This window comes from Streptomyces vulcanius (genome assembly GCF_042653945.1).
GTDB lineage: Bacteria > Actinomycetota > Actinomycetes > Streptomycetales > Streptomycetaceae > Streptomyces > Streptomyces mangrovi.
The window spans coordinates 115,344-172,260 of record NZ_JBHSFK010000017.1 but is presented as its reverse complement, the minus strand read 5'-3'; the positions used below and the strand labels follow the sequence as shown (position 1 = coordinate 172,260).

Below are 56,917 nucleotides of genomic sequence, written 5' to 3'. Positions count from 1 at the left end.
GTCTTGGGCCAGGCGTCGGAGCGGTGCCCGAGCCCCACCTCCTCCAGGGCCCGGTCGGCGACGGGACGATCGGGCCGCCCCGGCAGACCGAGCAGGACATTGCGCCACACCTTCTTCCACGGCATCAGCCGCGGTGCCTGGAAGGCGACGGCCTTGCGGCGCGGCACCAGCACGGTGCCCTCGATGTCGCGGTCCAGTCCGGCGAGGATGCGCAGCAGGGTGGACTTTCCGCAGCCGCTGCGGCCGAGCAGGGCCACGAACTCGCCGGGCCGGACGTCGAGTCGCAGGTCGTCGATGACGGCGCGTCCGTCGAAGGAGCGGGTCAGCCCCTCGACATGGACCGCGCGCGTGCTCACCGGCCGGTGAACGTCGGTCGCCATTGCAGCAGCAGCCTTTCGAGGGAGCGGACGATGAAGTCGGCGAGCAGGCCGAGGAAGGCGTACACGATGAGGCAGACCACGATCACGTCGGTGCGCAGGAAGTCCCGCGCCTGCACCATGAGGAAGCCGATCCCCGAGTCGGCGTTGATCTGCTCGGCGAAGACCAGGGCCAGCCAGGCGATGCCGAGGGAGTAGCGCAGCCCCGTCAGCGCGCCGGGGAGCGCCCCCGGCAGCACGACATGCCGTACGAGCCCCCAGCGGGACAGTCCGAGCGACTCGCCGGCCTCGATCAGCTGCGCGTCCACGCCCCTGATCCCGGCGTAGACGTTGAGGTACAGCGGGAAGGTCACACCGAGCGTGATGATGGCGACCTTCGGCGCCTCACCGATGCCGAACCAGATGATGAACAGCGGGATGAGGCCGACGAAGGGCACGGTCCGCAGCATCTGCACCGGCGCGTCGACCAGGTCCTCGCCGATCCGGAACAGCCCGGACACCAGGGCGAGTCCGGTGCCGATGACCGTCCCCAGCAGCAGCCCCACGGCGACGCGCTGGAGCGAGGTACCCATGGCCGAGGACAGTGATCCGTCGGCGACCAGGTCTCCGGCGACCCGGGCGATCCGGCCCGGGGAGGCGAGAACATCCGCACTCAACACGCCGGTGGCGCTGAGGAGTTGCCACAGCAGAAGGAGCAGGACCGGGCCGGTGGTGCGGCGCAGCCAGCGGGGGACGCGGGTACGGCGGGAGGAACGGGGGACGAGGGCTTCGAGATCGGGGTCCGCCTCCACCTCCGCCTTGGAAGCCGATATAGGGGAAATGTCGGGCTCAAGGGGCCCGGGCGGGGCATGGCTGATGGTCATGGAGGCTCCATGGAGGGGGAACGGCGAGCACACCTCGGCGGCACGGCGGGCTCAGATCAGGCCGGCGACGCGCGTGAGGAGGGGGAGAAGCGGGAGGTGCGGGAGAAAGGCGTCAGCAGCCGCGGCGACACGCGGCGGAGGCCACCCGCAGCAGGTCGATGTGACCGCGCGTGGTGAGCAGGGCTGAACGCAACATGGGGTGAACGTAGCCAGAGGGCATGCCCATGGTCAACGGGTGTCTCGCGGTTCGGGATGGGTCAGGATGGAGGCATGCCAGACGCGTTCACCACCCGAGTACTGAACATCGCCTCCGGCTCCCGGGAGAGGGTCGTCGACCTGACCCGGGACTGCGAGGCGTTTCTGCGGGAGGCCGCCGCCGGCCGGGACGGCCTCCTGAACGTCTTCGTCCCGCACGCCACGGCAGGCATCGCCGTCATCGAGACGGGCGCCGGCAGCGATGACGACCTCCTCGCCGCGCTGCACACGCTCCTCCCCGCCGACGACCGCTGGCAGCACCGCCACGGCAGCCCCGGCCACGGCCGCGACCACGTCCTCCCGGCCTTCGTCCCGCCCCACGCGACCCTGCCGGTGCTGGGCGGAAGCCTGGAACTCGGGACGTGGCAGTCGGTATGCCTGGTGGACACCAACCGCGACAACCCCCACCGTCAGGTCCGTCTGTCGTTTCTCGGGTAAGCCTGGTGCGGCCACGACTGCTTCGTGACGGTCATGTGGCGACTGCCGCTTCTGTGGCAAAAAGCCATCCAGAGCGGGGCAGTCGGCGGCGGGCGGTGGTCTACTTTTCTCCATGCCCTTCATGGACGGTGAGCGGGAAGTGCTGACAGAAGGTGCGGTCATCGCAGCGTTCTCGTCGGCGGCCCTGCTCGTCCTCGGGGTCATCTGGGGCTTTCCGTGGCAGGCGTTGCTGCTCTTCTTCGCTGTCTCCGTCGTGATCATCGGCTTGATCACCGCCTCGTCGCTGGCCGATGCACGGCGCGACGCGCAGCGGCGGGCGGAGAGCAGCCAGGCTCTGATCACCTGGGCGGGCCGCAACGGGGGGCGCTACGGGACCGCCTTGGCGGCGTTCACGAACGAGGAGGGGTGGGAGCTGCCGGCAAGCCCGCTTTTCCGCGGCCAACTGCTGGCCGTGGGCCGCCAGGACTGCGTCGAGGTGGGTATCGCCTGCTCCACCGAGGACGTCGGCGAGGTAACAGCGTGGCACACGGTGGTTCTGGTCCGCCTCCCTGCGGAGCGGCTGCCGATACGGCTGCGCGGCCGGGAGGTACACCAACTGGGCCTGCCGCGGGGCGTGGAGTCGGTGGAGATGGACGGTCGGCAACTGTGCGTGCGCTACGTGGGCTGGCCGGAGGGGTCGCTGGCGCTGAACGAGCGGGTCGACGCGGCCGTTCGTCTGGGGGCGAGTCTGCCCGACGCGTGACGTGACCAGGCGTCGGCGGTGGTGAAGCCCACCATGGGTCCGCCGCCACGGGGAAGGTGTACCGGTACAAAGCCATACCGGGACGCCGCTGCGACGTGGGGCCGCTCGACAGCCGGCGGGCAGGTGGCTGTGGACCTGGACGGAGTGCTGGTGATGTGCGCACTCGGAGAAGCAGGACGCCGCCGGCATCCTCCGCCTGGCGGCATGCTGGCCCTGGAGCACTTCCCCTCCTGACGAGCAGCATCACCTCACCGGAGCAGTAGCCGGTCGGCGGCGGCCACGGCGACGGTCGGAGATGCTGTTCGCGGACCGCGGCTACGACCACGACAACTACCGGAGGCTGCTGCGGCAACCCGGCATCCGGCCCGTGATCGCCGAACGAGGACAACCGCACGGCACCGGCCTGGGCACCTTCCGCCGGGAACGACGAGAACCTTTCACGTGTATTCGAGTTCGCGCAGGCTTGCGGGGCTGATGGGGTGCCCCCGCGAGCGTGGGGTGTGGTGTAGCGGGTGAAAGGTGGTGGAAATTGCGTGCACCGTGCTAAACTTTACGGTAGTTGCAGTTGTGGTTCCCGTAAACTTCAAATGCCTCGACGGTTGCATACCGTCGGGCATTTTCTGTATCTCCGGTGCTTATCCGGACGGGGTTCATTGTGGCAACGCAAGGGTTCACACGGTGTGGGCCCCTGGGCACTGCCCCGAAGGAGATCTGACATGGCTACTGGCACCGTCAAGTGGTTCAACGCGGAAAAGGGCTTCGGCTTCATCGAGCAGGACGGTGGCGGCCCCGACGTCTTCGCCCACTACTCGAACATCGCCACCCAGGGATTCCGTGAGCTTCAGGAAGGCCAGAAGGTGAACTTCGACGTCACGCAGGGACAGAAGGGTCCGCAGGCGGAGAACATCACTCCCGCCTGACGCCGAGGCGTATGAGGTAGCTGGGGCCCCGCCTTCAGGGTGGGGCCCCAGCTTGCTGTTTTCTTGCAGCGTTGCCGAACTCCCTCGCAGGGCGCGACATTCTGGGTCGTGGGCGTTCCGGAGTGACGCCACGACTACCGGGCCGCAGTCGTGACGTCACCGGATGGACCCGAGTCGTCCGGCGAGGGGTTCTACGGAAACCGGGCCCTACTCCAGTTCCGCCGCGCGCCTCTTGAGGTCCTGGGCGAACGTGTCCCAGTCGGGCCCGAAGGACAGCAGATCCGCGGCTGCCTCCCGGAGCAGTTGCGGGCAGCCGGCGCGGTGCCGGGGCGGGAACCGGTCGCCTACTGGTTGAGCCAGTAGGTGGACAGTTGGTAGGCGCCGTCGGGCCGGTGAACTCGGGGGTCCTGGCGCGGGGAACGGCCCCGCCGTCCCTCATGTACGCGTACACATCGGAGAGGATCGCCTGTTCGATCTGGTCGGGCTTCACGGTGGTGGTGCGCAGATCGTTCGTGGTTCCGCCCGGTCCGGTGTGGGCTCGGTCGTAGCCGTGGCCGGTGTTGAAGTGCCACTGGTCGTCGCCCACCATGGCGGAGTGTTTGAGGTCCTGCCCCTCGCCCTTGGAGGTGTACTCGCCGATGGTCGGGCCGTCGCCGTTCTTGTACGGGCGTGGGTGACTGAGGGCACCGTAGATCAGGACGTGCGGCATGGCAGGGTCGGTTCTTGTGAAGGGCTGCTCGGGGCCGGACCGGCCTCGGGGCACGGCAGTCGTCGGCACGGAGATCGTGGTCTCCACCGCCCACAATCCCAAGGGCCGCGAATGGTCCTTCGTCCACGCAGGCCGACCCGGCAACACCTGCGGTACGCCTACGCGAGGTCAACGTTGCCGCACCAGCACCCGACCTCTACGACTGCGACGCGTTTGCGAACCGCGCAGGCCGGCCCGCGCCCGGCCGCGGCGAGCGGGCGCATGGTGGGGGTCAGGCCCCTTCGTCGTCCACGAGCGCGAGCAGCGGCCCCCGCTCGTCCTCGGGGACGTAACTGGCGTAGTAGTCGTAGAGCGTGCGCCGCGAGATGCGTGCTGCCGCCAGGCCGTCCCGCGCCCGGATCGCCTCGAGCACCTCCTGGTGGTGGTGGAGCGACTCCCGCATGAGTGCCGTCCTGTTGCGCGCATGGGCGACCTTGTCCGAGATCAGCGAGAGGACAGCGCCCCGGACCACCTGGTTGCAGACCTCTATGAGGGAGTTGCGGCTGGCCACGGCCACCACCTCATGGAATGCGACGTCTGCCTTGCTGAACTCCTCGTACCCGGACTCGATCGCGTCCGACATGACGGCAAGCGTCCGTTCCATGGAGGACAGCTCCTCCTCGGACCGCAGCCGAGCCGCCAGCAAGCTCGCCGACCCGTCGAGGATCATGCGGAACGAGATCAACTCGGCCATCGACATGTTGTCGAACTGGACGAGCCGGGTCATCTCCTTGGTCAGGCGGGCCGACGAGAACGGCAGGATCTCCGGGCCGTTCGGGTCACCCGGGCGCGAGCGGACGAGGCCGTTGCTCTCCAGCACGCGCAAGGCCTCCCGCACTGTGGGCCTGCTCGCCCCGAACTGCACCACCAGCTCTCGCTCGCTCGGCAGCCGACCACCGGGCTTCAGGTCACCTCGCATGATCGCTTGCTCGATCTGCTCGACGATGCGCTGGTAGAGACGTACGGGCGAAACCTGCTGGAACTGTGGGCCGTCACTCACGGATTCTTCCCTTCGAGCGTGGTCCATGTCGTCCTCTTCCCGGTGGGCGCCCCGGGGGCGTCGTCCGGCCAGCGCGGTACCGCCTCGGAGGGCCGGTGACGTTCGTACCACGCCGCGGCCCTCAGGACGCCGAGATCGTCGAAGCGGCGGCCTGCGATCTGCACTCCGATGGGCCGCCGGTCAGCCGTGAAGCCGCAGTTGACGGTCGCCGCGGGCTGCCCCGACATGTTGTACGGCGCGGTGAAGCCGATGTGGGACATGGTCTTTCCGTCTTCCATGAACGGCATCGGCTGCTCAGCGGGAAACGCCGCCACCGGAGCCACCGGCGAGAGGATCAGATCGTATGGGAGCGTCGCCGCCACGGTCTCCGCCTGGATGCGCATGATCTGCTGGTAGCACTGGAGTACTTTCGTGCCCGGGACGTCCGCGCCCCCCTGACACCATTGGACGATGTAGGGGTGGACGCGCAGCCGGGCCTCGGGCGCCAGTTCGCGGAAGTCGTTCCAGGACCGCACCCGCCAGAACAGATCCAGGTCGTCCAGAAGATCCTGGCTCATGAACGGCTCGACGGGCTCCACGATGGCTCCCGCCGCCTCGAAGACCGCTGCGGCACGGTTCACCGCGGCGAGGATCTCGGCATCGCACGGCTCCCCGCAGCCGGCGTCCAGGTGCACCCCCACCCGCAGTCCGCGTACCTCGCCGGCCGGCGCCGACCAGTCGATGTCCTGCGGCGGCAGGCTTGACCAGTCCCGGGGATCCGGTCGGCTCAGGACACGCATGAACAGGGCCGCGTCCGCCACGGTGCGTGTCATGGGGCCGGCGGCGCGCCCCAGGTACGGGGTGTCCAGCGGGATCCTCCCGTAGCTGGGCTTGAGCGTGGCGAGGCCCAGCCAGGTGCCCGGCAGCCGGATCGATCCCCCGATGTCGGTGCCGACGTGGAGCGGACCGTATCCTCCGGCGGCCGCGGCGCCCGCACCGGAGCTGGAACCGCCCGTGGTCCAGGCGGCGTTCCAGGGGCTGCGCGAGATGCCGTGCCGACTGGAGACCCCCGAGGAGAGCATGCCCCAGTCCGGCATCACGGTCGACCCGAGTATCACCCCACCGGATTCGAGGACCCGCTTGGTGATGGGCGCGTCCGCCCCGGGGACGACCGGCTCGATCCCGGCGTTGCCCGAGGGCATGGGGACGCCCTTGCGGGCGACGTTCTCCTTCAGGGTCACGGGTACGCCGTCGATGGGCCCGAGCGGTTCCCCCGCCGCCCATCGGGCCTCGCTGGCCAGGGCTGCCTTGCGGGACTCGTCCGGATCCCGCACCCAGAACGCATTGAGCACACTCTCGCGCGCCTCGATCACGGACTGGACGGCGTCGTGGACCTGCACCGGTGACAACGTGCCGTCGGTGAATCCGGCCACCATCTCGACGGCCGGCATGGCGGCCAGACCCTGTTCCGTGTGCACCCGCACCCTCCTCCGCTCGTTGTACCTGGGGCATTCGAACTGACCCTTGACAAGGACAAGTTGAGTCGTCACGGTACCTGGCAAGCGAGTTTACTGGTCAGGCCAGTCATAACGGAAGGTGGCTCCATGACGCGGGACACCGAGGCAGTGCGGTTAGCCGTCATACCGGGCGACGGAATCGGCCCTGAGGTCGTCGCGGCGACCGTGCCCGTGCTGCAGACCGCCCTGGAGGCCGACGGCCACCGGCTCGACGTGACCTCGTTCGACTGGGGAGGCGAGCGGTTCCTCCGGCAGGGCGCGGCGATGCCGGCCGATGCGGCCGATCTCGTCAGGAAGACCGACGCCGTGTTGTTCGGCGCCGTCGGACGTCCCGATGTGCCGGAGCACGAACTGGTCTGGGGCCTGATCATCGGCCTGCGGCAGCAACTCGACCTTGCCGTGAACCTCCGCCCGGTGCGCGCGTTCCCCGGCGTTCCCACCAAGGTGCGCGACACCGATGGCGTGGACCTGGTGATCGTTCGCGAGAACACCGAGGGCGAGTACGTGGGCGCCGGCGGGGTGGCGCACGCGGGCAGCGGACACGATCTCGGCATCGAGATCGCCGTGCACTCCCGCCGCGTCATCGAGCGGGCGGCGCACCAGGCCTTCGCCCTGGCCGGCCGGCGGTCGGGGCACCTGTGCCTGGTGACCAAGTCCAACGCGATGCGATACGGCTATCCGCTGTGGGACCGGGTGGTGCGCGAGGTCGGCGAGCACTACCCGGCGGTCCGGCTGGAGACCGTGCTCGTCGACGCCATGGCCGCCCGCATGATCCAGGCTCCGCGATCCCTCGACGTCCTGCTCGCCGGCAACCTGTTCGGCGACATCCTGTCCGATCTCGCCGCGGTGCTCGCCGGGGGTTTGGGTATGGCGCCGAGCGCCAACGTCCATCCCGGCGCGGACGTCCCGGGTATCTACGAACCCGTCCACGGCTCCGCACCCGACATCGCCGGGAAGGGCGTGGCCAATCCGGTGGCATGCATGCTCTCCGGCGCGCTGCTGCTCGACGATCTGGGACACACCAGCGCGGCTCGCCGTGTCCGCGACGCGGTGGCGGGCACCTTGCGAGATGCCAGGCACCACACGGCCGACCTCGGTGGCAAGGCCACCACAGCGGACGTGACATCGGCCGTCCTGTACATGATGGAAAGTCAGGGTGAGAACCTATGAGAGACCACAAACAGCTGACACGGCACACCGGGACGGTCGCGGTCACGCTCGCGTGCCTGCTGCTGGCGGCCTGCTCGGCAGGGTCCACGGCGGACGGAAACAGCAACGGCAGCTCCGACAAGACCAACGACACCCTGACGATCGGTCTCAACGCCGAGCCGGCCAACCTGGACTTCACCAAGAACGCCGGTGCGGCCATTCCGCAGGCGCTGCTCTACAACGTCTACGAGAATCTGGTGAAGCTGGACTCCGCCGGGAAGGTGAAGCCCGCTCTGGCCACGTCGTGGACCCTGTCCAAGGACCGCAGGACGTACACGTTCCAGCTGGTGAAGGACGCCAGGTTCAGCAACGGCGCGGCGTTCACGGCCGAGGACGCCAAGTTCTCCATCGAACGTGTCACGTCGGACTGGACGGTGGCGCAGAAGTCCCAGATGAACGTCGTCGACACGGTACAGGCGGTGTCACCCGCCGAACTCAAGGTCACCCTGAAACAGCCGAGCAACGACTGGCTGTACCGGATGACGACCCGTGTCGGCGTGATGTTCAGCCGGACCGGAGTGGGCAAGCTCGCCACCGAGCCGGTGGGTACCGGTCCGTATGTGCTGAAGAAGTGGAACCGCGGCGACTCGATCACCCTGGCCCGTCGTGACGGCTACTGGGGGAGCGAACCGCACTTCGCGTCGGTCACCCTCAAGTACTTCAAGGACCCGACGGCCATGAACAACGCGCTGCTCACGGGCACCATCAACGTGATCGGCGTGATGCAGACCCCGGATTCCCTGGACCAGTTCCAGAAGAACGCGAAGTACAAGGTCATCGAGGGTACGACCAACGGCGAGGTGGTCCTCTCGTTCAACAACGCCTCTGGCCCGCTGCGGAATCCGAAGGCCCGCCAGGCGGTCCGCTACGCCATCGACCACAAAGCCCTGCTGGACACCTGCTGGGCAGGCCGGGGCAAGCTCATCGGCAGCATGGTCCCGCCGACCGACCCGTGGTACCAGGACCTCACGAACCTGTACCCGCACGACCTCGGCAAGGCCAAGAAGCTCCTCGCGGAGTCCGGAGCAGCCGGCCAGACGCTGCGGCTGCGCATTCCGACGCTGCCCTATGCCACCGCCTGCGGCACCGTGGTCAAGAGCCAGCTCGAACAGGCCGGGTTCAAGGTCAAGCTCGACCAGCTGGAGTTCCCCGCCGCCTGGCTGACCACCGTGTTCAAGAACGCCGACTACGACATGTCCATCATCGCCCATGTGGAACCGCGCGACATGCAGACGGTGTTCGGGGAGAAGAGCTACTACACCCGCTACGACAACGCCGAATTCCGAGCGCTGCTGGAGAAGGCGGACCGGGGCACCCAGGAGGAGCAGACCAACTCCATGCGGGCGGCCGCCCGGCTGCTGTCCGAGGACGCCGCGGCCGACTGGCTGTTCCTGCTGCCGAACCTGATGGTGGCGGACAAGGACATCACCGGCCTGCCCGTGAACTCCGTCTCCGAGTCGCTGGATCTCACCGCCCTGGGCCGGTCATGAAAGGCGGCCGCGACCGATGATCCTCCGTCTCCTGCAGCGGATCGCGATCCTCCTGGCCAGCCTTGCCGTGAGCTCCGTGATGGTGTTCGCGTTCATGGCGGTGCTCCCGGGGGATCCGGCCCGCGTCGCCCTCGGCGTCAGCGCGTCGGACACGGCGGTGGCGCAACTGCGCGAGCAGTTCGGCCTCGACCGGCCGCTCGTGGCCCAGTACTTCAGCTGGATACACGGACTGGTGACCTTCTCCCCGGGGAACTCCTACATCTCGTTGTCGCCGATCGGCCCGCAGATCGCCGACCGCCTCCTTGTCACCCTGTGGCTCGTCGGCACCGGGATGGTGCTCGCCTGCATCCTGGCGATTCCCATGGGCACGCTCATGGCGGTGCGGCACCGCAGGCCGTCAGGGCTCGTTCTCTCCGCCCTGTCCCAGATCGGCGTGGCCGTCCCGGCCTTCCTCGCGGGCATCCTCCTGATCACCGTGTTCGCGGTGCGGCTCGGGTGGCTGCCGGCGAACGGCTGGACACCTCCGGCACAGGATCCGGTCCTGTTCCTCAAGCAGCTGGTGCTGCCCGCGCTGTCTCTCGGAATCGTGCAGGCGGCCATGCTCACCCGCTATGTCCGCAGCGCCGTGCTCGACGTCCTCCGGGAGGACTATCTGCGCACCGCTCGCGCCAAAGGACTTCGCCCGACGCAGGCGCTGCTGCGGCACGGCCTGCGGAACGCGGCGGTGCCCGTGGTCACCGTCCTGGGATTGCATCTCGCCACGCTGCTGGTGGGCGCCGTCGTCATCGAACGGGTCTTCGTCATCCCCGGGCTCGGAAGCCTGCTGCTGGACAGCGTCGCCAACCGGGACCTCATCATGGTGCAGGACGTGGTCATGATCATCGCATTGGCGGTGCTGCTCGTGAACTTCCTGGTGGACATCGTCTATCTGGTGATCGACCCGCGACTCAGGGTGGGTGCGTCATGAGTGTTCTGGACGCGGACGCCGCCGTCGCGTCAGCGGTGCCCGACGGCGGTCGGCGGCGCCGCCCGATGGCGGGCAGCCTCCTGGTGGGCGGTCTCATCGTCTCGGTCGTGCTCGGCATGGCGCTGCTGTCCTTCGTGTGGACCCCGCACGACCCGACCCTGGTGAACGCCTCGGCGCGGCTGGAGAAGCCGTCGCTGGAGTACTGGTTCGGCACGGACAAGTTCGGCCGCGACGTGTTCAGCCAGATCCTGGTCGGCTCGCGCACCACGCTGTTCGTCGGCTTCGTGGCGGTGGGAGTCGCCGCCCTGGTCGGCGTGCCCCTCGGCATCGTCGCCGGAATGGCGCCCCGCTGGCTGGGCGAGCTGCTGATGCGCGGCAACGACCTGCTGCTCGCCTTCCCGGCGCTCCTGCTGGCCATCATGTTCGCCGCCGTGTACGGCGCCGGCACGCTGGTCGCGATGGTCGCCATCGGTATCGCCTCCATCCCCAACTTCGCCCGGCTGATCCGCGGCGGCACGTTGCAGGTCATGAAGACCGAATACGTCATCGCCGCACGCGCGGCGGGCCGCGGGCCGTTCGCGATCGGCCTGCGGCACGTCCTGCCGAACGTCAGCAGTCTCGTCATCGTGCAGGCGTCGGTCGGTTTCGCCATTGCCGTACTCGCCGAGGCCGCGCTGTCCTTCCTGGGCTTCGGAACTCCGCCCCCCACGCCGTCCTGGGGCCGGATGCTGCAGGAGAGCCAGGAGTTGCTGACGTCCGCTCCCCGGCTCGCCGTGTTTCCGGGCATCGCGATCGCGGTGGCGGTGCTCGGATTCAACCTGCTCGGTGACGGCCTGCGCGACCGTTTCGACCCCAAGCTGGAGGACCGACGATGACCGCGGCACCCGACACCGCACCGGCCTCCGGACAGGACGGGCCGGACGGACAGGACGGGCCGGACGACGTTCTGGCGGTGCGGCAACTGGACGTCGAGGTGGGCGGCCGCAAGCTCGTCGAAGATGTCGGCTTCACCATCCGGGCCGGCGAACGGGTCGGCCTGATCGGTGAGTCGGGATCGGGCAAGTCGCTGACCGCGCTGAGCATCATGGGCCTGCTCCCCGAGGGACTCCGGGCCACGGGTTCGGTGCGGCTCGCCGGAGTCGACCACGACCTGGTGGGGGCCGACGAGGCGCGGATGTCCCGGGTGAGGGGCAAGGAGATGGCCATGGTCTTCCAGGAGCCCATGACCGCTCTGAACCCCACGATGAGGGTCGGGCGGCAGATCGCCGAAGTGCTGCTGGTCCACCGGACCAGGCCCGACCGCGCGTCCGCCCACGCCGCCGCCGTGGAACTGCTTGCCCAGGTGGGGCTGCCCGACCCCGCGGCCGCCGCGCGCGCCTACCCGCACCAGTTCTCCGGAGGCCAGCGGCAGCGGGTGGTGCTGGCCATCGCCCTCGCGAACGACCCCGCGCTCCTGGTCTGCGACGAACCCACCACCGCGCTCGACGTCACGGTGCAGGCGCGGGTGCTCGACCTGATCGTGCGAGGCGTGCAGGACCGCAGGTCGGCCATGCTGTTCATCACCCACGACCTGGCCGTGGTGGCCACCGCCTGCGAGCGGGTCATGGTCATGTACGGCGGGCGGCTGGTCGAGTCCGGCCCGGTCCGGGAGGTGTTCACGCGCCCCCGGCACCGCTACACCCAGGGCCTGATCGGCGCGTCGGACCTGACCGTGGTCGACGACCGCGGTCGGCTGGCCACGATCGGCGGGTCGGTTCCGCCGGCGGGCCGGTTCCCCACTGGATGCGTCTTCAGAAACAGGTGCGCTTCCGCGACCGAGGTGTGCGCCACCAGGCCGAAATGGGTCCCGACCGGGCCGGACTCCGGCTACGCCTGCTTCCACCCGGTACCGGAGAGCGGTACCCACGAGACCGGCACACCCATGAACCAGGAGGCCGGCCGTGGCTGAGCAGCCGACCAGCGCCACCCTCGCACCCGGGTCGGGGACCGGCGCCGTGGACGCCATCGACGTCCGCGACATCACACGCGACTACCGACGGCCCCGTACCTCGCTGCGCCACCCCAGCCCGCCGGTGCACGCCCTGCGAGGCGTCAGCTTCGCCGTCCCCCAGGGACAACGGTTCGGCATCGTGGGCGAGTCGGGGTGCGGCAAGTCGACCCTGCTGCGGATTCTGGCCGGGCTCGACCGCCCCACCAGCGGCAGCGTCGCGATCGACGGCCGGGACATCACCGGGCTGCGGGAGAGACAGCTCCGGTTCGTCCGCGAGCGACTCCAACTCGTGTTCCAGGACCCGATGAGCTCCCTGGACCCGCGCATGCGCGTCGGTGACATCGTGGCCGAGCCGCTCGTCGCGCAGGGGCACCCGAACCGCCGGGAGCGGGTGGCCGAGTTGCTCGAGGCCGTCGGCCTGCAGGCCGACGCGGCGCAGAGGTATCCGCACCAGTTCTCGGGCGGCCAGCGGCAGCGCATCTCGATCGCACGGGCTCTCGCCCCCCGTCCGAAGATCATCGTGGCCGATGAGCCGGTGAGCGCTCTGGACGTGTCCGTACGGGCCCAGGTGCTCAACCTCATCGCCGACCTCGTCGACGAGTTGTCCCTGACGCTGGTCTTCGTCTCCCACGACCTGTCCGTGGTCCGTCATGTATGCGACCGCGTCGCGGTCATGCACGACGGGCAGATCGTGGAGACCGGGTCCACGGAGCAGGTGTACGAGGACCCGCAGCATCCCTACACACGCAGGCTCATCGCCGCCGCTCCGACTCTGGCCAAGGCACTGTCCGGAGCGTCGGCGGCCGACCTCAACCGGGAGTACCGACCTTGACCACCCATGTCGAACCTGTCAGCGGCGACAGCCCCGTGGGGAGGGAGTTTCCCGAGGGTCTGCCCATCGGCGACAACTGGGTGGCGGCGCCCGCCGCCGAGGACGTCCGCTTTCCCTACGACGGGACGCTCGTCGCGCGGGCGCCGGTCGGGGACACCGGCCTCGCACGCCGGGCGGTGGACGAGGCCGTAGCGGTCCGCGAGCGGGTCGGCCGGCTCCCCTCGCACACTCGCAGGGCGGCGCTGCTCGCGACGCACGAGGCGATCGCGTCCCGACGCGCGGACTTCGAGCGGCTCCTGGTCCTGGAGACCGGCAAGCCACTGGTCGACTGCCGTGTCGAGGTGGAGCGCACCCTGCTGACCCTGCTGACCGCGGCCGAGGAAGTGGCCCGGCTGCACGGGGAGACGGTGCCGCTGGACCTGCTGCCGTCGGGTGAAGGGCTGTTCGGCTTCTGGACCCGCAGGCCGATCGGCGTGGTGGTGGGCATCGCGGGCTTCAACTACCCGCTGCTGCTCGCCGCGCACAAGATCGCACCGTCGCTCGCCGCGGGCTGCCCGGTCATCGCCAAACCCGCCCCGCAGACGCCGCTGGCCACCCTGTGGCTGGTGCACCTCCTCCGTGAGGCCCTTCGCGCCGTTGGTGCGCCGGTGGCCGCGGTGCAACTGGTGACCGGAGGCCCCGAAGTGGGCGCCGCGCTGACCACCGACCGCCGGATCGGGGCGGTGTCCTTCACCGGTTCCGCCGCCGTGGGCCACCAGATCGCCCGGGACGCGGCACCCACCAAGGTGCTGCTCGAACTCGGCTCCAACGCCGCCTTGGTGGTGGCCGCCGACGCCGACCTCGACGCCGCCGCCGATGCGGTGGTACGCGGCGGGTACTACGCGTCGGGCCAGGCGTGCATCAGCGTGCAGCGGGTCATCGTGGTGGACGCCGTGCGCAAGGAGTTCGTGGCCCGCCTGACGGAGCGAGTGGCCCAGGTGGTCGTGGGCGATCCCCGTGATCCGGCGACGAGGGTCTCGGCACTCATCGACGAGCGGTCGACCAAGCGGGTGTGCGCGTGGCTGGAAGAGGCGGTGGAGGCGGGGGCGTCGCTGGCGGCCGGAGGCAGGGTCACCGACGGGGTGATCGAGCCCGCCGTGCTGGTCGACGTGGACCGCCCCCTCGCCGTCTGGGACGAGGAGGTCTTCGGCCCCGTGGTCGCGGTACGGTCCGTGCCCGATCTTCGGACGGCCTTCGACGTGGTCAACGACTCGCGTTACGGACTGCACGCGAGTGTCTACACCAGCGCCCTTGACACGGCGTTCGCCGCTCTCGACCGCCTGGAGGTGGGCGGAGTGGTCATCAACGAGGTTCCCGGCTTCCGTTCCGACGTCATGCCGTACGGCGGCGTGAAGGACTCCGGGGCCGGCCGGGAGGGCCCGAGGTTCGCCATCGAAGAGCTCACCGTAACCCGTATGGCAGTGATCCGTCCGACGACAACGAAGCCGTGAGGACCATGCAGACAAAGGACCCCACCGATGCGGTGGACGCGTACTCCCGCCTGTTCAGGCTCGACGGCCGCAGGGCCGTGGTGGTGGGCGCGGGCAGCGGAATCGGCCGCGAGAGCGCCCTGGCCCTCGCCGGGCACGGCGCCACGGTGGTGTGCGCCGACCGTGACCCGAAGGCGGCCGAGGAGTCGGCGTCGATGGGGCCGGGCCTTTCGCCGTACACCCTCGACGTACTCGACAGCGAGGCGGTCGCGCGTGCCGCCGAGGAACTCGACCCCGTCGACGTGCTCGTCTTCACCGCCGCGACGAACGTGCGCAAGAGCCTGCTCGACTACACGGCGGAGGAATTCGAGCGGGTCGTGGCGCTCAATCTGCGCGCGTCCTTCGACCTGGTGCGAGCGTTCGGCCGTGGCATGGCCGAACGCGGCAGGGGGAGCATCATCGGCTTCAGCTCGATTCGCGCGGTGACCGTCGAGCCGGGACAGGGGGTGTACGCGGCCACGAAGGCCGGCCTCGTCCAGCTGCTGCGGACCGCGGCGGCCGAGCTGGGCCCGTCGGGCGTGCGGGTGAACGCCGTCGCGCCGGGTGTCGTGGACACACCGCTGACCGCGCAGATCAGGGCCGTGCCGGAATGGTCGCAGGCCTACGCGGCCAAGAGCGCCCTGGGCCGCTGGTCCCGAGCCGACGAACTGGCCGGCGCCGTCGTCTACCTCGCGTCGGACGCGTCGTCCTTCGTCACGGGGAGCCAGCTCTTCGTGGACGGAGGCTGGACGGCGATCGACGGACGCTATACGCCACCCAACTGACGGGACGTCGGGCCGGTCCGTCCGCGGTTGAGGGCCGTCTGCGCCGATCGCGCAGACGGCCTTCGACTTGTCCAGCTGGCTCAGTCGATTCGCTCGAAGGGTTCGTTGCCCTCTTCGTCCGGCGCGACCGTGAAGACGACCTTCTCGAACCCTCCGGTGAACGCGAATTCGCCGTCGTAGCCGGGTGAGGAGGGCGACAGGGTGTCCCGGCCGATGTCGAGGCCCTGCCATCCCAGAAAGTGCGGCAGGACCCGGGGAATGGCCTCGCTGCCGACCGGTTTCCCTGACACATACAGGTGTCCCACGCCCTGCACGTCACCGGTCTTGACGAATTCGAAGGTCAGCTCCGCCGGGCCGATCGGGAGTTCTTCCGCCGAGGTGACCGTGTACCGGGTGCCGAGGAAGTTGTACTCGTAGACCAGCCGGTTGTCCTTCACGTACAGGACGTATCCGCTGCTGATGTTGCCCAGGGACACCAGGACACCCTCGTCCGACGCGGCGGCCCGGTCGACGAACGCGCTGATGCGGTGCGCGCGGTTCATCACCGGTGGCACCGCGGCGCCGGGCAGATGGGCCATGCCGGGGTAGTAGGTGAAGGTGGTGCGCCTGCGCGGAGAGCCGGGACGCGGAATCTTCGCCCGGTAGGCGAACCCCTGGTCGTCCAGCGGCAGCACATCGTATCTGCCTGCTTCCACCCAGAAGCGGGAGATCATCTTCTGCAGTTGCTCGGGTCGCTCCTTCGCGAGGTCGTTGCATTCCGAGTAGTCGGTGTCGTGGTGGTAGAGCTCCCACTGGTCCGCGTCGAACGACGTTCCGCGTTGGTGGAAGGCGACGGCCTTCCAGCCGTCGTGCCAGATCGCGCGGTGCCCGAACATCTCGAAGTACTGGGCCTCCTTGCGCGTCGGCGCGGTCGGCGAGCCGAACGTGTAGGCCATGCTGACACCGTGGATCGGCAGTTGCGGGATGCCGTTGTAGACCGGGGGAGCCTGCAGGCCGAGTAGGTCGAACAGGGTCGGGACGATGTCGGTGACATGGTGGAACTGCTGCCTGATCTCGCCGGTGTGCGGCAGCCCCCGGGGCCACTGCACGATGAGCGGGCAGCGGACGCCGCCTTCGTGGGTGTTCTGCTTGTAGCGCTTGAACGGCGTGTTGCCCGCCTGTGCCCAGCCCCAGGGGTAGTTGGCATGAGCGCGTGTGGTGCCGATTTCATCGATCCGCGCGACCATCTCCTCGAGGTCCTCGGGGACGCCGTTCTGGAATGCGGTGGGGTTGAGTGAACCCTTCTGTCCTCCTTCCTGGCTGGCCCCGTTGTCGGAGAGCAGGATGGTGATGGTGTTCTCCATCCGGCCTGTCCGCTCCAGGAACTCCATGAGCCGGCCGATCTCGTGGTCGGTGTGGTCGAGCATCGCCGCATAGGCCTCCTGGAGGCGTACGGACAGCTTCCTCTCGTCGTCCGACAACTCGTCGAAGGGAACGACCCCGGGGTTGCGCGGTGCCAGTTCGGTGCCGGGCGGCAGGATGCCCCGTTCGATCTGCCGGGCGTGCCGGGTGGCGCGCTCGGCGTCCCAGCCGTGGTCGAACCGGCCCCGGTACTTCTCCAGGTATTCCTGGGGAGCCTGGTGCGGGGCGTGCGCCGCGCCGAACGCCAGGTACAGGAAGAAGGGCTTGTCCGGAGTGACCGACGTCTGGTCCCGGACGAATTCGATCGACCGGTCGACCAGGTCCTCACTGAGGTGATAGCCCTCTTCCGGGCTCTTCGGCGGAGCCACGGCGTGGTTGTCGTAGAACAGTTCCGGATAGAAGCTGTCCGTCTCGGCTTCCAGGAATCCGTAGTAGCGCTCGAACCCGCGGGACAGCGGCCACTGGGTGTACGGCCCCGACGCGGTGGTCTGCTCCATCGGCGCCAGGTGCCACTTGCCCACGGCCATGGTGTTGAAGCCGCTGTCGCGCAGCACCTCGGGCAGAGTCGCGGCGGCCGTCGTGATCCGTCCGCGACCGCTGGGGAAGCCGGTGTCGAAGTTGGACAGCATCCGCATACCGACGGAGTGGTGGTTCCGGCCGGTCAGCAGGCAGGCGCGGGTCGGCGAACACAGCGTGGTGGTGTGGAAGTTCGCGTAGCGAAGGCCGTCGGTGGCGAGGGCGTCCATGGCCGGGGTGTCGATGTCCGAGCCGAAGCAGCCGAGGTCGGAGAAGCCGACGTCATCGAGCACGATCACCACGACATTGGGCGTGTCCTCGGGAAGCGCCTGCTCATCGGGCCACCACGGAGTCGATTCCTCAAAGGTCGTGCCGATCCTGCCTTGGAAAATACCGCTCGCGGACGGCGGATGCGGAGAGGCGGTGGTCATCCAGGACGCTCCTTTGCATGGACATTCCATCGTGCGCTGTGGCGGCAGCGGGGTCCGCACTCATCACCTCTGCTGGGCGGCGACGGCGGTCGGGCAGGCGGAACCCGAGGGCTTGGCGCGGCCGGCAGACCCCTGGGAGGTTCCGAGCCGGCAGACCTCCGGAGGTTCCGAGGAAGGCTCCCCGCTCTAGTTAACTGGTCAAACCAGTAGTCTGGGTGTAGTTTCCCCAGCTTCCTGTTGCCGTGTCAACCACACCCCACCCACGCCCGGTTGAGGGCGGAGCGGTCGCCCGGGCGGTCCGTCAGCGTGACGGGGACGGGTCCGCCGCGCAGCGGAACCCCATGTGCCCGGTGCTGCTGTCGGGTGTGTTGGACGTGCGCGCGGCGACGCGGTAGCGGTTGCAGTACGACGCATGGCACAGGTAGGAGCCGCCGCGGATCACCTTCGCCTCCCCCGTGCGAGGTCCGGCCGGGTCCTGGCGGGTCTCCGGGCGGTCGGCCGCGTGCCATGCGGTGCTCCACCAGTCGGAGCACCATTCCCAGACATTGCCCGATGTGTTGTACAGGCCGAAGTTGTTGGGCCGGTAGCTCTTGACCGGCGCGGCTCCCAGATACCCGTCCTCGCCCGTGTTGACCTGCGGGAACCGCCCTTGCCAGATGTTGCAGCGGTGCTGGCCCCGGGGCAGCAGCTCATCGCCCCAGGGGAAGCGGGAGCCCACCAGCCCGCCACGCGCCGCCCTCTCCCACTCCGCCTCCGTGGGCAGGCGCTTGCCCGCCCATGTCGCGTAGGCGGACGCGTCGCGCCAGGAGACGTGGACGACAGGGTGATTCGACAGATCGGTCCATGACGACCCCGGCCCGTAGGGGGCCCGCCAGCATGCCCCGTCAACCGCGAGCCACCAGGGCGCCTGCGCCACCGTGCCGTCGCGCACCAGATGCCGGGCCTCGGGGTGGACGAGTGCGTAGAACACGAAGGACCAGCCGTAGCGCTCGGCATCGGTCCGGTAGCCGCTGCTGCGCACGAACGTCGCGAACTGCCTGTTGGTGACGGTGGTCGCGTCGATGAGGAACGGCGACAACCGCACCTCGCGGACCGGGCCTTCACCGTCCTCGGGAAACGCGTCGGCGTCGTCACCTCCCATCAGGAACGTCCCTCCGGGGATGCGCAGCATGGCGCGCAGTCCTTGCGCCCGGTCCCGCTCCGAGGCCTGGAGCCGCACGGCGGTCGGCTCGGGGACCTCCCGGTCGCCCGCCGACGTGGGAGCGCAACATGGGTCTGACATCGCTTCCTCCGACTGCGACTGCTGTTCCTCGCCCGACTGACCACACCGTACGCGGACAGGTCCTTGTCCTGGCCGGAGTGCTTCTTCCCGTCGGTGGGCACCGAAGCCGATGCGGCGCTGGTCCGTTGCACCCTGGCATGGTCGCGAGTGGCGTGCCGCCGCCGGGTGGGCGATGAGAGCACGGCCTGTGTGGCGGTCGCCGAGGACGAGGTTGACCATGCCCGGGTGGCAGAAGGCGGGCGCTCCCTCCGCGAGCCGCACGGTGCCGGTCGGTGTCGTCTCGGCGGGCTTGAGGACGGCCGTGTTTCCGGCGGCGACGGCTGGAGCGATCTTCCGGACCGCCATCGCTCGACCGGGCCGCCGTGCGCAGCGTGAAGACTGTGACGAAAGCGATGAGCGGCAGCGACTACGCCGGGAGAACGCCCAGCCCAAGCGGGACAACAGGGAACTGGTCGTGGAGCGTGAGGTGCTCAGACGCTGCACGGTCCTGTGGGTCAGGCAGCCGTGGCGGGACCCACCCGTCGTGAGGTACGCCGCCTGAGACTGGCCGAGGTGGTGACCGAGGGGTTCACCGGCTCCGGCGGCACTCACGGCTCGCCGAAAGAGTGGATCACGCTGGTCCGCAAGGGCCGGCGCGCTCGGTGAACACCACCGCGAAGATCATGGCCGAGCTCGGCCTGGCCGGCCGGCGCCCAGAGCCCACCGCAGTAGGCCGGCCGTCGGCTGTCGGCCTCCCGAAGCCCTTCGTTCCCAGCGGGCCGTACCTGGGGCCCCGAATCACACGGCCCGACTCACCGGTGGTCCGTGCACGTCACCCGCATGGACAGTCCCGGTGGCACGTCGACGGACAACGGTGCTTGCTGGTCTTAGTCGCCACCTGGGCGTCCGCGCGAGGTCGCATCGCCTCGTCCCGGCCCGTGACGCGCCGGGCGGAACCCGTTTCCTCAGGGCTTGTCCACCGACACCGCCACCGACGAGGGAAAGAGGCTGTCACCGGAGGGGAGCACACCGGCTGGGAGAGGAAGCGAAAGACCGCCCATGGAGACGAAACTTCAGGCGCTGCGCACTCCACGAGCCGCGGGACTGGTGGGGATCATCTTTGCCCTGCTGCTCGCCGCGGCCATCGTCATGGTCCGCGTAGCGATACCGGACGAGCCCGACTACGTGGGCAACAGCTGGGTCACCGACCCCTGGCGTCGGCGTACGGTACATACGGCGCTCAACCTCATTCCCTTCGCGGGCATCTTCTTCCTGTGGTTCATGGGCGCTGTGCGCGCACGCATCGGAGCGGCAGAGGACCAGTTCTTCGCCATGGTCTTCCTGGGCAGCGGTCTGCTGTTCGTGGCGACTCTCTTCGGGGCCGCGGCGGCGGCCGGCGGCCTACTGGTCACGGCCGATGCCGCCGGGGCCGGCTCCAAGCTGCAAGGGTGGTCATTCGGCCGTCACGTCACCTACAGCCTCCTGACGACCTACGCGATGCGTATGGCCGCGGTATTCACGTTCACGACCTCCACCATCGGGCGTCGGCTCGGAGTCCTTCCGCGCTGGCTTTCCCTCCTCGGCTATCTCGTCGCTCTGACGCTGCTCCTCGTCTCGCGCACCATCGGCTGGTCCGAGCTCGTCTTCCCCGTGTGGGCCCTTGTCGTCAGCCTGCACATTCTTGTGGCGAGTTTCCGCCCAGGGCCCGCACCTGTCGTTGCGTCCTGATCGGCCCTCTCCTCGACGGTGCGAGCGAATCACCGTCCACAGAGCCGGGAGGATGCGCCGCGTCGATCTTCATCCGCTGACCAACAACAGCGTCCGCAGCAGTGGAGGGGGTGGGACATCGAGGAGTGGTCATGGGACCCGTACCCGCGGTCCCTCAACCTGCCCTGGTACAGGTAACAACCACCTTCCGACGTCCCGGTCGGCAGGCAGGCAGGGAACCGCGTGTGGGCCGCCATGGGCGACTGGAACCGCGAACCGGGCAACCTCCAAACCCGACGCGGAATGCACAAGTACAGGTCCTTCGGCGCCACCCATATCGGCGGGAACGGAAACTACCGGAACCTGGCTCCATGGTGTCCAACGAGCGGATCACCGGCTCAGGGTGTGGAGCCGGCGGCCGTCGGGGTGTTACCGGGCGGACCGCGCCGACGTCCCACATCGCCACCCACAGGCATCCCTCGTCGCCGACGGTGCACGGCCGAGTCGACTGGCCGTCTCCCGGATGACAGAGACAGAACCGGCCCGACCGGGACGCCTCCGGAAGACCGTCCGGAGTAGACGACCACTACTGCAGTGCGTGGACCGCGGCCGAGAACACCGGAGGCATGCGGGACGCCGCGGGGACGATGAGGCGGGCGGTGCCGGGACGGCGGCTCGCGGTCAGCAGGGCTCCGGTCAGCAGGCGGTGGCGTCGGGTCAGCCGGGCCCAGGCGCGCTCGTACTCGTCCGGTCGCCCGGCGGCCAGGCAGCGGACGGCGGCCCCGGCCGTCGCCAGCGCGAGGGCGATTCCCTCGCCGGTGAGGGCATCCAGGTAGCCCGCGGCGTCGCCGACGAGCAGGACACGGCCGGCGGTTCTGCGCCGCACCCGCTGCCGCAGTGGTCCGGCGCCGCGCACCTCCGTCGCGGCCGGGCCGCGCAGCGACGCGGTGAGGGCCGGGAAGCCGGCCAGGTGCTCGGCGAACCCGCGACGGCTGCGACTGAGGATCGCGACGCCCACCAGGTCGTCGCCGACCGGCGTCACATAGGCCTCGCCATGCCCGGACCAATGGACCTCCACGAAGTCCGTCCACGGCTCGACGCGGTAGTGCCGGCGCAGTCCGTAGCGGCCGTGGGGACGGCCCGGCAGCTCCAGCCCCAGCCCGCGGCGCACGGGGGAGTGCAGGCCGTCAGCGGCGATCAGCCAACGGGCCGTCGTTCCGGCGGCGGTGACCGTGTCCGCGCTCTGGCGCACCTCGCCGACCTTGCCCGTCAGCATCCGCACGCCGAGGCCGAGAGCGCGCTGGTGCAGTGCGGAGTGCAGCGTCGTACGGCGGATTCCCAGCCCGCCACGACCGCGGAAGGACGCTTCGGCACGGGCGGTGCCGTCCACGTAGCGGATGCCGCGCAGTTCGCGGCCGGTGACCTCGACGCCCAGTGTTCGCAGCGCGGCGACACCGCCGGGCATGACGCCCTCTCCGCAGGCCTTGTCCACGGGCCCGGTCCGGGGTTCGACGACGACGGCCTCCAGGCCGGCGAGCGCGGCGTGGATGGCAGTGGCCAGACCGGCCGGCCCACCGCCGGCCACCAGTACGTCGATCACGCCGGAGCGGGTGCGGTCGGCGTGGTCGCGGCGGTCAGCGCCCGGTTCTCGCAGCGGATGCGCACGGTGAGCAGGACGGCGTTGAGTACGGTGAACACGGCCGCGGTGACCCAGGCGGTGTGGACGAGTGGCAGGGCCACGCCCTCGGCGACGACGGCCACATAGTTCGGATGCCGCAGCCACCGCCACCGGTAGGGGCCGCTCGTCACCAGCGGCAGGCCGGGTACGACGATCACCCGGGTGTTCCACCGGGGCCCCAGGGTGTTGATGCACCACCACCGCAGTGCCTGGGCGGCCGCCAGCACGATGAGCATCGGCCAGGCCAGGGCGGGTACGAAGGGCCGGTCGGCCAGCCACACCTCGGCCGGACAGGCGACCAGCAGGCCTGTGTGAAGAGCGACCATCGCCGGGTAGTGGCCCTGCCCGGTAACAGTCGCGCCGTGGGCGGTGCTCCACCGTTCGTTGCGGCGGGCGACGACGAGTTCGGCGACGCGCTCGGCGGCGACGGCGGCCACCAGCAGTCCGTACCAGATCATGTGTCCTTTGTCCTGTGTCCCTCGACGGTCCGGACTACCAGCGCAGCAAGACGAGTTCGCAGGCGAAGCCGGGCCCCATCGCCAGCAGGACACCCGGCGTGCCCGGCGGCGGGCGGCGTTCGGCCAGGGTGTCGCGCAGTACGTGGAGCACCGACGACGAGGACAGGTTGCCCACGTCGGCCAGATGACGCCAGGTCACATCGAGCGCCGCCTCGGGCAGGTCGAGGGCCTCGGTGACGGCCTGAAGGACCTTGGGGCCTCCCGGGTGGCACACCCAGGCGGTCACGTCCTTCGGCTTGATCCCGTGGTCGCCGAGGAACCCCTCGACGTCATCGGCGAGGTAGCGGCGCACCACATCGGGGACCTGGGGGTCGAGGACGACCTGGAAGCCGGAGTTCCTGATGTCCCAGCCCATGACGCGCCCGGTGTCCGGATACAGGTGGCTGCGGGTGTCCACGATCGTCGGGCCGACGCTCTCGTGCCGGCGGTCCGGGCGGTCCGCGCCGCACACGACGACCGCGGCGGCGCCGTCGCCGAACAGTGCGGTGGCGACCAGGTTGGCCATGGAGGCGTCGTCGCGCTGGAAGGTGAGCGAGCACAGTTCGACCGACAGCAGCACCCCCACGTGGCCGGGTCGGCCCAGCAGGTAGTCGTGCATACGGGCCAGGCCGGCGGCGCCGCCGGCACAGCCCAGGCCGAACAGGGGCAGTCGTTTGACGTCCGGCCGCAGTCCGAGGCGGCCGGCCAGCCGTGCGTCGATCGAGGGGGTGGCGATGCCGGTGACGGTGGTGAAGATCAGCAGGTCCACGTCGGCTGCGGACAGCCCGGCCATGCGCAGTGCGCCTTGGACGGCCTTGGCGCCCAGGTCGGTGGCGGCGGCGATGAAGACGTCGTTGGCGGCGCCGAATCCGTCCAGTTCCCCGTACCGTTCGAGCGGCAGCGTCATGTGGCGCGAGCGGACCCTCGCGCTGCGGTGCAGCCGGTCCAGGACCCGGCGGTCGGTCCCCTCGGGCAGGCAGGTGCGGGCCACCATGTCGGTGATCTCGGACTGGGTCCTACGGTGCGGTGCGAGGGCACCGTGAACGGCGACGATCCGCGTCATATGGTTCCCGTCCGGTTCCCGACTCGGGTGAGTTGCTTCCCACGTGTTCCCCGGACCGGGACTTCGACACCATGAATCGCCCGTCCGGCCGTCCTCCCCGGGGGCGCGTGCTCCAGCCGGGTGGAGCCCGGGCGCCTAACATCGGCCGGGTGGGCACTCCCGAGCAGTCGACGACCGGCGGCCCGGCCGTGGGTTGGGCCGTCCGGGTGGGCGGCCTGGCCGGGGCCTGCCACCCCGGGCCTGTCGTGGCGGTCACCGCCCTGATGGCCGCTCTGGCCGTGACCGCCGGCCAGAGCGCCGCGCGTGGTGTCCTGACCGCCGCCGCCGTTCTGACCGGGCAACTGTCCGTCGGCTGGTGCAACGACGCGTTCGACGCGCGCCGGGATGTCGCCGCCGGCCGCCGTGGCAAACCGGTCGCCGACGGTGCGATCGGTGTGACGGAGGTGTGGGTGGCCGCGTATGCCGCGCTGGCGCTGTGCGTGCCGCTCTCGCTCGCCTGTGGCCTGTGGGCGGGCGCCGTTCACCTGGCCGGAGTGGCTGCGGCGTGGGCGTACGACCTGCGGCTCAAGGCGACAGCATGGTCCTGGGCACCGTACGCGGTGGGTTTCGCCGCGCTCCCGGCGTTCGTGGCGCTGGGCCTGCCGGGGCAGCCGTGGCCGGCCTGGTGGGTCGTCACCGCCGGGGCGCTACTGGGGATCGGCGCCCATCTGGGAGACGTACTGCCGGACATCCGCGGGGATCTGGCGACGGGCGTACGGGGATGGCCGCACCGGCTGGGCCCGGACGGCGCCCGGCTGCTGCTGCCGGTGCCGCTGGTGATCGCGTCCGCGGTGCTGGTGCTGGGGCCCGCCGGACCACCCGGCGGACGGGGAACGGCGGCGCTCGCGGTGGCCGTCGTGGTCGCGGTGGCCGGGGCGGTGCTGGGACGCCGCTGGGAGCGGGCCGCGTTCGTGGCAGCCGTCGCCGTGGCGGTGGTGGACGTGGCGTTGCTGCTGCTGCGCGGCACCGGGATCGCCTGAACGTTCGGCCTCGTCGGCTGTCAGCCCCTTGGACCCGGGGCGACCGGCCACCAGCCGTCACAAGGTACGTACGCTGCCTCACCCCGGACCCTCCCGCGGCCACCGAGTCCGTGGATGGTGCGCGAGGCCGCCCGGCTCTGCCGCCGTCCGCCCGGGCGGGGCTGTCACCTGGTGTACGGGAGAGGGCCGCGGGGGCGGTCGGCTCCCGGCGAAGGCATCCGGGAGGGCGAGAAAGAGGGAGCCGGAGCCGGTGAGAACGACGAGGCGTTCCAGCGCCGGGCTGGGGTGGTGCAGTTGCAGGGATCCTCCGGCCGCGGCGGTGCGCGACAAGACGTAGAGGGCATGTGCGCCAAGCAGCAGTGGCCCGCCGGGGTCTGGGACGTCCGTACACAGCGTAGTCCGGAGGCCGGTCCCACGGTGGGTCGGGGAGAGGGGCACCACGATGTTTACACGGCGATGACCTGGCGGGTTCAATGCCGGGCTGCCCTGCCGCGTTGCCCACCGACAGGGCCGGCGATTCGGCTTGGTCGTCATGCCGGTGACGTGAGTGCCGTGTGCGGCTGACAGGTGACCGGTCGGGGTCGTCGTCGCTGATCGCAGGTGAAACACCGTCAGCCGGGCAGTCGTCCCGTTGTACCGCCCGCACCGTCGAAGGAGCCTCGCGGTCCGCCATCACGCGGATGGCCACGGCGTCGACGGCCGTCGGGCTCCGGAACCAGCAAGGGATATTGATGGAGAATCGCAGAGAAGAAGAGGGCCGGGCGCCGAAGCGCAAGGTGCTCGACCTGACTGCCGTGCAGGTGGTGGCGAGCGCACTCGCGACGGTGGTGGGCGCGGTGCTGGCGTCCCTGCTGGGGGTGACCGGGACGATCATCGGTGCCGCCGTGGTCAGTGCCAGTGCGACCACCGGCGCGGCGGTCTTCTCGCATGCTTTCCGCCGGACGGGCGAGGGGATCCGTAGCCGGGTGCCGTCGATAGGGGTGCCGTCGATAGGGGTGCCGAGGACGCCGAGTGAGGAGCGGGCGGATCACCGCGCGGACGCCCGGGCGGCGTTCGGGTTACCGGCCGACGCTTCGGTTGTCGACGCGGTACCGTCCTTCACGCCCTCCGGAGGTGAGTCGGTCACCACCTATCGGGGTGGCTCCGTCCGGAGAGCCATCCGCTGGAAGAAGTACGGCCTGGCGACGGGCCTGGTCTTCGCCCTGGCCATGGTCACGGTGACCGCGGTGGAGCTGATCATGGGTAAGCCGGTGGCGGCCGTCGTCAAGAATGAGCCGGGCAGGGGAACCTCGGTGGGCGGTGGCTCGGCCGGTACCCCCGCTCCCGACGACAGCCGGACACCCGCTCCGGGCGTGTCCAGTGGCTCGGAGCCGTGGACGGGCAGCTCTGCCTCGCCGGACGCGAGCGGGGCGCCGGACACCGGTTCTGGTACCAGCCCGAGTCACAGCCCCAGCTCCAGTCCCAGCTTCAGTCCCAGCTCCGGTCCCAGGGCTTCGGCGTCGCCCGGGCCGTCCAGCAGCGGTGCCGTGAGCGGTTCCGACACCACCGCTCATTGAGAGGGTCCGGGGTGTCCTGCCGGTGACCTGGCCCATCGTCGGTCGGCTGCGGTCGCGGTGGTTGCTGTACCTCCGCGTCCCGCTTGCATGTGGCGTTGAAGGACTCGGCGATCGCCTGATCCGGGCGCAACTCAGGCCCGCCGATGGGCAATACCCGGCCGCTCCCCGTCCGGATCCGCCGGTACGAGGAGGGAGCGCGTCGCTTCCTCAGCGGCGACGCCCGCTTCCTCGGGAGGACCAGCCAGACCCCACGCCGGCCGAGTGCACAGCGAGGCAAGCAAGCCCGACAAGCATGAGGCTCATCGGACTGAAGATCACCTCGGTCGACGTCTCGGTGACATGGATGATGAAGGCGATGACGAAGAGTGCGGCGGCCGCGAATGCGAGCATCTGTCTACCCCTGCCGGTGGACGACGAACCACACGTGATTTCGGTGGCTGCGCCGGTACCTGCTGGGTTCCCCGGACGGCGCCGATCAGTCGCGTAGATCCCGTGCCGGAGCCGGCGGCGACACCCCCTCGCGTGACCTGTCGACGCTGTGAACGAAGCAACGCTCGTCAACAGACGGCGAGGATGCATGCGCCCCCTGGTCCTACCGACAGCGTCGAGCCTCGACCTGTTCCTCGGCGGCCGGACGCGCCGGGTCGAGCTGCTGGTTCCGCCGACGGCTCTGGGCGTGCGTGCTGTCGACAGGCGGGAGACCCGCCCTCAAGTCCTTCGGGTGTGCGAGACGGCCACCGGCTGCGGGGCGGGAGTCGGATCAGGCCTGCATCAGCAGGCGGGCAGCGGCCACCAGCGCTCAGAGCCCGGTGACTTTGGCGCTCGCCGACAACTCGTAGACCAGGGTGACCGTGCGGCGGCTGCCGGGCGGGAGGGTGACGTCCCAGCGGGCGATGCCCTCCGCGTCGACCACGTCGGGCGCGGGGGAGCATGAATCCTTGTGCAGGCGTATCTCCACCGCCGAGACCTCGGAGACCGGGATCCGCTCCCGAAGGACGACGAGCCGCTCGCCCTGCTCCCCGGGGGCGGAGAACCGGGACAGGTGCAGCCGGACCGTGCGGGTGACGACGGTCCGCTGGGTGATTCCGGCGGAGTCGCGGGACTCCTCGGTATGCCGGACCACCCTGTAGTCGTCGCAACTGCCGAAGGCGAGCTCGGCGGGGGCGCCGACGGCGGTGAAGTCCAGCGTGCCGCGGCCGCTGAATCCGCTGCCGCGGACCAGGTCCACGGGCCCGGCGAGCAGCGCGTGACCGGACAGGTTGGCGAACCGCACCACCTGGGTGACCAGCGGCGACACCTCGGGTGAGCAGGCGTACTCGCTGCTCGCGGCCGTGGTGAACACGGAGAGCGGCACCCGGTGGGCGCGGCCGTCTCCGGGCACGGAGACCGGCGCAGGGGATCTCAGCACCCGCGCCTCGCCGCCGTCGTCCACCCCAGGCAGGCCGAGCACCGGGGCTGGGCCGAGGTCCCCGATCTCCTCCTCGCGCAGCTCGACGTCGACCGTGCGGCGCTCCGCCGCGGAGCGGTCCTTGAGCGTCAGCCGGTCCTCGCCCAACAGCGGCGGATCGGTGGCCAGCGCAGAGCGGGCCGTCGACAACGTCAGCCGTACGTCCGACCAGTCCTCACCGGTGCGCTGCCAGACCATGGCGTCGGTCTCCAGTGTCAGGGAGTCCCCGTCGAGCACGGCCCGGTAGGCGGGCCGCCACAGCGCACACGGGGTGAGGTGGCTCAGGCGCAGCCCGACCGGCCCGGCGGCCGCGGCCTCCACGGTCAACTCGATATGGCCGACCAGCTCGGCGGGCTCCTCCTCGGAGAGGTGCATGGCCCGCTGGGCTTCCCCGAGTTCGGCGGCGAGGGCGGCCAGCCGGGCCTCCACGGTGCGCAGTTGCTCGGCGTGCGCGTCGCGCTCGTCGTCCACCCGGTCCAGTTCGCGGGCCCAGCGGGGCCGTTCGCTCTCCCCGGAGCCGGCGCCTTCGCCGATCTCCCGCAGCAGATCGGCGGAGAGGCGGCCGAGCAGGTCGAGGCGGGCATGCAGCCGGTCGCGTCGCTGCCCCAGGGCCAGCCGCTCCTCTTCGAGGGTGTGCACGCGGTGGCGCAGGGCGGAGTCGCCGTCGGCGGGCGGCAGCGGCCCGCGTGGCGTCCAGCTGCGGACGATCCGCACGTCGAGCACGGTCGCGGGGTGATCGGCGGTCAGCTCGGCATGGAGGGTCCGGTCGACGGCCAGCGCACTGACCGGCCCGAGACGCAGCCGCTGGACCCCGGCCCCCAGGTCGAGCACGACGGCGCGCTCGATGTGGGCGCGATCCTCAAGGCACGTCACGGCGGTGACGGGGAGGGCGATCGGCTTCGGGGCCGTGGACATGGCGTGTGTCAGCTCCTGCGGTTGCCGCCGACCAGGGCCTTGCCGGTCGGGATGCGGATCTCGTAGCCGCCGTCGAGGGTGGCAGTGGCGCCCGCGGGCAGGTCCAGTCGCCAGACGCGGGTGCCCGGCGCATGGCGATCGGGCCCCGTGCCTTCCTCGGGTGCCGTCCAGTCGGCCCGTTCCTCGATCCGGACGTCCGGTTCGGAGGTGACCGGCACCCGCTCGCGGACTTCGACGGTGACGGGCCTCGCGAGCCGGTTGGCCAGCTCCACGTGGACGCGGTGGTCGAGCACGGTGGTGTTGTTGCGCAGGCCCGAGGTCGACTCGTGCAGGTTCGTACGGCGGGTGACCCGGATGCCCTCGGCCGGCCCGAGCCCGACCCGGCGGACACCGCCGGGGGCGAGCGTGGGCAGCGCGGCGGTCAGCAGGAAGTCGTCGTCGACAGTGACCTCCACCGGACCGGCCAGCAGTGCCTGGTCGGTGGCGTTGGAAAGCACCAGCGTCGCGTACACGGTCTGCTCCACGGACGGCACGCAGAGGTACTCGGTGCGCAGGCCGACCGGGATCTCGCCGACGGTGACGGTGTGCCAGGTGCCGTCCGACGGGATGTCGGCGCGGGCGCCGGCATCGAAGCGGTGGTCGAAGGAACCCGCCGACTCGCGGGGCCGCACGGCCTGTCCGGGCAGCGGCAGCGCTGCCACCGCTTCGGCGCGGCGGCGGTACTCGGCCGCCACCGGGTCGAAGGGAGAGCCGGGAAACAGCCGGCCTCTGCGACTGCCCTGCTCGTCGGGGCCGCACAGGACAAGGGCGGCATAGTCGAGCTCGGCGTCGGTCGGCTGCGGCGGACCGGCTACCGGTGCCGGAGGGGGTGGCGGCGCGGCCCGGCCGGGAGCCGCGGGCGCCTTGAGGGCTGGGGCAGCCGCGAAGGTGCTGCCGCCGACACGCGGCCTGCCGGCCGGTCGCGATCCGGCCGGCTGCGCGAGGGCGGCCATCCCGCCGCCGAAGCCTTCCGGGGGAGCGCCGGCCGAGCCGCCGGGCGCCGGGACCGCGGCCGGCGGACCGCCGTAGGCCTGCGGTGCCGGCGGCGGAGGAAGCGGCGATGGCGGAACGGGACCGGGTGCGGAGCGGTCAGCGGCACTCACGGGCGCGGAGCCGGCCGCGAAAGCCGCAGGTGCGGCGGTCGTGGCAGGGCGGGGGCCGGCCGCGTCGTACCCGGTGAACAGGTCGACGAGCCCGGCCGGAGGCTCGCGCCAGCCAGACGGTGAGGGGGCGGGCTGACGGCGTCCGATCCGGATCGAGCGGAGCCTCGGCAGGTCGGTACGGCGCTGAAGATCGGCGGTGGCCAGAGCGATGCGCACGCCGGTCCAGTCCTCGCCGGTCCGCTGGGCGACCGAGGCGCGCAGCACCAGACGGCCGCTCCCGTCGCCCTGACGGTGAGTGAGACGGTAGGCCGGTACCCAGACGGCGCCCGGCACCCCGTATTCCAGCTCCAGCTCCACCTCCGCGTCACCGGTGCCGTCGAGGGTCAGGACCGCGCAGACCGTGGTCTCCACGTGCGCTGACGGTACGTCGGTGGAGGCGCGGGCCAGCCTGTCGGCGGCGACGGTGAGCTCGTGCTCGACGTCGCGCAGCGCCTCGTCCAGCTCGACGAGGCGGGTGTGCAGTCCCGTCAGCCGCTCGTCGACGAAGTCGGCGAGCTCCAGCCACGCGTCGACCGGGGTGCGGCGGTGCGGGTCCTCGCACCCGCGGCCAGGGGGGACCGGGTGGAGAGCGCTGACCTCCTCGATCAGGCTCAGCTGTCGGTCCCGGCGTCCCTGCGCCGCCGCGTACTCGTCGCTCAGCCGCTCGACCTCGCGCCGCAACTCGTCGGGCGTGCCCGTGCCGAGCGGCTCGGCCTCGACTTCCACCCGGGCCTCGGTGACACGCACCCCGGGGGCGCCCAGGACATGGGCCCGCAGCGAGCCCGGGTCCAGCGAGCGGGGCAGTCCCGTCACCCGCACCCGGCCGTCAGGCGGCACGCTGCCCCGGGCCAGTCGGCGGCAGACCGCGCCCTGCGCGTACACCACGACCGAATCGAGGGTCGACCCCCACCTCTGTGTCGACTCAGCCGTCATCTGCTCCGCCCCCGCCGTGTCCGTGCTGAGCGAAGCCTACGCCCGGGCGGTCTGCGCGTCCGACGTCCGAGGCACCGGCTCAGACCGGTTTGCGCCAGACGGAGATGTGCTTGCCGGAGTCCTGGGTGAACGGTGCGCCCTCCCAGTTCGCGACGCGCCGTTCCAGTTCGAGGCCGGCGATGCGGGCCATCAGGTCGAGCTCCGTCGGCCACGCGTACCGGTGCCGGGAGGCGTCGCGGCGATAGCGGCCGTCGTCGTCGCGGGTGAGGTGGTGCGAGACGAGGGTCTGCTCGACCAGGTCGAAGGTGTCGAAGCCGAGATGCTCCTCGGAGACGTCGAACGGTACGGCGAACTGCCCGGGCGGCAGGAACCGCAGCCGTGGCACGCCCAGCTCGATGACGAATCGGCCGCCGGGCGCCAGATGACGTGCGGCGTTGCGGAAGCACTCGACCTGCTCGTCCTGCGTGAGCAGGTTCGTGATGGTGTTGTAGACGAGATAGACCAGCGTGAACTCGCCGGGCACCACCGTCGTGGCCATGTCCCCGACGGTGACCGGCAGCGCGTTCTCGTCGACCTTGCGCCGCAGGACCGCCGCCATGTGCTCGGACAGTTCGATACCCGCCACCGGCACACCGCGTTCCCGGAGCGGGACGCCCACGCGTCCGGTTCCGATGGCGAACTCCAGAGCCCGGCCGTCTCCGGCGAGTTCGGCGAGGAAGGCGAGAGCCGGTCCGAGAACCCGGACCGAGGACATCTCGCTCTCCTCGGCGTCGTAGCGGTCGGCGGTCTCTCGGGTCCACAGCTCGCTGCTCGTCACGGGCAGCCACTCTGCCGGGCCCGGCAAGACGCTGTCGACCGATTTACCGGCCCGCGGCCGTCAGCGGCGCGGACGCTCCAGCGTGAGGAGCAGGCCCTCGACCGCACCGGGCCCGATCCGGCCCTTGACGTCGGCGGACGTGATCGCCTTGAGCGCCCAGCCGTCCTCCGCGTGCTTGTTCAGCACCTTCTCCAGCTTGTCGCTGTCCAGCGCGTCTCCGATCAGTGACTCACGGAACGTGACGACCTTGTATTCGAACGCGTAGGGGTTGCTCATGGCTGGGGCCTTCCGTGGATGGACTGGCTGACGAAACCGGGGACAGCCAATCACCCTTCGGCGTCGCCGCGCACGGCGGGTTCAGATCAGTCCCGCCCGGATGGCGTAGGAGACGGCGTGGGCGCGGTTGCGGGTCCGCATGCGCTCCATCGCGCCGTAGAGGATGTATCTCACCGTGCGTTCGGAGTAGGAGAGTTCCGTCGCGATCTCGTCGCACTGTTTGCCTTCGGCGATCAGGCGCAGTACGTCCACCTCGCGGGCGCTCAGTTGGGACACGGCCCTGGCCCGGGAGACGGGGACGTTCTGCTCCGTCCGCTCCGGGTGCCGCACCTGACGGGTGAGGGCCCCCGGGCGCGTGGGCGTGCTCCCGTCGCCGCCGGCCACCGCGCGCACGGTGCGGGCGAAGACGTCCGGGCTGCAGAAGTCCCACCACACGACGGCGTGGACGCCCCGCTTCTGCGCCGCCGGTACATCGGCCTGCCACCGCTTGCCCACCACCACGAGGAAGCGTGCGCCAGGTCTGTCGCACAGGCGGGGGAGCAGTTCGAGCGCGGAGTCGTCCGCCACGTCCACGGCGACCACGATCACGTCGGCCTCCCGGGTCCTGTCGCGCGGCAGTTCCCGCAGACGCGGGTCCAGTGCGACGAAGCCGGCCAGCCCGGCGCGGACCAAGGGGGCGGGTGCGTGTATCGCCACGCGCACGGTCTCCATGAGTACCCGCTGAGGCATACGCCCCCCCAACTCACACCTGAGGTCGTTCATTTGGTTCAAGTGGCGATAGTGCCATCCGCGGGTACGCGGCATCCGCGCTACGGGTCCGAGGGTGCGCCGGTCGAGGGAAATCTGGCGCGAGTGGCCGATGACGGGAGAGTTGTACAGACCGGCAAGGTTCGCGGGTTCGGCTTCCACCGGACGCGGCGGGCACACCACGATGACCGGGCGGCGCGTCAGGCCCGACGGGTGGGGGCCCGTCCCGGGGGTGGCAGCGCGGTCCGGTGCTCGGTATGCCGTGCGGCCCGAGGCACTCCGGCGCGTTTTCAGGATTCTCAGTAACACAGGATTCTCAGCAACAAGGGGGGCCGCGTGATCGCGTCCATCGTCCTGCCCGTGGTGTTGGTCGTGGTGCTGCTCGGGGCAGTCGCCGCACTGATCCGGCGCACACGCAAGGGCGGCACCCGGAAGGCCCTCGAGACGGTCGCCCTGGGCCTGCGGGCGGTGGCCGAGGGGCGCCCGCACGGCACCCGCCCGCTGCCGGAGGTGCACGCCGTCTTCTACTCGGCACAGCGTCTGACGTTACGGCTCGCCGAAGCCGACGCGCCCGCGCCGGCGCCCTGGACCGCGGACGTCTCGGGGAAGGAGTGGTCGGTGGAACCGGCCAGCCTGCGCCGGACCGGCAACGTGGGCGCCGGGCACACCCATCCGTACTCCCTGACCGTCACGCTCGGCCGCCACGGCGACGACAGGGTGCTGGTCGACCTCTCGCGGCTCGCGGGGACGATCGCCCTGACGGGTGACAACAACGATGTCCTGCGCCTGGCGCAGGCCCTCATCACCGAACTCGTCTCGGGACCGGTCGGGCTCCTCGCCACGGTCGTCCTGGTGGGAACGGCGGCCTCCCCCTCCGTCACCGACGGACTGGGCGCGCGGTCGCCCCGTCTGCACACCGCGGACACCCAGGGCGAGGCGCTGACCTGCGGACCCAGCGAGCCGTCCGGACCCGTCCCGCCGGCTTCGGCGTTCCAGACCCGGCACATCCGCCACGACCGCGCCACGGTGGCCACCGGGTCACCCTCCCGCCGGCTGTTCGTGGTGACCGCCGCCCAGTTCCGCAACGAGAAGTGGCGGGACACCCCGCTGCGCGGGACCGACACGCTCCTGGTGCTCGGTTACATCCCCCACGCGGACTGGCAGTTCCAGATCAACGCGGACGGCTCCCTGGACACCGGCCGGCTCGGTCTCCCCATCGACACCCATACGGCCTGCTTCTCCTGAGCCGGGAGGCGGCTGTGCTCACCCGCCCAAGAGGCCGAACCGCCCCGCCCGGGAACCCGTCGGGTCGCGGTCGGCGAGGCTGCCGTCCAGCCAGGCCGCGGCCAGCTCCACCCGGGAGCGGCACCCGGTGCGCTGGAACAGCAGCGTCAGCCGCCGCTCCACGGTCTTCTCGCTCCACGCGAGCCGTGCCGCGATCTGCCGGTTGGTCGCCCCGCGGCTGACCATCGCGGTCAGCATGACGTCCTGCTCGCTCAACTCGTCGCCGGCCGGACGCGACCTCGGCTGTGCGGCGCCCCGCCGCCGCGTCATATGGCCGAGGGTCGTACGGGTGGCGCGCCCGATGCCCAGCAGCCCCGCGATGCTCGTGGCCTCCGCCAGCCACCGGTCGGAGTCGTCGTCGATCTCCACCAGGCACAGACAGCAGAGCAGTTCCAGATACGCGTCGCCCCGTTCGCGCACCGACCGGAGGGCGCCCGAGGCGCTGTCCATGTCGCCGTGCACCAGACCGCGCGCGAAGAGCACCGCCTCGCGCGTCATCGGGGAGCCCACTTCCCGGTCCAGCGCCTCCAGTTCCGCCAGCGCCCCCTCCATGGCCCGGGGCATGGCCTCCAGCAGGGCGAACGACAGACACCGCAGCAGCACCTTCTCGACGCCCGCGAGCAGGCCGCTCGCGCGAGCGCGCCGTATGTCCTCACGCGCTCCATCCAGGGCCTCCGCCACTTGGCCCGACCAGTACCGCAGGCCCAGCCTCGTCCAGGCGACGAGCGGGTGGGCCACGGTGTCGGGTATCAGCTCGAGCCATGTCCGCGCCTGTTCGAACTCCCCGCGCACACAGCGGATCTCGGCCGCGAGCGCGCGAGCCGGATGCGCGCCGGCCGCCGTCGTGCCACGGGTCCGGCCGCGCGCCTCGATCCGGCGGGCGGTCACCAGGGCGTGGTCCCAGTCGCCCTTCAGATAGTCGCCCACCATGGCGTGGTACAGCGCGGCGGTGCTGTTCCCCGGCCCCGTGTAGCGGTCACCGAGCACGGCGCCCAGGGCACCGGCCAGGTCCGCGTGGGCGACCGCGTTCCGCAGCCGGTCCAGGCTCTGTACGCCGTCCACGCCGTCCACGCCGTCCACGCCGGGCGGCAGGGCGGCGAGCAGGTCGGCGCGGCTGCCCGAGCCGGCGGCCAGCAGGCGCAGTTCCGCGGGTGAGGGCAGCGGCCCTGACCCGGGCCGACCGCGTCCGGTCGGCGCCGGGCGGGCCTCGCCGTCCGTACGGCAGGACACCCGGCTCTGCCCGAACGGACCGGCCAGTGCCGCGAATCCGGTCACGGCGGGTGCCCGTCCGAGAACCTCGCGTCGCCGGACGCCGGCGTCAGGGGCGTACGGCGGTCGGTGCTCGTGCAGTGCCGCCAGGGCCCACACCCCGGCGACGTACTCCAGGTCCTCCCGGTCCCGCTCCGCGGACGGCGTGTCCAGGCAGGCGAGCAGAGGTTCGCCCAGCGCCAGCGCGCCGGCGTGGTCGGCATGGCGCAGGCTCAGCTCGGCGGACTCGCGCAGTACGCCGGGTGTGCGGGGATCGTCCGGCGGCAGACGCCGTAGCGCCGAGGAGTAGGCGCGCACCGACCGGGGCCAGTCCGACCTGGCGTCCGTACGGGCCGCCGCCAGCAGCACATCCACCGCGAGGACGTCGTCCAGCCCGGACCCGGCGGCTGTCACGTGATCGGCCAGACGGGGGTAGCCGCCGCCCGCCGTCTCCGCGCCCAGCCGGTCGGTCAGCGAGGTGACGATCAGGGTGTGCAGCGGCGGCACGGCATGAGGGGTGGGCAGTGCGCGCAGCGCCGCCGCGAACGCCGGAACGGCGAAGGCGATCCGGCCGTCCTCGTCGACGGTCAGGATCCCGTCCCTGAGCAGGGGGCTCAGGGTCCGGTCGACGACGCCGTCCCGCCGCGGGCCCCCGCGCTTCAGCCGGTACAGATCGTCGAGCCGGATCTCGGCGTGTCCGAGGTTGCGGGCCGCCGCGGCCATCGCGTCCAGGGCGGCCGTGTCCGGCGGTGCGCCCGGCCGGCAGAGCCGGCTCAGCTCCGACACATCCGTGCCGAGCCGCAGTGCCGACTCCGGCTCGGTCAGACACACCTGACCGTCGATTTCCAGTAAGTCGCCGTGCCCGTCCATCGAGTCGAGCACCGACAGCACCGCCTCGGGGATGCCGGCCATAGGGCCCAGCGCCCGCAGCACCGCCGTCACCAGCGCCGGTTCGACCGGGCGGCCGAGCCGCCGTACGACGAGGGCCTCGACGTCGGCGGGCCGCAGCGGCGGCAGTTCGAGCAGCCGGTCCGCCGCCGCCGTCAGCTGCGACAATCCGCCGTCTCCGGGGTGGACCGGCCGGCCGGCCATCACCATCGGCACGCCGGCCGGGCGGAAGAGGCGCAACAGCAGGCCGAGCGCGGACGCTGTTGCCGCCGGCATCCGCTCCACGTCGTCGACCATCACGGCGAAGGGGATCCGCCGGGCGGCGTCCGCGAGGACCTCGCTCAGCACGGACAGCAGCGTCAACTCACCGTCGCGGCCGGTGGTCTTCAGCCGGATCCGGCGGACGGCACTGCCGCGGGCCGGGCTCCGGCGGTCGTGGATCCTGGTGAGTACGTGATGGACGCCGTCGGCCAGAGCGGTGGCGCCGGGCGGGCTCTCACCCTCGGGCCAGCGCAGTCGTAGGACTCTGGCGCCTTCCGCGACCACCGCGCGCCGGGCCTCTTCCAGCACGGCGGTCTTGCCCGTTCCGGCTCCGCCGACGACCAGCAGAGTGCGCGCCGGGGCGCCGGTGGACAGCAGGGTGTCCGCCACTTCCCGGATCTCGCTGTCCCTGCCGATGACGGACCCGAACTCCCGCACCCCACCCTCCCGCTCCGGTACCCCGTGTGTGAACGGCCGGCTGGAGCAGGAACGTTCGCGGCTCGACGCGCTTCCGGAGCCCGCCGCCCGACGGAAACAACCCTACGGAAACGACCTTACGGAAATGACGATAATGGCCGGCGTCGGTCGACAGGGTCCGGACGCCGGGACGTCGGACGCTCGGTGCCCCCGGGGTCGTCACCGCCTGCCCGGAAGGTGTCGTCGAAGAGAGTGCGGTGGACAGTGACTGCTCCGTCCGAAAGTCCCTGGCCGGTGCGCGGCGGTACGGCCGCGAGCCTCGACCTCGCGACCGACTGCCTGGTGGGCCGCGCGCGGGAACTGGACGAGGTGCACGGCCGGCTGAGTGATCCCGGCGGGCCGCGTCTGCTGCTCGTGCGGGGTGAACGAGGAGTCGGGCGCACCGCGTTGGTGCGCGCGGTGGCCGAACGGCTGCGTACGGAGGGGACCTCCGTGCTTGCGGTGGGATGCGTTCCGGGGGACGGCGACCGGCCGCTCGTACTGGCGCTGCGGCTGGTCATGGCCCTGGAGGAACACCGGTCCGCCACCGGTCGGCAGCAGCCGGCGAAGGCGGTCGCAGCGGCGCTGCGGGCGGCCGAGCAGCGCGACGGGACGGTGCTGGCCGCACTGCTGCGCGCCGCACTGGAGCGGTCCGCACCCGTGGTCGTGGCGCTGGACGACCTCCAGCACGCCGACGCCGGTTCGCTGGCCGTGCTCCACGGGACCGACTTCGCGCGCGTGCCGCCCGGTGTCCGGCTGCTGGCCTCGGCGGCGCAGACCGGCGGGCGAACTGCCGGCGGGTCGGTGGATCAGCTGGCCGGTGCCGAGTGGGCGCGCACCGTCGTGCTGTCCCGTCCCGGGCCGGAGGACACCACCGCCCTGGTGGCACGGCGGTTACAGGCGACTCCTGACACCAGCCTGGCCCGCCGGGTGCGCGAACTGACGCGCGGCTTACCCGGGGCGGTCGACGCCCTGCTCACCGAGTGGACCCGGCAGGGCGCGGTCAGAGTGGCCGACGGCCACGCCTTCGTCGGAGTGCGGACGCCGACACCGGTGCTGCCGGACGGCGACCGCTACCTGAGGGCGCTGGAGGCGCTGGGCGAGCCGGGTCGCGCGGTGGCCGGGGCACTGAGCATCCTGTGGCCGCTCGGCCGGCCGGCCGCGGAACTGATCGCCAGGTCGACCGGACTGTCCGCCGACGCCGTCGACGACGGGATCCGTCACCTGGTCGACGCGGAGGTCGTCGAAGAGCTGCCCGGGCCCGACGGCGACACGGCACGGGGCTGGACTTTCGCCATTCCGCTGACGGCGCATGCCGTCCGGGAGCGGCTGGGACCGCTGGAACGCAGCCGGCTGTCCGCCACCGCGGTCGAGGCGCTGTGGGCGGACCAGGACGCGGCGGGCACCAGGTACTCGGGAAGTCCCCCGGGGGTCGCCCTGCTCGACGAGACGGAGGCGGTGGCCTACCTGGCGGACCGGATCGCGGACGCCGGCGCCCTCGTCGACCGCGACCGGGCGGTCACCGACCTCACGGCCGCCGCGAAATGGCGGTACCCCGACTCCGGGGGCAGGGGGCTGCTCCGGTGGTGCCGGGCGGCGGGCAACCTCACCGAGCGGCCCGCCGACCGGGTGTCGACCCTCCAGCGGTATGCCAAGGCCGCCTACCAGGTGGGGGACTTCCGGACCGCCCGGACCATCGCCGAGTCGATGCTGCGCAACCTCGCGGACGTCCTCAGCCCGTTGGCGCTCCAGGACACCGCCAACGTCTTCACGGCGGCGACGGGCAACGACGAGGACTGGGGCGCGCTGACCCGGCTGGCCACGGCGCAGTGGTGGGACGAACTGGGGCTGCCCCCGCTGGTCACCGTGACCGGCCGGGCGCTGGCCCTGTCCCAGCTGGAGAGGTGGCAGGAGGCGCTGGACCTGCTGGCCCGGACGGAACACGTGTGGGCCACCGACGTCCGCGCCGGTGTGAAGCCCTCCTACTTCCGCGCCGTGGCGGAAATGGCGCTGGGCCGGCCGGAGCTGTTCAGAGCCTCACTGGCCCTGACGGAGGCGTCGTACCTCGGTGCCGACCATGTGCACGCGCTGGCGACCACCATGTTCGACGAGCTGCTCAGCGCCCGGGACCTGCACACCGCGGAGGCCCTGCTGACCGCGCAGGGCATCACGGCCGACGCGCTGGCCCCGCGCAGCCTGTTCCTCTGGCGTCATCTCCAGGGCCGGTGGGACGAGGCGCTGGAGCCGGCCCGCTGGATGCTGGCGAACAACCAGACCCGTACACCCGTGGCGGACGGCTGTGTGATTCCCGCCCGGACCGCGGCCGTTCTCCTCGCCCGGGGCCGCCCCACGAGCGCCCGCCGTCTCGTCGACAGCGTGCGCCACAGCGGGGAGGGCCCCCGGGAGTACTCCCTGGACGCCGTCGCGGCGGAGGTACGGCGGACCCTCGGCGACCTGACCGGTGCCGAGCGGATCCTGCGGCGCGGCCTGGAGGCGGCGGACACCGGGGGACACGTCGTCGGCCTCGACGAACTGTGGGCCTCCCTCGCCGAGATCCACGCGGAGACGGGACGCACGGGTGAGGCGGTGACCTGTCTGGCACGCCTGGAGCGGATCTCCGGCCTGACGGGCGGCGGACGGAGCCGGCTGAGGTATCTGCTCGCGTCCGCCCGGGTCCTGCGGCAGGACAGTCCCGGCGCCGCCCGGGAGCACCTCCGGGAAGCCGTGGAGCTGGCACGCTCGCGCAGCCAGCCCTTCGAGACCGCGACGACCCTCGTCGCCGCCGCCACCGCCGACGCGGGCCCGGCAGCCCTGCTGAACGAGGCGTACGAGCTGTTCGGCGGGATCGGCGCCGCCCTGCCGCGCTTCCACACCAGGGCCGCCATGCGTGCGGCCGGGATCGCCGTCCCGGGACGCCGGCAGGCCACCACCGAGAACGAGGAGCTGCTCGGGACCCTGATCGCCGAAGGGCTGACCAACCGCCGGATCGCCGGGGTGCTGCGGCTCAGTGAGGACGCGGTGGCCAACCGGCTGTCCCGGCTGTTCGCCCGTACCGGGCTGCGGTCCCGCACCGAGGTGGTCACGGCCGTGCTCACCGGCGGGGCCCGGTCCCGCGCCATTGTGTCCCCCCGGGGCTAGTGTCAGAATGCTGTTCTCGCTCAGGAGAACGGGGTTTCCGATGCATCCGGCGGATCAGTTCCACATCGGTCTCGTCGTCGACGACGTCGACTCGGCGGCGGCCGAACTGTCGGCCCTGCTCGGCTACGAGTGGTGCGAGGAGATCGGGGGAGAGGCGCGGGTCGTCCTCCCCGACGGTGGTGACGCCCTCGTCGACCTCAGGTCCGTGTACTCGATGTCCACGCCCCGGATCGAACTCGTCCCCGGTGTTCCCGGGACCCTGTGGCAGCCCGCCGACTCGGGGATCCATCACCTCGGCTACTGGTCCGACGACGTGGCGGCCGACTCCGCCGAACTCGCGAGGCGCGGCCATGCGGCCGAGGCCCTCGGCGTACGGCCGGACGGCACCGCGTACTGGGCGTTCCACCACGGCCCGGGCGGACCACGGATCGAACTCGTCACCCGCACGCTCCAGCCGGTCCTGGAGCGCTACTGGGCGACGGGCAGGAAACCGCGGTGAAGGGGGAGGCGCGGATGGATGCTGTGGGAGTCGTGACCGGCGCCGGCCGGGGCATGGGACTGGAGTGCGCGCGCCGGCTGACCGGCACGGTCGACCGGCTGGTGCTGGTCGACCGGGACGGCGCGAGCGCGACCGCCGCAGCGCGCGAACTGTCGGGGCGCGGAGCGGTCGTGGAACCCTTCGAGCTGGACATCAGCGACGCCGAGGGGCTCACCGGACTCGCCCGGCACATCTCCGGGCTCGGCACGCTCCGGGCCGTCGCCCACGCCGCCGGGATCTCGCCCACCATGGGCGACTGGCGCCGTATCCTCACGGTCGACCTCGTGGGCACGGCCCTGCTGGCCGAGACGCTCCGCCCGCTCGTCACCCGGGGCACGGCGATGGTGTGCTTCGCCTCGATGTCGGCGGACTTCGCGCCGGCCGAGCCGAACCCGCCGGTGGAGGAGGCGCTGGACGATCCGCTCGACGCCCGCCTCTTCGACCGGTTCCGCGCCGCCCTGGGGCCGTCCGCCGAGGACCCGGGCCCGGCCTACTCGTGGGCCAAGCACGGGGTCCGGCGTTTCGTACGGCGTGAAGCGGTGCGGGTCGGTCCCCTCGGCGGCCGGGTCTGCTCGGTGTCGCCCGGGATCGTCGGCACACCGCAGGGCCGGCAGGAGGCCGAGCACCACCCGTCCATGAAGGCGCTGGTCGAGCGGACGCCGCTCGGCCGGGAGGGCCGTCCGGAGGAGATCGCCGCCGTGGTCGCGTTCCTGCTCTCCGACGAGGCGTCGTTCCTCACGGGGGTGGACATCCTGGTCGACGGCGGAGTGATCGCCGCGCTGGGCGCCGGGGTCGGCCCGTAGAGCGTCACCATGCATCGATGGCCACTCCCACCAGTCCCGGGCCGCTGTCCGGAGCAGGTCGCGGACGCGGACCACGTCCGGGTCGCACCCTCCGCGTAGCTGATCAGCGGACCGTCCCGGAGCACGGCGCACAGGCCGTCGGCCCCGGGCTGCCCGGCGACCTGCCCGGTCCAGGGGACGGCGGGGCGGCCTCCCCGGGCGTGTGCCAACCTGGAGTCCCGATCGTGGGAGCGGTGCATGCGGATGACCTCTGACGCCGCCGGTCCGGTCGTCTCCCGGCCGGAGTTCGACGCGCTCTTCGACGCGGTGCGTACCTGGGGGCGCTGGGAGCAGGCCGACCGCGGGGCCTGGAACCGGGTGACCGCGGAGGTCAGGGCCCGACAACCCCGAACCCACCCTGCACCACATGACCGTCCTCGGCGTCCGCTGGCCCTGGCCGCCGCCGCGACCGCCGCGGCCGGCCGGCGCACGTTCATGCTCGTCGTGGCGCCCCTGAACATTCCCGGCGGAACGGGCTCGCCCCTTACCCCCGTCGCGGTCCTGTGACGGCCGGCCCCGGCCCGGTCACCAGGCGTGAAGGCGCCGGACGGCCATGACTGCCGCAACTAATGTCCGTATCCTCGTCAATGTCAGTTACTTCACGATAAGCGGTTTATCGCAGCTGTGAGTGAGGCAAGGCGTGGTGCGGTCCGGCAGGGAACCGATGCCCACGGGGCATACGGCAGGCGACTCGGGGCCCGTTCGTTTCCGCGAGCGGTTCCTGCAGGGCGAGCCGGTCGAGACGGGTGTGCGGGCGTCGATCCTGGACTCGTGGCAGCGCTGCCGGTCCCTGGGTCTTTCGCCCGACGGGTCCGATCTGCCCTTCACCGACGACTTCGACCCCGACGGGCGGATCGTGCGAGCCGCAGCGCCGGTGCTCGACCGGCTCCAGGCCCGGTTCTCCGGCAGCCAGATCAACATCTCCGTCGCCGACGCGAACGGGACGGTCCTGCTGCGCCGCTTCGGCGAGGCGTCGCTGGCCCGGAGCCTCCCCGCGATCCAGCGGGTGCCGGGCTTCGTCTTCGCCGAGCGGGTCGCCGGCACCAACGGCATCGGGCTCGCCCTGGCGGAGCGCGACCTCATCCGCGTCTACGGCGCCGAGCACTTCGCCGAACGCTCCCAGGCCAACGCCTGCGTGGCGCTGCCCGTCCGCGATCCGCTCAGCGGACGGATCGAGGGCGTGCTGTGCTTCGGCTACCCGCGCAGCGCCGAGAACCCGGCCCTGGGCGACATGATCCGCAGAGCCGCGCGGGCCGTGGAACGACGGCTGCTGCGGCAGAGCTCCGCACGGGAACGCGCCCTGCTGCGGGCCTACCTGGCCACCGGTACCGGCGCCGCGACCGGGCTCGCCCGTGGGAACACGGTGGACGAACCGGCCCTGGATCTCCGCCCCGACGACCGGGCCGTCCTCATGGAGAAGGCCGCCGAGCTGATCTCCCGCGCGCAGCGCGCCGCCATGGGCGTGTCCCTGCCCGACGGGCGCCGGGTCACGCTGGTCAGCCGCCCGATGACCAGCGCCTCGGGGGTGGAGGGCCTCGCCGTCGAGGTCCTGCTGCCCGGCCCCGCATCCGCGGCGCCCCTGATCGTCCCGCACCAGGTCGAGGAACTCCCCGGCACCTCCACGAACCACGTGGACCACGCTGACCATGCTGTCGCCGCCGCCGTTTCGCGGCTCGCGCGCCTCGCCACCGCCTCGCCTCTCCGGCGCGGGCCCCGAGACGTACCGGCCGCCACGCGCGCGGTCACCGCCGACGCCGTACCCGACAGGCTGCTGGTCGCCGCCACGACGTACGAGCCGACGGAGCCCCGTGAGATCGCGGAGCGTCCGGAGCCCGCAGAGCCCGCCGGTCTTTCCCGGTCCGGAACCCCGGAACTGCCGTCCTCGTCCCGCCGGCTCGTGTTGTTCGGTGAGTCCCAGGTGGGGGCCTACGCCGTCGCCGCGCGTCGCCGGCTGGAACTGTTGTCCGAGGCCAGCGCCAGTATCGGCACCACGCTGGACGTACGGCGTACCGCCGAGGAACTCGCCGAGACCGCCGTTCCCGGGCTGGCCGACTTCGTCACGGTCGACCTGCCCGACGCGGTGATGCGCGGCGAGGAGGCCGACGACCCGCTCGGCGACCTGCGCCGCACGGTCGTCCACGGCATCCGCGACGGTCTGCCGTTCACCCCGGTCGGCAAGCGGATCGACTTCGGCTCCACCGCTCCCCAGCTGCGGTGTCTGACCAGCGGCCGGGCGGAACTGGAGCCGGACCTGAAGGCCGCCGCGGGCTGGCTCGCCCAGGACCCCGAGCACACCGAACAGCTGCTGGCCCACGTCCACTCCCTCATCGCCGTACCCCTGGTCGCCCGCGGTGTCGTCCTGGGCGTCGCCAGCTTCTACCGCGCCCAGGACCCGGCCCCCTTCGGCGACGACGACCGGTCACTGGCCCAGGAACTCGCCCACCGCGCCGCCCTGTCCGTCGACAACGCCCGCCGCTACACCCGGGAACGCGCCATGGTGCTGGCCCTGCAGCGCAGGCTCCTCCCGCACGGGCTGCCCGACCAGGACGCCGTAGAGGTCGCCCACCGCTATCTGCCCGCCGAGTCCGACGTGGGCGGCGACTGGTACGACGTCATCCCCCTCTCCGGCGCCCGGATCGGCCTGCTGGTCGGCGACGTCGTGGGGCACGGCATGCTGTCCGCCGCCACCATGGGCCGGCTGCGCACCGCCGCCCGCAGCTTCGCCGAGCTCGACTTCCCGCCGGAGGAGGTCCTCAGCCACCTAGACAACCTCGTGGGCCGTCTGGACCGGGACGACCCCGACGGCGAGGGCGCCGGCATCATCGGCGCGACCTGCCTGTACGTCATCTACGACCCGACCTCGCAGCGGTGCCACATGGCCCGCGCCGGGCACCCCCCGCCCGCCCTGGTCCACCCCGACGGCAGCGTCACCTACCCCGACCTGCCCGCCGGGCCCCCGCTCGGCCTCGGCGGGCTGCCCTTCGACGCCGTCGAGGTCGATCTGCCGGAGGGCAGCCAACTCGTCCTCTACACCGACGGACTCATCGAGGACCGGCACCGCGACGTGGACGCCGTACTCGAACAGCTGCGCGAGGCCCTGTCCCATCACCCGGAGCGCACCCCCGAGGACACCTGCCAGGCGATCCTCGACAGCGTGGCGCCCACCCATCCGTGCGACGACATCGCCCTGCTCGTCGCCCGCACCCACGCCCTGGACCCCGACCGCATCGCCACCTGGGAACTCGCCCCCGACCCCGCCCTGGTCGGCGAGGTCCGCGCCGCCGCCCTCCGCAGGCTCGCCGACTGGGGGCTCGACGACGCCGCGTTCGCCGTCGAACTGATCCTGAGCGAGCTGATCACCAACGCCATCCGGCACGGCGCCGGGCCCATCCGGGTCAGGCTGCTGCACCACCGCACGCTGATCTGCGAGGTCTCCGACGCCGGCAACTCCGCCCCGCACCTGCGCCGGGCGGGCACCACCGACGAGGGTGGCCGCGGCCTGTTCCTCGTCGCACAGCTGGCCCGCACCTGGGGTACCCGGCACCTGCCCGAGGGCAAGGTCATCTGGGCCGAATGCGGGCTCGACGGTGTGTGAGACGGCGTGTGCGCCGAGGCTCGGCGCCCCATATTGTCGGAATTGATGTAATTTTTCTCCCGTGCGCGACGCTCCCGGCCCGTCTCCGGCTTCCCCCTTCGAGGCGGAACCCGTGGTCCGCATCCGCGGGCTCGGCAAGCGGTTCGGCGGCACCGTCGCGCTGGCCGGCGTCGACCTCGACGTCCACGGCGGCAGCGTCCTGGCCCTGCTCGGACCCAACGGCGCCGGAAAGTCCACGCTCATCAAGGTGCTCGCCGGTGTCCACCGCCCGGACCAGGGGCGGATCACGGTGGCCGGGCATCCGCTCGGCAGCCATGCCGCCACCCGCGCCATGTCCTTCATCCACCAGGACCTCGGGCTCGTGGAGTGGATGACGGTCGCCGAGAACATCGCTCTCAGCACCGGGTACGGCCGCCGCGCCGGACTGATCTCCTGGCGCCGCACCCGCGGGCGCTGCGCCGACGCGCTCAGGACCGTCGCCGGACACCTCGACCCCGACACGCCGATCGCCCGGCTCGCCCCCGCCGAGCGCTCGCTCGTCGCGATCGCCAGGGCCCTGGCGGAGGACGCGAAGCTCATCGTCCTCGACGAGCCCACCGCCCGCCTCCCGGCCGCCGACAGCGCCCGGCTCTTCCGCGTCCTGCACGATCTGCGCGACCGGGGCCACGCCGTCCTCTACGTGAGCCACCGCCTCGACGAGGTGTACCAGGTCGCCGACACCTTCGCCGTCCTGCGCGACGGCCGTCTGGTCAGCCGGGGCCCCCTCGCCGGCCACAGCCCCGCCCGCCTGGTGCACGACATCGTCGGCGCGCAACTCACCGACCGCCGCCCGGCCGCCGCCCCCGCCCCCGGACCCGCAGTCCTGGCCCTCGACGGCGTACGCACCACGGGCGCGGGTCCGGTCAGCCTGGAACTCAGGGCGGGCGAGGCCCTGGGCCTGGTCGGTCTCTCGGGCGCCGGGCAACTGGAGCTGGGCCGCGCCCTCGCCGGCGCCCTGCCCCTCCACGGCGGGACGGCCCTGCTCGGCGGCCTGCCCTACCGCCCCCGCACGGTCGCCGACGCCGTCGGACTGGGCGTCGGCCTCGTCCCCGGTGACCGGCTCAGGGAAGGCTGCCTGCCCCAGCTGACCGTACGCGAGAACCTCCTCGCCAACCCCCGGGCCGACGGCCTCCCCGCGCTCCACCGGATCCGCCCCCGCCGCGAACGCGCCGAGGCCGCCGGCCTGATCGACCGGTTCGCGGTGCGCCCGCGCGACAGCGAGGCCCCCATCGCCGTGCTGTCCGGCGGGAACCAGCAGAAAGTCATGATCGGCCGATGGCTCCGGGCGGGCCCGCGCCTGCTGATCCTCGAGGAGCCGACCGCCAGCGTGGACATCGGCGCCAAGGCCGCGATCCACCGCCTCCTCGACGAGGCACTGGCCCAGGGCCTCGCCGTCCTCCTCGTCTCCACCGACTTCGAGGAGGTGGCGGACGTGTGCCGGCGCGCCCTGGTCCTGGTCCGCGGGTCCGTGACGGCCGAGCTCGGCGGTAAGGCCCTCACGGCCGCCGAACTCACCCGGGCGGCCTCGGCCATGCCCCCGTCCGGAACCGGTACCCGGCCATGACCGCCCGTCGGCCCGGACCGGGCGGCCATCTCGTCGGCGCCTACGGCCTGCCCGCCCTCACCGTCCTGCTCGTCCTGGTCTTCTCCCTCGCCCTGCCGCGCACCTTCCCCACGCTCGACACCGTCGACTCGATCCTGTCCACCCAGTCCATCCCGGCCGTCCTCGCGCTCGCCGCCATGGTCCCCATCGTGACCGGGGCGTTCGACCTCTCCATCGGCTACGGCCTCGGACTGGCCCACGTCATGGTGCTGCAACTGATCGTCGAGGAGGGCTGGCCCTGGCCGCTCGCCTGCGTCGTCGTGGTCGTCGGCGGCGGGATCGTGGGCGTCCTCAACGGCGTGGTCGTGGAGTTCGGCCGGATCGACTCCTTCATCGCCACCCTCGGCACCGGCAGCATGATGTACGCCGTCACCGGCTGGGTCACCGACGGCGGCCGGATCGTCCCCGGTCCACAGGGCCTCCCGGACGCCTTCACCGACCTCTACGACTCGAAGTTCCTCGGCCTCCCGGTACCCGCCTTCTACGTCCTCGCGCTCGCCGCCGTCCTCTGGCTGGTGCTGGAGCGGCTGCCGCTCGGCCGGTACCTGTACGTCGTCGGCTCCAACCCGCGCGCGGCCGAACTCGTCGGCATCCCGACCCGCACCTGCACCGTGTACGCGTTCACCGCGTCCGGGCTGATCGTCGGGTTCGCCGGGGTGCTGCTCGCGGCCCAGCAGCAGATCGGCAACCCGAGCGTCGGCCTCGACTACCTGCTGCCCGCCTTCGTCGGCGCCCTCCTCGGCTCCACGGCGATCAAACCCGGCCGCCCCAACGCCCTCGGCACCGTCGTCGCCGTGGCCGTCCTCGCCGTCGGCCTCACCGGCATCGGCCAGATGGGCGCCGACTTCTGGACCGTCCCGCTCTTCTACGGCGGCACCCTGCTCATCGCCGTCGGCCTCGCCGGATACGCCGCCCGCCGCCGACTGCGCAGCGGCGTCGGCGCCTCCCGCGACGCGCCAGGGTCATCGGAGTATCCCCAGCCGCCGGGGTCGCCGAAGGGGGGCGGGCCATGACCCACCGCCCGCACGACGCGCCGACGAACGACCGGTGGACCGACTGGGCCGACCACGTTCCGCGCCCGCGCCATCTGCCCAGGCCACCTGCCCAGGCCACCCGCTCAGGCCACTGCCACCGGCCCGTCCTCCCGCTCCTGCTCCCGCGAGGAGATCCCGTGCACGGCAACCGCACCGCCCGTCCAGGTACCGCCCGTCCGGGTACCGCCCTTCCCGGCGCTGCCCGCCAAGAGGTCCGACCCCGGGGCCGACTCGGGGTCCGCCCCGGCGTCCGACCCGTTCGGCTCGTGCGCTGCGCCGCCGCCCTGCTGGCGACGGCGACCGTCCTCGTCGGCTGTGAACGCGGATCCTCGCGGGAGGGGTCGGGAGAGTCGACCACCGGCCCGAGCGGCTGCCCCGCCGTCTACGCCGCCGCCCGTACGGCCGTCGCCGACGCGGAGCGCACCGACGCCCCCTGGGACGGGCCGACCATCGGCCCCCGCGCGGTGTCCGGCAAGACCCTCGTCTACGTCGCCCAGACGATGACCAACCCCGGTGTCGCCGGCGCCGCGAAGGGTGTTCAGCAGGCCGCGCGGGTCGTCGGCTGGAACGTCCGGGTGATCGACGGCGGCGGCACCCCCGCCGGCATCCAGGCGGCGATGAGCCAGGCGGTCTCCCTCAAGCCCTCGGGCATCGTCATCGGCGGCTTCGACCCCGGCGCGACCTCGCAGCAGGTGACCCGGGCCAACCAGGAGAACATCCCGCTCGTCGGCTGGCACGCGGTCGCCGCTCCCGGGCCCAGCCGGCGCCCGGAACTCTTCAGCAACGTCACCACCCGCGTCCAGGACGTGTCCGCGATCAGCGCCCAGTGGGTGATCGCGCACTCGCGCGGACATGCCGGGGTCGTGGTCATCACCGACGCCTCGATCCCCTTCGCCCGCACCAAGTCCGAGCTGATCAGAAAGGAGCTGGCCACCTGCTCCGGCGTGCGCGTCCTGGCGTACGAGAACATCCCGATCCCGGACGCGAGCAGCCGCACCCCGCGCGAGGTCGACTCCCTCCTCTCCCGCTTCGGCAGCCGGTGGACCCACTCCGTCGCCATCAACGACCTGTACTTCGCCGACGCCGCCCCCGCCTTCCGCGCGGCCGGCGAGAAGGGCTCGGGCCCGCCGTACAACATCGGCGCGGGTGACGGTGACCCCTCCGCCTTCCAGCGTGTCAACAGCGGGCAGTACCAGTCCGCCACCGTGCCCGAGCCGCTGACCCAGCAGGGCTGGCAGATCGTCGACGAGTTCAACCGCGCCTTCTCCGGCAGCTCCGCAAGCGGATACGCGGCCCCCGTCCATGTCTCCACGGCCGGCAACACCGACGGGGCGACCACCTGGGACCCGTCGGGCTACCAGGAGGCGTACCGCAGGATCTGGGGCGGGTGACGTGCGGTCAGTGCCCCGGCAGCCACTCGCTCAACGCGTCGATGAGCCGGTCGAGCGCGGGCCCGTCCGAGGTGCGGTCCGTGACGACCGTACGGCCGTCGAAGCGCAGCGTGTACTGGAACATGTCGGCCGCCCCCGAGCTCATCGCGGTCCCGGGGACGTCCTCCAGGGCCGGATCCCCGAGCAGCGTCCGCAGCTCCGTGAACTCGGCCTTCGTGGCGGGGCTCACCTCGACCTTGTCCTCCTCGGTGGTGCGGACGGTACTGTCGCCCAGCAGGACCACCTCCTGGCGGACCCCGGCGAAGCCTCCCGAGACGGTCATGGTCACCAGCTTCTGGCCCGGCCCGGTGACGGGCACGGGCGTCGGACTCGCGGCAGCGGTAGCGGAGGCAGAGGGAGAAGCCGGGGAAGCCGGGGCAGCCGTGCCGGTGGTGCTCCGTGTCGGCTCCGCCGTACCTCCGTCCTCCCCGGACGTACAGCCGGCCAGGGCCAGCACACCGGTCGCGCACACCGTCACCACGGCCGAACCTCTGGCGAGTACCATGCCACTCCCGCGTGCCGATCACTGATGGACTGTCACATCAGAGTGTTCCCTCCCCGGGAGGTCCCATGTCCACGCCGTCCGTCCTTGCCGCGCTGGTGTCCGCGTTGCGCGCCGGGTCGATCGAAGTGGTCGATCTGACCTCGCCGTTGTCGTCGTCGACGCCGGTGATCCAACTGCCGCCCGCGTTCGGGCAGACGGCGGTGTTCGAACTGGAGGAGATCAGCCGCTACGACGACCGGGGACCGGCCTGGTACTGGAACAACTTCCGCAGCGGTGAGCACACCGGCACCCACTTCGACGCGCCGAACCACTGGGTCACCGGGAAGGACCTCGCCGACGTGGCGTCCGTGCCGGCGGGCCGGCTGGTCGCGCCGGCCGCCGTGCTGGACTTCACCGCCGAGGCCGGGGCAGACCCCGACTTCCTCGTGGAGGTAGAGCACGTCAAGGCATGGGAGGCCGGGCACGGGCCGCTGCCCGAGGGCGGCTGGCTGCTGCTGCGCACCGGCTGGGACGCGCGCGGGCACTCGCAGGAGGCGTTCCTGAACGCGGACGACAACGGCCCGCACACCCCCGGTCTGTCCCCGGAGTGCGCCCGTTGGGTGGCGGAGGAGTCGCCCGTGATCGGCCTCGGGGTGGAGACGGTCGGTACGGACGCCGGGGCCGCGCACGGCTTCGACCCGGCCTTCCCCTGCCACTCCCACCTCATGGGCAGTGGCAAGTACGGGCTGACCCAGCTGCGGAACCTGGACCGGCTGCCGCCCACCGGTGCCGTCGTCGTCGCCGGACCGCTGCCCATCGTCACCGGCTCCGGGGCGCCCGCGCGGGTGCTCGCCCTGGTGGAACGCGCGTGAACGTCGCGGAGGCGGTCGGCCGGGCGCTGACGGCGGCCGGGATCGGCCAGGTCTTCGGGGTGGTCGGATCGGGCAACTTCCATGTCACCAACGCGATGGTCGCCGCCGGTTCGCGCTTCGTCGCCGCGCGCCACGAGGGCGGCGCGGCGACGATGGCCGACGCCTACGCGCGCGTGAGCGGAACCGTGGCCGCGCTGAGCGTCCACCAGGGTCCCGGCCTGACCAACGCCCTGACAGGGATCGCCGAGGCGGCCAAGAGCCGCACCCCGCTGCTCGTCCTGGCGGCCGAGGCGACCGAGCCGCATTCCAACTTCCGCATCGACCAGGACGCCCTGGCCCGCGCGGTGGGCGCGGTCCCGACCCGGATCACCTCGGCCGGGGAGGCGGTGGCGCAGGCCGTCGAGGCGGCAGGGCTCGCGGTGCGCGAACGGCGCACCGTGCTGCTCAACCTGCCCCTCTCCGGCCAGACCCTGGATGTGCCCGACGCCGCGCGGACAGCGGTGGTGCCGCCTCCCGCGCGGGTACCGGTCGAGCCGGTGGCGGCCGACGTCACCGCCCTGGCGCGGCTACTCGAAGGGGCCCGGCGGCCGGTCTTCGTGGCGGGGCGGGGAGCACGCTCGGCCGGGGCCAGGGACGCCCTGGAGGCCCTCGCCGACCACTGCGGCGCACTGCTGGCGACCTCCGCCGTCGCGCGCGGCCTCTTCCACGGCAACCCGTGGTCGCTCGACGTGTCCGGCGGCTTCTCCGCACCCCTCGCGGCCGAAATCGTCGCCTCCGCGGACGTGGTCGTGGGCTGGGGCTGCGCCCTGAACATGTGGACCACCCGGCACGGCGCCCTGATCGGCGCCGACACCGCCGTGGTGCAGGTGGACGACGACCCGTCGGCCCTCGGTGCGCACCGGGCGCTCCGACTGGGCGTCACCGGCGACGTCGAACTCACCGCGCGGCGGGTCCTCGAAACCGGTGGCGGCCGGCGGGAGGGACTGCGCACCGTCGACCTCGCCGAGGCCCTCGCCGCCCGGGTACGCCTGCGGGATGTCCCCTACGAGGACACGAGCGGCGGCGGACGCATCGACCCGCGCACCCTGACCATCGCCCTCGACGACCTCCTGCCCACGGAGCGGGTGATCGGCGTGGACTCCGGCAACTTCATGGGCTACCCGATCATGTACCTGTCGGTGCCGGACGAGAACGGCCTGTGCTTCACCCAGGCCTTCCAGTCGGTCGGGCTGGGCCTCGCCACCGCGATCGGCGCGGCGCTGGCCCGCCCCGACCGGCTTCCGGTGGCCGCCCTCGGCGACGGCGGCGCGCTGATGGGTGCCGCCGAGTTCGACACCGTGCGCCGGCTCGGACTGCCGATGGTCGTCGTCGTGTACAACGACGACGCCTACGGCGCCGAGGTGCACCACTTCGGTCCCGACGGACATCCCCTGGACACCGTCGAGTTCCCGGCGACGGACCTCGCCGCCCTGGCCCGCGGCCACGGCTTCGAGGCGGTGACCGTGCGTACCCGGACCGATCTCCGGGCCGTCGGGGAGTGGCTCGCCGGGCCACGGGCCGCGCCGCTGCTCATCGACGCCAAAGTGGTCAGGGACCGGGGGGCGTGGTGGCTGGAGGAGGCGTTCCGAGGACACTGAGCGGCTCTGCTGCCAGCGGGTAGTGGCAGGCCGTCCAGCGGCCGGGGGCCGTCTCGGTGAGCGGGGGCCGTTCCAGCGCGCAGCGCTCCCGCGCGTACGGGCACCGGGTGCGGAACGGGCAGCCCGTCGGCTTGTCCGCCGGGCTCGGCACCTCACCGGTGAGGACGACACGTTCCCGGGCCGGTGTCGGCGCGCTCCCGTCGTCGAGGTCGGGGACGGCGGAGAGCAGGGCCTGGGTGTAGGGGTGGGAGGGGGCGCCGTACAGGGCCTCCGTCTCGGCGAGTTCGACGATCTCGCCCAGGTACATCACGGCGATCCGGTCCGAGACATGGCGGACCACACCGAGGTCGTGGGCGATGAAGACATAGGTGAGCGCGAACTCGTCCTGGAGGTCGGCGAACAGGTTCAGGACCTGTGCCTGGATCGACACGTCCAGCGCGGACACCGGTTCGTCGGCGACGATCAGCTTCGGTGCGGTGGCCAGGGCGCGGGCGATGCCGATGCGCTGGCGCTGGCCGCCGGAGAACTCGTGCGGGTAGCGGTCCAGGTGCGCCGCCGCCAGGCCGACCACGTCGAACAGCTCGGCGACCCGCCGCCGGACCGCCGCCGCGTTCCCGTACCGGTGGATGAGCAGCGGCTCGGCCACGATCTCCCCGGCGCGGCGGCGGGGGTTGAGCGAGGCGTGCGGGTCCTGGAAGACCAGTTGCATGCCCGGCCGGACCGGCCGCAGCCTGCGGGCCGACAGGGTGCTGATGTCCCGGCCGTCGAACTCGACCCGGCCGCCGGTGAGTTCGGTGAGCCGGACGAGACAGCGGCCGAGCGTGGACTTGCCGCAGCCCGACTCGCCGACCACGCCCAGCGTTTCACCGGCGCGGACCTCCAACGAGACGCCGTCCACGGCACGCAGGACCCTGCGGTGCCGGGCGAACCCGTCCGGGCGCAGCGTGTAGTGCTTGGTGACGTCGGTGGCTCGCAGCAGGACGTCGTCGCGGGGCACGGCCGGCTTCTCCACCGCCTTGAGGTCGTGCGTGGTCACGATGCCACCTCCGTCTGCTGTGCCGACTTCCGCAGTGCCGCCCGGTCGTCGGGCGCCAGCCAGCAGGCGTCGCGGTGCCCGTCCCCGGCCCGACCCGCGGTCAGGCGGGGCAACTCCTCGCACCGGTCGTGCCGCAGCCGGCAGCGCGGTGCGAACGCGCACCCCGGGGGCAGGTCGCCCGGTGCGACGGGCATGCCCGCGATGGTCGGCAGCCGCCGCAGCCGGGCGCCGCCCACCCGGGGCACCGAGTCGAGCAGCCCCCAGGTGTACGGGTGCCGCGGGCCGTGGAACACCGCGCGGCGCGGGCCCTCCTCGGCGACCCGGCCGCCGTACATGACCAGGACCCGGTCGGCGATCTCGGAGACCACGCCCATGTCGTGAGTGATCAGCACCATGGCCGAGCCGCGCGCGTTGAGCTCCCGCATCAGGTCGAGGATCTGCGCCTGCACGGTCACGTCGAGGGCGGTGGTCGGTTCGTCGGCGATCAGCAGCGCCGGGGAGCAGGACAGGGCCATCGCGATCACCGCGCGCTGGCGCATGCCGCCGGAGAACTCGTGCGGGTAGGCCCTGGCCCTGGCGGTCGCGTCCGGGATGCCGACGTCCGACAGGAGTTGTACGGCACGGGAGTTCGCCTCCTTGCGGGAGACCCGCTCGTGCGCCCGGATCTGCTCGGCGATCTGCCAGCCCACCGTGTACACCGGGGTCAGCGCGGTCATCGGGTCCTGGAAGACCATGGCGATCTCCCGGCCCCGTACGGCCCGCATCTCCTTGTCCGGGAGCGTGAGCAAGTCCCGGCCACGGAAGCGGACTTCGCCCGACACGAGCACATTCGGGTTGGTCAGCAGCCGCAGCACCGCCAGCATCGACACGCTCTTGCCGGAGCCCGACTCCCCTACGACGCCCAGGACTTCGCCCGGCGCCACGGAGAGGGAGAGGCCGTCGACGGCGGTGACCCTTCCGGTGCGGGTGCGGAAGGAGACCCGCAGGTCTCGTACGTCCAAAAGAGGTTCAGGCATGGCGGGCCCTCGGGTCGAGTCGCGCGTACAGGATGTCCACCAGGGCGTTGGCGAGGACCACGAAGAACGCGGCGTACAGGACGGTGCCCATGATCACGGGCAGGTCCAGGTTCTGCAGCGCGTCGAAGGTGAGCTTGCCGATGCCGGGGAGGCCGAAGACCACCTCGGTGAGCAGGGCGGCACCGCCGACCAGGGCCCCGAAGTCCAGGCCGAACAGGGACACGATCGGGATGAGCGAGCAGCGCAGGGCGTGCCGGATCAGGATCCGCCGCTCGGACAGGCCCTTGGCGCGCGCGGTGCGCACATAGTCCTCGCCCAGCGCGGTGACGACCTCGCCGCGCAGCAGCCGGGCGTAGATCCCGGCGTACAGCAGGGCCAGGGTGAGCCAGGGGAAGAGCAGGTGCAGCGCCCAGCCGCCCGGGTCGTGGCCGAGGGAGACGTATCCGGGCGGCGGCACCCAGGAGAACACCGAGTCGTGCAGCTGCTTCTGCGTGATCAGGTTGACGACCTCGCCGAGCCAGTACGCGGGCAGCGACACCCCGACCACGCCGACCAGCATGATCAGCGGGTCGGCGGCCCGGCCGCGCAGGGTCGCTGCGGCCGTGCCCATGATGATGCCGGCCGTCATCCAGATCAGGGCCGCGCCGACGACGAGCGACAGGGTCACCGGGGTCGCCTGCACGATCTGCGGGATCACCTTGGAGCCGCGGTTGACGAACGACTCCAGGTCGCGGTCGACCAGCAGGTGACGCATCATCAGCAGATAGCGGACGGGCAGCGGCCGGTCCAGGCCGAAGGAGTGCCGTACCTGGGCCAGCGTGGCCGGGTCGGCGTTGCGGCCGGCGATCCGGGCCGCCGGATCGACGCCCGGGGTGGCGAAGAAGATCAGGAACACCAGCACACTGATCGCGAACATCACCAGCAGGGCGGACGCGAAGCGCTTGAGCGCGAAAGAGAGCACGCTTACCTCACACCCCTCCGCGCAGCCGGGCGCCCGGGTCGAGCGCGTCGCGCACCCCGTCGCCCAGGACGTTGAGCGCGGCGGTGGTCAGGGCGATCAGCAGTCCGGGGGCGATCGTCACGGCCGGGCGGGTGTAGAGCAGCCCCAGACCGTCCTCGATGATCGTGCCCCAGCTGGCGTCCGGCGGCTGCACACCGACCGAGAGGAAGGACAGGGCGGACTCCGTGAGCATGGCGAGCGCGGTCATCAGCGGCACGAAGACCAGCGCCGTCGGCAGGACGTTGGGCAGCACCTCGCGGCGCAGGACGCGCAGCGTGGGCGCTCCGGAGCCGACGGCGGCCTGGATGAACTCCTTCTCGCGCAGCACCAGCACCTGGCCGCGCAACGGGCGGGCGACGTACGGGACGTAGATCGCCGCGATGATCACGATCGGCAGCCAGAGGCTTCCGGCGTCCACGGTGAGGGGGCCCAGCCGCAGTCCGTCGGTGAGCAGCACGACCGACAGACAGATCGCCAGCAGATACACCGGGAACGCCCAGATCACGTCCAGGATCCGCGAGATGACGGCGTCCACGACCCCGCCCGTGTACCCGGCGACGACCCCGACGGCCGTACCGAGGCCACAGGTGAGCAGGGCCGCCGTGAAGCCGATGAACAGACTGGTCCGGCCGCCGTACAGCAGTCGGGCCATGACGTCGCGGCCCTGGTTGTCGGCGCCGAGGAAGTAGTGGGCGGGGTCCCAGGTCGGGCCGATCGGGGTGACGCCGAGACCGAGGCCTGTGCTGCTCGGGGTGAGCACCGGCACCGTCTTCCCGCCGACGACCGTGGTGCCGGAGACATGGGACTGGAAGGGGTCGGTGTGCGCGATGTGGTCCGCGTACAGCGGCGCGCACAGGGCCGCCGCGATGACGATCAGCAGGACCACGGCAGCGGCCAGCGCCGGCCTGTTGCGGGACAGGTCGGCGGCGGCCGTCCGCCAGGGGCCCGGCGAGCGCCGGACCCCTGCCGAGGGGGACAGGTTCACTTCACCCACAGCTGCCCGACCAGCATGTAGAACTGCTTGCTGAACTGGTAGTTGCCGACCCGGGTCGACGTGAAGTCGATGATCTTCGGGTTGATCAGCGGGACCACCGGAGACTCGGCCATCACCGCCTGGTCGATCGCGCCCCACTGCTGGTCCGCGCTCTTCTGGTCGGTCTGCGCGGTCTTCAGCGCCGTCTGCATCTTCGCGTCGATGCCCTTGTCGCAGAACCCGGAGATGTTGATGCTGGAATCGCTGCCCGGGTGGTAACTGGCGCAGGACAGCAGCACGTTGAGGAAGTCCGAGGCCGCCGGATAGTCCTGGTACCAGGACGTCAGCGCCAACTGCACCTTGTTCTTGGTGTTCTGGATGTAGGTGAACTGGATGTTCCCCGACAGGGGCTTGAGCGTCGCCTTGTAGCCGAGCTGGGTCAGCAGGCTCTGCAGGTACTGTCCGATGGACTTGTTGA

At 71.7% G+C, this 56,917-nt stretch carries 47 protein-coding genes and 3 pseudogenes (2 of these 50 only partly in view); 26 read left to right on the top strand and 24 right to left on the bottom strand.

The window, feature by feature from the left end; all coding sequences use genetic code 11:
* The 3 genes from ACFPIH_RS25900 to ACFPIH_RS25890 all read right to left on the bottom strand — a co-directional run.
* A protein-coding gene (locus tag ACFPIH_RS25900; protein ID WP_381167305.1) for an ABC transporter ATP-binding protein crosses the window boundary here: on the bottom strand, nucleotides 1-380 show its 5' portion. The gene continues 346 nt to the left of window position 1, outside the view; 380 of the gene's 726 nt are visible here — the first part of the coding sequence; it begins with the start codon at nucleotides 378-380; its stop codon lies beyond the left edge, outside the window.
* On the bottom strand, nucleotides 353-1,240 hold the full coding sequence (locus ACFPIH_RS25895) for an ABC transporter permease (protein WP_381167303.1): 888 nt from the start codon (nucleotides 1,238-1,240) through the stop codon (nucleotides 353-355). The genes ACFPIH_RS25900 and ACFPIH_RS25895 overlap by 28 nt, the downstream gene beginning before the upstream one ends.
* 112 nt (nucleotides 1,241-1,352) lie before the next feature.
* Nucleotides 1,353-1,436 carry a putative leader peptide gene (locus ACFPIH_RS25890; protein WP_349817350.1) on the bottom strand — a complete coding sequence of 28 codons (84 nt, stop codon included), beginning with the start codon at nucleotides 1,434-1,436 and terminating at the stop codon, nucleotides 1,353-1,355.
* A 74-nt stretch (nucleotides 1,437-1,510) separates the two neighbouring features.
* Between ACFPIH_RS25890 and ACFPIH_RS25885 the strand changes: the two genes are divergently transcribed.
* The 4 genes and pseudogenes from ACFPIH_RS25885 to ACFPIH_RS25870 all read left to right on the top strand — a co-directional run bounded on the left by ACFPIH_RS25885 (nucleotide 1,511) and on the right by ACFPIH_RS25870 (nucleotide 3,595).
* Nucleotides 1,511-1,933 carry a YjbQ family protein gene (locus tag ACFPIH_RS25885; RefSeq protein ID WP_381167301.1) on the top strand — a complete coding sequence of 141 codons (423 nt, stop codon included), beginning with the start codon at nucleotides 1,511-1,513 and terminating at the stop codon, nucleotides 1,931-1,933.
* 112 nt (nucleotides 1,934-2,045) lie between these two features.
* Nucleotides 2,046-2,675, top strand: coding sequence for a hypothetical protein (locus ACFPIH_RS25880; RefSeq protein ID WP_381167299.1), 630 nt, complete (start codon nucleotides 2,046-2,048; stop codon nucleotides 2,673-2,675).
* A gap of 253 nt (nucleotides 2,676-2,928) precedes the next feature.
* Nucleotides 2,929-3,093: pseudogene (locus ACFPIH_RS25875) on the top strand (IS5/IS1182 family transposase); the annotation flags it as partial.
* 298 nt (nucleotides 3,094-3,391) lie between these two features.
* Nucleotides 3,392-3,595 carry a cold-shock protein gene (locus ACFPIH_RS25870; RefSeq protein WP_210586179.1) on the top strand — a complete coding sequence of 68 codons (204 nt, stop codon included), beginning with the start codon at nucleotides 3,392-3,394 and terminating at the stop codon, nucleotides 3,593-3,595.
* A gap of 980 nt (nucleotides 3,596-4,575) precedes the next feature.
* Here ACFPIH_RS25870 and ACFPIH_RS25865 read toward each other — a convergent pair.
* Together ACFPIH_RS25865 and ACFPIH_RS25860 are read right to left on the bottom strand one after the other, a co-directional pair.
* Entirely contained in the window at nucleotides 4,576-5,343 is a 768-nt protein-coding gene (locus ACFPIH_RS25865; RefSeq protein ID WP_381167296.1) for a FadR/GntR family transcriptional regulator, read from the bottom strand.
* A complete protein-coding gene (locus ACFPIH_RS25860; RefSeq protein WP_381167294.1) occupies nucleotides 5,340-6,800 on the bottom strand; it encodes an amidase in 1,461 nt (486 codons plus the stop codon). Before ACFPIH_RS25860 ends, ACFPIH_RS25865 begins: the two co-directional genes overlap by 4 nt.
* A gap of 126 nt (nucleotides 6,801-6,926) precedes the next feature.
* Here ACFPIH_RS25860 and ACFPIH_RS25855 point away from each other — a divergent pair, with 126 nt between their 5' ends.
* From ACFPIH_RS25855 to ACFPIH_RS25820, 8 genes are read left to right on the top strand one after another with little or no spacing between them, the layout of a single operon-like run.
* The gene (locus ACFPIH_RS25855; protein ID WP_381167292.1) at nucleotides 6,927-8,009 is read left to right on the top strand and encodes an isocitrate/isopropylmalate dehydrogenase family protein; all 1,083 of its coding nucleotides are present in this window, start codon (nucleotides 6,927-6,929) and stop codon (nucleotides 8,007-8,009) included.
* Nucleotides 8,006-9,538, top strand: a complete 1,533-nt coding sequence (locus tag ACFPIH_RS25850; protein ID WP_381167290.1) for an ABC transporter substrate-binding protein — start codon at nucleotides 8,006-8,008, stop codon at nucleotides 9,536-9,538. The genes ACFPIH_RS25855 and ACFPIH_RS25850 overlap by 4 nt, the downstream gene beginning before the upstream one ends.
* Nucleotides 9,539-9,554: 16 nt before the next feature.
* Nucleotides 9,555-10,505 (top strand): ABC transporter permease, encoded by a 951-nt coding sequence (locus ACFPIH_RS25845; protein WP_381167288.1) that lies wholly within the window; start codon nucleotides 9,555-9,557, stop codon nucleotides 10,503-10,505.
* On the top strand, nucleotides 10,502-11,380 hold the full coding sequence (locus tag ACFPIH_RS25840) for an ABC transporter permease (RefSeq protein WP_381167286.1): 879 nt from the start codon (nucleotides 10,502-10,504) through the stop codon (nucleotides 11,378-11,380). The genes ACFPIH_RS25845 and ACFPIH_RS25840 overlap by 4 nt, the downstream gene beginning before the upstream one ends.
* On the top strand, nucleotides 11,377-12,453 hold the full coding sequence (locus tag ACFPIH_RS25835; protein ID WP_381167284.1) for an ABC transporter ATP-binding protein: 1,077 nt from the start codon (nucleotides 11,377-11,379) through the stop codon (nucleotides 12,451-12,453). The genes ACFPIH_RS25840 and ACFPIH_RS25835 overlap by 4 nt, the downstream gene beginning before the upstream one ends.
* Nucleotides 12,446-13,327 (top strand): ATP-binding cassette domain-containing protein, encoded by an 882-nt coding sequence (locus tag ACFPIH_RS25830; protein ID WP_381167282.1) that lies wholly within the window; start codon nucleotides 12,446-12,448, stop codon nucleotides 13,325-13,327. The genes ACFPIH_RS25835 and ACFPIH_RS25830 overlap by 8 nt, the downstream gene beginning before the upstream one ends.
* Nucleotides 13,324-14,817 (top strand): aldehyde dehydrogenase family protein, encoded by a 1,494-nt coding sequence (locus ACFPIH_RS25825; RefSeq protein WP_381167280.1) that lies wholly within the window; start codon nucleotides 13,324-13,326, stop codon nucleotides 14,815-14,817. Before ACFPIH_RS25830 ends, ACFPIH_RS25825 begins: the two co-directional genes overlap by 4 nt.
* Before the next feature lie 5 nt (nucleotides 14,818-14,822).
* Complete coding sequence (locus ACFPIH_RS25820; protein WP_381167278.1) at nucleotides 14,823-15,620, top strand: SDR family NAD(P)-dependent oxidoreductase; 798 nt, start codon at nucleotides 14,823-14,825, stop codon at nucleotides 15,618-15,620.
* Between the two features lie 80 nt (nucleotides 15,621-15,700).
* Here ACFPIH_RS25820 and ACFPIH_RS25815 read toward each other — a convergent pair whose 3' ends face one another.
* The 3 genes and pseudogenes from ACFPIH_RS25815 to ACFPIH_RS25805 all read right to left on the bottom strand — a co-directional run.
* Complete coding sequence (locus ACFPIH_RS25815; RefSeq protein ID WP_381167276.1) at nucleotides 15,701-17,968, bottom strand: arylsulfatase; 2,268 nt, start codon at nucleotides 17,966-17,968, stop codon at nucleotides 15,701-15,703.
* Nucleotides 17,969-18,269: 301 nt separating this feature from the next.
* Nucleotides 18,270-19,250 carry a formylglycine-generating enzyme family protein gene (locus ACFPIH_RS25810; protein WP_381167534.1) on the bottom strand — a complete coding sequence of 327 codons (981 nt, stop codon included), beginning with the start codon at nucleotides 19,248-19,250 and terminating at the stop codon, nucleotides 18,270-18,272.
* A 171-nt stretch (nucleotides 19,251-19,421) separates the two neighbouring features.
* Nucleotides 19,422-19,595: pseudogene (locus ACFPIH_RS25805) on the bottom strand (aldehyde dehydrogenase family protein); the annotation flags it as partial.
* Nucleotides 19,596-20,288: 693 nt separating this feature from the next.
* Here ACFPIH_RS25805 and ACFPIH_RS25800 point away from each other — a divergent pair.
* Nucleotides 20,289-20,957 (top strand): hypothetical protein, encoded by a 669-nt coding sequence (locus ACFPIH_RS25800; protein ID WP_381167274.1) that lies wholly within the window; start codon nucleotides 20,289-20,291, stop codon nucleotides 20,955-20,957.
* A 565-nt stretch (nucleotides 20,958-21,522) separates the two neighbouring features.
* On the opposite strand, the gene ACFPIH_RS25795 is transcribed toward ACFPIH_RS25800, so the two are convergent.
* From ACFPIH_RS25795 to ACFPIH_RS25785, 3 genes are read right to left on the bottom strand one after another with little or no spacing between them, the layout of a single operon-like run.
* A complete protein-coding gene (locus ACFPIH_RS25795) occupies nucleotides 21,523-22,536 on the bottom strand; it encodes an NAD(P)/FAD-dependent oxidoreductase (RefSeq protein WP_381167272.1) in 1,014 nt (337 codons plus the stop codon).
* Nucleotides 22,533-23,072, bottom strand: coding sequence for an isoprenylcysteine carboxyl methyltransferase family protein (locus ACFPIH_RS25790; protein ID WP_381167270.1), 540 nt, complete (start codon nucleotides 23,070-23,072; stop codon nucleotides 22,533-22,535). The genes ACFPIH_RS25795 and ACFPIH_RS25790 overlap by 4 nt, the downstream gene beginning before the upstream one ends.
* Nucleotides 23,073-23,106: 34 nt before the next feature.
* Entirely contained in the window at nucleotides 23,107-24,174 is a 1,068-nt protein-coding gene (locus ACFPIH_RS25785; RefSeq protein WP_381167268.1) for a type III polyketide synthase, read from the bottom strand.
* A 149-nt stretch (nucleotides 24,175-24,323) separates the two neighbouring features.
* Between ACFPIH_RS25785 and ACFPIH_RS25780 the strand changes: the two genes are divergently transcribed.
* Entirely contained in the window at nucleotides 24,324-25,193 is an 870-nt protein-coding gene (locus ACFPIH_RS25780) for a UbiA family prenyltransferase (protein ID WP_381167266.1), read from the top strand.
* Nucleotides 25,194-25,924: 731 nt separating this feature from the next.
* Nucleotides 25,925-26,749: a hypothetical protein gene (locus ACFPIH_RS25775; RefSeq protein WP_381167265.1), complete on the top strand. Its 825-nt coding sequence runs from the start codon at nucleotides 25,925-25,927 to the stop codon at nucleotides 26,747-26,749.
* A gap of 207 nt (nucleotides 26,750-26,956) precedes the next feature.
* Here the strand turns inward: ACFPIH_RS25775 and ACFPIH_RS25770 are convergent, their stop codons facing one another.
* From ACFPIH_RS25770 to ACFPIH_RS25745, 6 genes are all read right to left on the bottom strand, one after another.
* A complete protein-coding gene (locus tag ACFPIH_RS25770; protein ID WP_381167263.1) occupies nucleotides 26,957-27,139 on the bottom strand; it encodes a hypothetical protein in 183 nt (60 codons plus the stop codon).
* Nucleotides 27,140-27,548: 409 nt separating this feature from the next.
* Complete coding sequence (locus tag ACFPIH_RS25765) at nucleotides 27,549-29,111, bottom strand: DUF4139 domain-containing protein (protein WP_381167261.1); 1,563 nt, start codon at nucleotides 29,109-29,111, stop codon at nucleotides 27,549-27,551.
* Between the two features lie 8 nt (nucleotides 29,112-29,119).
* Nucleotides 29,120-31,225, bottom strand: coding sequence for a DUF4139 domain-containing protein (locus tag ACFPIH_RS25760; protein ID WP_381167259.1), 2,106 nt, complete (start codon nucleotides 31,223-31,225; stop codon nucleotides 29,120-29,122).
* A 79-nt stretch (nucleotides 31,226-31,304) separates the two neighbouring features.
* Nucleotides 31,305-32,042, bottom strand: a complete 738-nt coding sequence (locus ACFPIH_RS25755) for a class I SAM-dependent DNA methyltransferase (protein WP_381167257.1) — start codon at nucleotides 32,040-32,042, stop codon at nucleotides 31,305-31,307.
* A 60-nt stretch (nucleotides 32,043-32,102) separates the two neighbouring features.
* A complete protein-coding gene (locus tag ACFPIH_RS25750; protein ID WP_381167255.1) occupies nucleotides 32,103-32,318 on the bottom strand; it encodes a DUF4177 domain-containing protein in 216 nt (71 codons plus the stop codon).
* Nucleotides 32,319-32,399: 81 nt separating this feature from the next.
* Complete coding sequence (locus ACFPIH_RS25745; RefSeq protein WP_381167253.1) at nucleotides 32,400-33,014, bottom strand: helix-turn-helix transcriptional regulator; 615 nt, start codon at nucleotides 33,012-33,014, stop codon at nucleotides 32,400-32,402.
* A gap of 387 nt (nucleotides 33,015-33,401) precedes the next feature.
* On the opposite strand from ACFPIH_RS25745, the gene ACFPIH_RS25740 reads away from it, so the two are divergent.
* On the top strand, nucleotides 33,402-34,310 hold the full coding sequence (locus ACFPIH_RS25740) for a hypothetical protein (RefSeq protein ID WP_381167251.1): 909 nt from the start codon (nucleotides 33,402-33,404) through the stop codon (nucleotides 34,308-34,310).
* 18 nt (nucleotides 34,311-34,328) lie between these two features.
* On the opposite strand, the gene ACFPIH_RS25735 is transcribed toward ACFPIH_RS25740, so the two are convergent.
* Complete coding sequence (locus ACFPIH_RS25735) at nucleotides 34,329-37,184, bottom strand: helix-turn-helix transcriptional regulator (RefSeq protein WP_381167249.1); 2,856 nt, start codon at nucleotides 37,182-37,184, stop codon at nucleotides 34,329-34,331.
* 243 nt (nucleotides 37,185-37,427) lie between these two features.
* Here ACFPIH_RS25735 and ACFPIH_RS25730 point away from each other — a divergent pair, with 243 nt between their 5' ends.
* From ACFPIH_RS25730 to ACFPIH_RS25695, 8 genes and pseudogenes are all read left to right on the top strand, one after another.
* On the top strand, nucleotides 37,428-40,340 hold the full coding sequence (locus ACFPIH_RS25730; protein ID WP_381167247.1) for an AAA family ATPase: 2,913 nt from the start codon (nucleotides 37,428-37,430) through the stop codon (nucleotides 40,338-40,340).
* A gap of 40 nt (nucleotides 40,341-40,380) precedes the next feature.
* Nucleotides 40,381-40,839, top strand: coding sequence for a VOC family protein (locus ACFPIH_RS25725; protein ID WP_381167245.1), 459 nt, complete (start codon nucleotides 40,381-40,383; stop codon nucleotides 40,837-40,839).
* A 14-nt stretch (nucleotides 40,840-40,853) separates the two neighbouring features.
* On the top strand, nucleotides 40,854-41,681 hold the full coding sequence (locus tag ACFPIH_RS25720; protein WP_381167243.1) for an SDR family oxidoreductase: 828 nt from the start codon (nucleotides 40,854-40,856) through the stop codon (nucleotides 41,679-41,681).
* Between the two features lie 426 nt (nucleotides 41,682-42,107).
* Nucleotides 42,108-42,227: pseudogene (locus ACFPIH_RS25715) on the top strand (cyclase family protein); the annotation flags it as partial.
* A 157-nt stretch (nucleotides 42,228-42,384) separates the two neighbouring features.
* A complete protein-coding gene (locus tag ACFPIH_RS25710) occupies nucleotides 42,385-45,315 on the top strand; it encodes a SpoIIE family protein phosphatase (protein ID WP_381167241.1) in 2,931 nt (976 codons plus the stop codon).
* Between the two features lie 61 nt (nucleotides 45,316-45,376).
* Nucleotides 45,377-46,918 (top strand): sugar ABC transporter ATP-binding protein, encoded by a 1,542-nt coding sequence (locus ACFPIH_RS25705; RefSeq protein ID WP_381167239.1) that lies wholly within the window; start codon nucleotides 45,377-45,379, stop codon nucleotides 46,916-46,918.
* On the top strand, nucleotides 46,915-47,970 hold the full coding sequence (locus ACFPIH_RS25700) for an ABC transporter permease (protein ID WP_381167237.1): 1,056 nt from the start codon (nucleotides 46,915-46,917) through the stop codon (nucleotides 47,968-47,970). The genes ACFPIH_RS25705 and ACFPIH_RS25700 overlap by 4 nt, the downstream gene beginning before the upstream one ends.
* On the top strand, nucleotides 47,967-49,382 hold the full coding sequence (locus ACFPIH_RS25695) for a substrate-binding domain-containing protein (RefSeq protein ID WP_381167235.1): 1,416 nt from the start codon (nucleotides 47,967-47,969) through the stop codon (nucleotides 49,380-49,382). Before ACFPIH_RS25700 ends, ACFPIH_RS25695 begins: the two co-directional genes overlap by 4 nt.
* Nucleotides 49,383-49,389: 7 nt before the next feature.
* Here the strand turns inward: ACFPIH_RS25695 and ACFPIH_RS25690 are convergent, their stop codons facing one another.
* A complete protein-coding gene (locus tag ACFPIH_RS25690) occupies nucleotides 49,390-49,926 on the bottom strand; it encodes a hypothetical protein (RefSeq protein ID WP_381167233.1) in 537 nt (178 codons plus the stop codon).
* Between the two features lie 65 nt (nucleotides 49,927-49,991).
* Here ACFPIH_RS25690 and ACFPIH_RS25685 point away from each other — a divergent pair, with 65 nt between their 5' ends.
* Entirely contained in the window at nucleotides 49,992-50,777 is a 786-nt protein-coding gene (locus ACFPIH_RS25685) for a cyclase family protein (RefSeq protein WP_381167231.1), read from the top strand.
* The gene (locus tag ACFPIH_RS25680) at nucleotides 50,774-52,414 is read left to right on the top strand and encodes a thiamine pyrophosphate-binding protein (protein WP_381167229.1); all 1,641 of its coding nucleotides are present in this window, start codon (nucleotides 50,774-50,776) and stop codon (nucleotides 52,412-52,414) included. The genes ACFPIH_RS25685 and ACFPIH_RS25680 overlap by 4 nt, the downstream gene beginning before the upstream one ends.
* Here the strand turns inward: ACFPIH_RS25680 and ACFPIH_RS25675 are convergent.
* The 5 genes in view from ACFPIH_RS25675 to ACFPIH_RS25655 are tightly spaced (at most 7 nt apart) and all read right to left on the bottom strand, a layout consistent with a single transcriptional unit that may run on beyond the window.
* Complete coding sequence (locus ACFPIH_RS25675; protein ID WP_381167227.1) at nucleotides 52,365-53,450, bottom strand: ABC transporter ATP-binding protein; 1,086 nt, start codon at nucleotides 53,448-53,450, stop codon at nucleotides 52,365-52,367. The two genes, ACFPIH_RS25680 and ACFPIH_RS25675, sit on opposite strands and share 50 nt — an antisense overlap.
* Entirely contained in the window at nucleotides 53,447-54,466 is a 1,020-nt protein-coding gene (locus tag ACFPIH_RS25670) for an ABC transporter ATP-binding protein (RefSeq protein WP_381167225.1), read from the bottom strand. Before ACFPIH_RS25670 ends, ACFPIH_RS25675 begins: the two co-directional genes overlap by 4 nt.
* Complete coding sequence (locus ACFPIH_RS25665) at nucleotides 54,459-55,427, bottom strand: ABC transporter permease (protein ID WP_381167223.1); 969 nt, start codon at nucleotides 55,425-55,427, stop codon at nucleotides 54,459-54,461. The genes ACFPIH_RS25670 and ACFPIH_RS25665 overlap by 8 nt, the downstream gene beginning before the upstream one ends.
* Before the next feature lie 7 nt (nucleotides 55,428-55,434).
* A complete protein-coding gene (locus ACFPIH_RS25660; RefSeq protein ID WP_381167221.1) occupies nucleotides 55,435-56,451 on the bottom strand; it encodes an ABC transporter permease in 1,017 nt (338 codons plus the stop codon).
* A protein-coding gene (locus ACFPIH_RS25655) for an ABC transporter substrate-binding protein (RefSeq protein WP_381167219.1) crosses the window boundary here: on the bottom strand, nucleotides 56,448-56,917 show its 3' end. It continues 1,255 nt past the right edge of the window; the window shows 470 of its 1,725 coding nt (coding positions 1,256-1,725); its start codon lies beyond the right edge, outside the window — the gene reads right to left on this strand; the stop codon is at nucleotides 56,448-56,450. The genes ACFPIH_RS25660 and ACFPIH_RS25655 overlap by 4 nt, the downstream gene beginning before the upstream one ends.

What these genes read in the sequence shown, in the direction of transcription:
- ACFPIH_RS25895 (WP_381167303.1), bottom strand. Translation starts at nt 1,240, where the DNA reads ATGACCATCAGCCATGCCCCGCCCGGGCCCCTTGAGCCCGACATTTCC.
- ACFPIH_RS25890 (WP_349817350.1), bottom strand. Translation starts at nt 1,436, where the DNA reads ATGTTGCGTTCAGCCCTGCTCACCACGCGCGGTCACATCGACCTGCTG.
- ACFPIH_RS25885 (WP_381167301.1), top strand. Translation starts at nt 1,511, where the DNA reads ATGCCAGACGCGTTCACCACCCGAGTACTGAACATCGCCTCCGGCTCC.
- ACFPIH_RS25880 (WP_381167299.1), top strand. Translation starts at nt 2,046, where the DNA reads ATGCCCTTCATGGACGGTGAGCGGGAAGTGCTGACAGAAGGTGCGGTC.
- ACFPIH_RS25870 (WP_210586179.1), top strand. Translation starts at nt 3,392, where the DNA reads ATGGCTACTGGCACCGTCAAGTGGTTCAACGCGGAAAAGGGCTTCGGC.
- ACFPIH_RS25855 (WP_381167292.1), top strand. Translation starts at nt 6,927, where the DNA reads ATGACGCGGGACACCGAGGCAGTGCGGTTAGCCGTCATACCGGGCGAC.
- ACFPIH_RS25850 (WP_381167290.1), top strand. Translation starts at nt 8,006, where the DNA reads ATGAGAGACCACAAACAGCTGACACGGCACACCGGGACGGTCGCGGTC.
- ACFPIH_RS25845 (WP_381167288.1), top strand. Translation starts at nt 9,555, where the DNA reads ATGATCCTCCGTCTCCTGCAGCGGATCGCGATCCTCCTGGCCAGCCTT.
- ACFPIH_RS25840 (WP_381167286.1), top strand. Translation starts at nt 10,502, where the DNA reads ATGAGTGTTCTGGACGCGGACGCCGCCGTCGCGTCAGCGGTGCCCGAC.
- ACFPIH_RS25835 (WP_381167284.1), top strand. Translation starts at nt 11,377, where the DNA reads ATGACCGCGGCACCCGACACCGCACCGGCCTCCGGACAGGACGGGCCG.
- ACFPIH_RS25820 (WP_381167278.1), top strand. Translation starts at nt 14,823, where the DNA reads ATGCAGACAAAGGACCCCACCGATGCGGTGGACGCGTACTCCCGCCTG.
- ACFPIH_RS25815 (WP_381167276.1), bottom strand. Translation starts at nt 17,968, where the DNA reads ATGACCACCGCCTCTCCGCATCCGCCGTCCGCGAGCGGTATTTTCCAA.
- ACFPIH_RS25810 (WP_381167534.1), bottom strand. Translation starts at nt 19,250, where the DNA reads ATGTCAGACCCATGTTGCGCTCCCACGTCGGCGGGCGACCGGGAGGTC.
- ACFPIH_RS25800 (WP_381167274.1), top strand. Translation starts at nt 20,289, where the DNA reads ATGGAGACGAAACTTCAGGCGCTGCGCACTCCACGAGCCGCGGGACTG.
- ACFPIH_RS25790 (WP_381167270.1), bottom strand. Translation starts at nt 23,072, where the DNA reads ATGATCTGGTACGGACTGCTGGTGGCCGCCGTCGCCGCCGAGCGCGTC.
- ACFPIH_RS25785 (WP_381167268.1), bottom strand. Translation starts at nt 24,174, where the DNA reads ATGACGCGGATCGTCGCCGTTCACGGTGCCCTCGCACCGCACCGTAGG.
- ACFPIH_RS25775 (WP_381167265.1), top strand. Translation starts at nt 25,925, where the DNA reads ATGGAGAATCGCAGAGAAGAAGAGGGCCGGGCGCCGAAGCGCAAGGTG.
- ACFPIH_RS25770 (WP_381167263.1), bottom strand. Translation starts at nt 27,139, where the DNA reads ATGCTCGCATTCGCGGCCGCCGCACTCTTCGTCATCGCCTTCATCATC.
- ACFPIH_RS25765 (WP_381167261.1), bottom strand. Translation starts at nt 29,111, where the DNA reads ATGTCCACGGCCCCGAAGCCGATCGCCCTCCCCGTCACCGCCGTGACG.
- ACFPIH_RS25760 (WP_381167259.1), bottom strand. Translation starts at nt 31,225, where the DNA reads ATGACGGCTGAGTCGACACAGAGGTGGGGGTCGACCCTCGATTCGGTC.
- ACFPIH_RS25750 (WP_381167255.1), bottom strand. Translation starts at nt 32,318, where the DNA reads ATGAGCAACCCCTACGCGTTCGAATACAAGGTCGTCACGTTCCGTGAG.
- ACFPIH_RS25725 (WP_381167245.1), top strand. Translation starts at nt 40,381, where the DNA reads ATGCATCCGGCGGATCAGTTCCACATCGGTCTCGTCGTCGACGACGTC.
- ACFPIH_RS25720 (WP_381167243.1), top strand. Translation starts at nt 40,854, where the DNA reads ATGGATGCTGTGGGAGTCGTGACCGGCGCCGGCCGGGGCATGGGACTG.
- ACFPIH_RS25710 (WP_381167241.1), top strand. Translation starts at nt 42,385, where the DNA reads ATGCCCACGGGGCATACGGCAGGCGACTCGGGGCCCGTTCGTTTCCGC.
- ACFPIH_RS25700 (WP_381167237.1), top strand. Translation starts at nt 46,915, where the DNA reads ATGACCGCCCGTCGGCCCGGACCGGGCGGCCATCTCGTCGGCGCCTAC.
- ACFPIH_RS25695 (WP_381167235.1), top strand. Translation starts at nt 47,967, where the DNA reads ATGACCCACCGCCCGCACGACGCGCCGACGAACGACCGGTGGACCGAC.
- ACFPIH_RS25690 (WP_381167233.1), bottom strand. Translation starts at nt 49,926, where the DNA reads ATGGTACTCGCCAGAGGTTCGGCCGTGGTGACGGTGTGCGCGACCGGT.
- ACFPIH_RS25685 (WP_381167231.1), top strand. Translation starts at nt 49,992, where the DNA reads ATGTCCACGCCGTCCGTCCTTGCCGCGCTGGTGTCCGCGTTGCGCGCC.
- ACFPIH_RS25670 (WP_381167225.1), bottom strand. Translation starts at nt 54,466, where the DNA reads ATGCCTGAACCTCTTTTGGACGTACGAGACCTGCGGGTCTCCTTCCGC.